General features: G+C 68.6%; 50 protein-coding genes (1 of these 50 only partly in view). 23 read left to right on the top strand and 27 right to left on the bottom strand.

The features are described from left to right. The 3 genes in view from ctaD to ACTVZP_RS08125 are tightly spaced (at most 25 nt apart) and all read left to right on the top strand, a layout consistent with a single transcriptional unit that may run on beyond the window. Positions 1-267 carry the 3' end of a cytochrome c oxidase subunit I gene (ctaD, locus tag ACTVZP_RS08135; RefSeq protein ID WP_443211646.1) on the top strand. The gene continues 2,307 nt to the left of window position 1, outside the view, so only the last 267 of its 2,574 coding nucleotides appear in the window; the start codon falls outside the window, past its left edge; it ends in the stop codon at positions 265-267. An 11-nt stretch (positions 268-278) separates the two neighbouring features. After that, on the top strand, positions 279-686 hold the full coding sequence (locus ACTVZP_RS08130) for a hypothetical protein (RefSeq protein ID WP_443211645.1): 408 nt from the start codon (positions 279-281) through the stop codon (positions 684-686). A gap of 25 nt (positions 687-711) precedes the next feature. Further along, positions 712-2,133 (top strand): c-type cytochrome, encoded by a 1,422-nt coding sequence (locus tag ACTVZP_RS08125; RefSeq protein WP_443211644.1) that lies wholly within the window; start codon positions 712-714, stop codon positions 2,131-2,133. 3 nt (positions 2,134-2,136) lie between these two features. On the opposite strand, the gene ACTVZP_RS08120 is transcribed toward ACTVZP_RS08125, so the two are convergent. The 15 genes from ACTVZP_RS08120 to ACTVZP_RS08050 form a co-directional block, all read right to left on the bottom strand. After that, positions 2,137-2,487, bottom strand: coding sequence for a DUF4112 domain-containing protein (locus ACTVZP_RS08120; RefSeq protein WP_443211643.1), 351 nt, complete (start codon positions 2,485-2,487; stop codon positions 2,137-2,139). Then, on the bottom strand, positions 2,484-3,935 hold the full coding sequence (locus ACTVZP_RS08115) for a phospholipase D-like domain-containing protein (RefSeq protein WP_443211642.1): 1,452 nt from the start codon (positions 3,933-3,935) through the stop codon (positions 2,484-2,486). The genes ACTVZP_RS08120 and ACTVZP_RS08115 overlap by 4 nt, the downstream gene beginning before the upstream one ends. A 162-nt stretch (positions 3,936-4,097) precedes the next feature. Next, a complete protein-coding gene (locus ACTVZP_RS08110) occupies positions 4,098-5,444 on the bottom strand; it encodes an NADH-quinone oxidoreductase subunit N (RefSeq protein ID WP_443211641.1) in 1,347 nt (448 codons plus the stop codon). Continuing rightward, entirely contained in the window at positions 5,444-6,892 is a 1,449-nt protein-coding gene (locus ACTVZP_RS08105) for a complex I subunit 4 family protein (protein ID WP_443211640.1), read from the bottom strand. The genes ACTVZP_RS08110 and ACTVZP_RS08105 overlap by 1 nt, the downstream gene beginning before the upstream one ends. Then, a complete protein-coding gene (locus tag ACTVZP_RS08100; protein WP_443211639.1) occupies positions 6,883-8,985 on the bottom strand; it encodes an NADH-quinone oxidoreductase subunit 5 family protein in 2,103 nt (700 codons plus the stop codon). The genes ACTVZP_RS08105 and ACTVZP_RS08100 overlap by 10 nt, the downstream gene beginning before the upstream one ends. Position 8,986: 1 nt before the next feature. Then, positions 8,987-9,295: an NADH-quinone oxidoreductase subunit NuoK gene (locus ACTVZP_RS08095; protein WP_443211638.1), complete on the bottom strand. Its 309-nt coding sequence runs from the start codon at positions 9,293-9,295 to the stop codon at positions 8,987-8,989. Beyond that, positions 9,292-9,783, bottom strand: a complete 492-nt coding sequence (locus ACTVZP_RS08090) for an NADH-quinone oxidoreductase subunit J family protein (protein WP_443211637.1) — start codon at positions 9,781-9,783, stop codon at positions 9,292-9,294. Before ACTVZP_RS08090 ends, ACTVZP_RS08095 begins: the two co-directional genes overlap by 4 nt. Continuing rightward, positions 9,780-10,274, bottom strand: coding sequence for an NADH-quinone oxidoreductase subunit NuoI (gene nuoI, locus ACTVZP_RS08085; protein WP_443211636.1), 495 nt, complete (start codon positions 10,272-10,274; stop codon positions 9,780-9,782). Before nuoI ends, ACTVZP_RS08090 begins: the two co-directional genes overlap by 4 nt. Next, a complete protein-coding gene (gene nuoH, locus ACTVZP_RS08080) occupies positions 10,271-11,227 on the bottom strand; it encodes an NADH-quinone oxidoreductase subunit NuoH (protein ID WP_443211635.1) in 957 nt (318 codons plus the stop codon). The genes nuoI and nuoH overlap by 4 nt, the downstream gene beginning before the upstream one ends. Positions 11,228-11,405: 178 nt before the next feature. After that, entirely contained in the window at positions 11,406-13,973 is a 2,568-nt protein-coding gene (gene nuoG / locus ACTVZP_RS08075; protein WP_443211634.1) for an NADH-quinone oxidoreductase subunit NuoG, read from the bottom strand. Then, positions 13,970-15,220 (bottom strand): complex I 51 kDa subunit family protein, encoded by a 1,251-nt coding sequence (locus ACTVZP_RS08070; RefSeq protein WP_443211633.1) that lies wholly within the window; start codon positions 15,218-15,220, stop codon positions 13,970-13,972. Before ACTVZP_RS08070 ends, nuoG begins: the two co-directional genes overlap by 4 nt. Continuing rightward, positions 15,217-15,690, bottom strand: coding sequence for an NADH-quinone oxidoreductase subunit NuoE (nuoE, locus tag ACTVZP_RS08065; protein WP_443211632.1), 474 nt, complete (start codon positions 15,688-15,690; stop codon positions 15,217-15,219). Before nuoE ends, ACTVZP_RS08070 begins: the two co-directional genes overlap by 4 nt. Further along, positions 15,687-17,429 (bottom strand): NADH-quinone oxidoreductase subunit C/D, encoded by a 1,743-nt coding sequence (gene nuoC, locus ACTVZP_RS08060; RefSeq protein WP_443211631.1) that lies wholly within the window; start codon positions 17,427-17,429, stop codon positions 15,687-15,689. The genes nuoE and nuoC overlap by 4 nt, the downstream gene beginning before the upstream one ends. Further along, positions 17,426-18,043, bottom strand: coding sequence for an NADH-quinone oxidoreductase subunit B (locus ACTVZP_RS08055; protein WP_443211630.1), 618 nt, complete (start codon positions 18,041-18,043; stop codon positions 17,426-17,428). The genes nuoC and ACTVZP_RS08055 overlap by 4 nt, the downstream gene beginning before the upstream one ends. Then, complete coding sequence (locus ACTVZP_RS08050; RefSeq protein WP_443211629.1) at positions 18,040-18,426, bottom strand: NADH-quinone oxidoreductase subunit A; 387 nt, start codon at positions 18,424-18,426, stop codon at positions 18,040-18,042. The genes ACTVZP_RS08055 and ACTVZP_RS08050 overlap by 4 nt, the downstream gene beginning before the upstream one ends. 384 nt (positions 18,427-18,810) lie before the next feature. On the opposite strand from ACTVZP_RS08050, the gene ACTVZP_RS08045 reads away from it, so the two are divergent. Next, on the top strand, positions 18,811-19,410 hold the full coding sequence (locus ACTVZP_RS08045) for a TRAP transporter small permease subunit (RefSeq protein ID WP_443211628.1): 600 nt from the start codon (positions 18,811-18,813) through the stop codon (positions 19,408-19,410). Beyond that, on the top strand, positions 19,407-21,461 hold the full coding sequence (locus tag ACTVZP_RS08040) for a TRAP transporter large permease (RefSeq protein ID WP_443211627.1): 2,055 nt from the start codon (positions 19,407-19,409) through the stop codon (positions 21,459-21,461). Before ACTVZP_RS08045 ends, ACTVZP_RS08040 begins: the two co-directional genes overlap by 4 nt. 150 nt (positions 21,462-21,611) lie before the next feature. Here the strand turns inward: ACTVZP_RS08040 and ACTVZP_RS08035 are convergent, their stop codons facing one another. From ACTVZP_RS08035 to ACTVZP_RS08000, 8 genes are all read right to left on the bottom strand, one after another. After that, the gene (locus tag ACTVZP_RS08035) at positions 21,612-22,709 is read right to left on the bottom strand and encodes a TRAP transporter substrate-binding protein (RefSeq protein ID WP_443211626.1); all 1,098 of its coding nucleotides are present in this window, start codon (positions 22,707-22,709) and stop codon (positions 21,612-21,614) included. Positions 22,710-23,094: 385 nt separating this feature from the next. Then, a complete protein-coding gene (locus ACTVZP_RS08030) occupies positions 23,095-24,528 on the bottom strand; it encodes a mannitol dehydrogenase family protein (protein WP_443211625.1) in 1,434 nt (477 codons plus the stop codon). A gap of 97 nt (positions 24,529-24,625) precedes the next feature. Beyond that, positions 24,626-25,624: an ABC transporter ATP-binding protein gene (locus ACTVZP_RS08025; RefSeq protein ID WP_443211624.1), complete on the bottom strand. Its 999-nt coding sequence runs from the start codon at positions 25,622-25,624 to the stop codon at positions 24,626-24,628. Between the two features lie 7 nt (positions 25,625-25,631). Beyond that, positions 25,632-26,462, bottom strand: coding sequence for a carbohydrate ABC transporter permease (locus ACTVZP_RS08020; protein WP_443211623.1), 831 nt, complete (start codon positions 26,460-26,462; stop codon positions 25,632-25,634). 1 nt (position 26,463) lies between these two features. Further along, complete coding sequence (locus ACTVZP_RS08015; protein WP_443211622.1) at positions 26,464-27,336, bottom strand: carbohydrate ABC transporter permease; 873 nt, start codon at positions 27,334-27,336, stop codon at positions 26,464-26,466. A gap of 120 nt (positions 27,337-27,456) precedes the next feature. Continuing rightward, positions 27,457-28,767 carry an ABC transporter substrate-binding protein gene (locus ACTVZP_RS08010; protein ID WP_443211621.1) on the bottom strand — a complete coding sequence of 437 codons (1,311 nt, stop codon included), beginning with the start codon at positions 28,765-28,767 and terminating at the stop codon, positions 27,457-27,459. A gap of 107 nt (positions 28,768-28,874) precedes the next feature. Then, the gene (locus ACTVZP_RS08005; RefSeq protein ID WP_443211620.1) at positions 28,875-29,828 is read right to left on the bottom strand and encodes a sugar-binding transcriptional regulator; all 954 of its coding nucleotides are present in this window, start codon (positions 29,826-29,828) and stop codon (positions 28,875-28,877) included. Further along, positions 29,825-30,511 carry an HAD family hydrolase gene (locus tag ACTVZP_RS08000; protein ID WP_443211619.1) on the bottom strand — a complete coding sequence of 229 codons (687 nt, stop codon included), beginning with the start codon at positions 30,509-30,511 and terminating at the stop codon, positions 29,825-29,827. The genes ACTVZP_RS08005 and ACTVZP_RS08000 overlap by 4 nt, the downstream gene beginning before the upstream one ends. Before the next feature lie 177 nt (positions 30,512-30,688). Between ACTVZP_RS08000 and ACTVZP_RS07995 the strand changes: the two genes are divergently transcribed. Continuing rightward, positions 30,689-31,189 (top strand): YciE/YciF ferroxidase family protein, encoded by a 501-nt coding sequence (locus ACTVZP_RS07995; RefSeq protein ID WP_443211618.1) that lies wholly within the window; start codon positions 30,689-30,691, stop codon positions 31,187-31,189. A gap of 70 nt (positions 31,190-31,259) precedes the next feature. Here the strand turns inward: ACTVZP_RS07995 and ACTVZP_RS07990 are convergent, their stop codons facing one another. Next, the gene (locus tag ACTVZP_RS07990; RefSeq protein WP_443211617.1) at positions 31,260-31,913 is read right to left on the bottom strand and encodes a hypothetical protein; all 654 of its coding nucleotides are present in this window, start codon (positions 31,911-31,913) and stop codon (positions 31,260-31,262) included. Between the two features lie 52 nt (positions 31,914-31,965). Beyond that, positions 31,966-32,598 carry a response regulator gene (locus ACTVZP_RS07985; protein WP_443211616.1) on the bottom strand — a complete coding sequence of 211 codons (633 nt, stop codon included), beginning with the start codon at positions 32,596-32,598 and terminating at the stop codon, positions 31,966-31,968. A 281-nt stretch (positions 32,599-32,879) separates the two neighbouring features. Here ACTVZP_RS07985 and ACTVZP_RS07980 point away from each other — a divergent pair, with 281 nt between their 5' ends. Together ACTVZP_RS07980 and ACTVZP_RS07975 are read left to right on the top strand one after the other, a co-directional pair. Continuing rightward, positions 32,880-33,410: a molybdopterin-dependent oxidoreductase gene (locus ACTVZP_RS07980; RefSeq protein ID WP_443211615.1), complete on the top strand. Its 531-nt coding sequence runs from the start codon at positions 32,880-32,882 to the stop codon at positions 33,408-33,410. Positions 33,411-33,463: 53 nt separating this feature from the next. Then, positions 33,464-36,073 (top strand): response regulator, encoded by a 2,610-nt coding sequence (locus ACTVZP_RS07975; protein WP_443211928.1) that lies wholly within the window; start codon positions 33,464-33,466, stop codon positions 36,071-36,073. A 24-nt stretch (positions 36,074-36,097) separates the two neighbouring features. On the opposite strand, the gene ACTVZP_RS07970 is transcribed toward ACTVZP_RS07975, so the two are convergent. Further along, a complete protein-coding gene (locus tag ACTVZP_RS07970) occupies positions 36,098-37,183 on the bottom strand; it encodes a hypothetical protein (RefSeq protein WP_443211614.1) in 1,086 nt (361 codons plus the stop codon). Positions 37,184-37,273: 90 nt separating this feature from the next. Between ACTVZP_RS07970 and flgB the strand changes: the two genes are divergently transcribed. The 13 genes from flgB to ACTVZP_RS07905 all read left to right on the top strand — a co-directional run bounded on the left by flgB (position 37,274) and on the right by ACTVZP_RS07905 (position 51,235). Beyond that, complete coding sequence (gene flgB, locus ACTVZP_RS07965; protein ID WP_443211613.1) at positions 37,274-37,666, top strand: flagellar basal body rod protein FlgB; 393 nt, start codon at positions 37,274-37,276, stop codon at positions 37,664-37,666. Then, positions 37,666-38,082: a flagellar basal body rod protein FlgC gene (flgC, locus tag ACTVZP_RS07960; RefSeq protein WP_443211612.1), complete on the top strand. Its 417-nt coding sequence runs from the start codon at positions 37,666-37,668 to the stop codon at positions 38,080-38,082. The genes flgB and flgC overlap by 1 nt, the downstream gene beginning before the upstream one ends. A 1-nt stretch (position 38,083) precedes the next feature. Next, entirely contained in the window at positions 38,084-38,755 is a 672-nt protein-coding gene (locus tag ACTVZP_RS07955; RefSeq protein WP_443211611.1) for a flagellar hook assembly protein FlgD, read from the top strand. 24 nt (positions 38,756-38,779) lie between these two features. Further along, complete coding sequence (locus ACTVZP_RS07950; protein ID WP_443211610.1) at positions 38,780-40,048, top strand: flagellar hook protein FlgE; 1,269 nt, start codon at positions 38,780-38,782, stop codon at positions 40,046-40,048. 8 nt (positions 40,049-40,056) lie between these two features. Continuing rightward, positions 40,057-40,812 carry a flagellar basal body rod protein FlgF gene (locus ACTVZP_RS07945; RefSeq protein ID WP_443211609.1) on the top strand — a complete coding sequence of 252 codons (756 nt, stop codon included), beginning with the start codon at positions 40,057-40,059 and terminating at the stop codon, positions 40,810-40,812. A gap of 53 nt (positions 40,813-40,865) precedes the next feature. Then, on the top strand, positions 40,866-41,654 hold the full coding sequence (gene flgG, locus ACTVZP_RS07940; RefSeq protein ID WP_443211608.1) for a flagellar basal-body rod protein FlgG: 789 nt from the start codon (positions 40,866-40,868) through the stop codon (positions 41,652-41,654). Between the two features lie 7 nt (positions 41,655-41,661). Then, positions 41,662-42,330: a flagellar basal body L-ring protein FlgH gene (locus ACTVZP_RS07935; RefSeq protein WP_443211607.1), complete on the top strand. Its 669-nt coding sequence runs from the start codon at positions 41,662-41,664 to the stop codon at positions 42,328-42,330. Continuing rightward, positions 42,327-43,442, top strand: coding sequence for a flagellar basal body P-ring protein FlgI (locus ACTVZP_RS07930; protein ID WP_443211606.1), 1,116 nt, complete (start codon positions 42,327-42,329; stop codon positions 43,440-43,442). The genes ACTVZP_RS07935 and ACTVZP_RS07930 overlap by 4 nt, the downstream gene beginning before the upstream one ends. Then, positions 43,442-43,744, top strand: coding sequence for a rod-binding protein (locus ACTVZP_RS07925; protein ID WP_443211605.1), 303 nt, complete (start codon positions 43,442-43,444; stop codon positions 43,742-43,744). Before ACTVZP_RS07930 ends, ACTVZP_RS07925 begins: the two co-directional genes overlap by 1 nt. Before the next feature lie 107 nt (positions 43,745-43,851). Continuing rightward, entirely contained in the window at positions 43,852-47,943 is a 4,092-nt protein-coding gene (gene flgK / locus ACTVZP_RS07920) for a flagellar hook-associated protein FlgK (protein ID WP_443211604.1), read from the top strand. A 7-nt stretch (positions 47,944-47,950) separates the two neighbouring features. Then, on the top strand, positions 47,951-49,180 hold the full coding sequence (gene flgL / locus ACTVZP_RS07915) for a flagellar hook-associated protein FlgL (protein ID WP_443211603.1): 1,230 nt from the start codon (positions 47,951-47,953) through the stop codon (positions 49,178-49,180). Between the two features lie 6 nt (positions 49,181-49,186). Continuing rightward, the gene (locus ACTVZP_RS07910; RefSeq protein WP_443211602.1) at positions 49,187-49,987 is read left to right on the top strand and encodes a transglycosylase SLT domain-containing protein; all 801 of its coding nucleotides are present in this window, start codon (positions 49,187-49,189) and stop codon (positions 49,985-49,987) included. 147 nt (positions 49,988-50,134) lie between these two features. Continuing rightward, positions 50,135-51,235, top strand: a complete 1,101-nt coding sequence (locus tag ACTVZP_RS07905; protein ID WP_443211601.1) for a sigma-54 interaction domain-containing protein — start codon at positions 50,135-50,137, stop codon at positions 51,233-51,235. A 128-nt stretch (positions 51,236-51,363) separates the two neighbouring features. Here the strand turns inward: ACTVZP_RS07905 and fliD are convergent, their stop codons facing one another. Next, on the bottom strand, positions 51,364-53,019 hold the full coding sequence (fliD, locus tag ACTVZP_RS07900) for a flagellar filament capping protein FliD (protein WP_443211600.1): 1,656 nt from the start codon (positions 53,017-53,019) through the stop codon (positions 51,364-51,366). A 251-nt stretch (positions 53,020-53,270) separates the two neighbouring features. Between fliD and ACTVZP_RS07895 the strand changes: the two genes are divergently transcribed. Together ACTVZP_RS07895 and rpoN are read left to right on the top strand one after the other, a co-directional pair. Beyond that, a complete protein-coding gene (locus ACTVZP_RS07895; RefSeq protein ID WP_443211599.1) occupies positions 53,271-54,743 on the top strand; it encodes a flagellin N-terminal helical domain-containing protein in 1,473 nt (490 codons plus the stop codon). Positions 54,744-54,938: 195 nt separating this feature from the next. Beyond that, positions 54,939-56,267, top strand: coding sequence for an RNA polymerase factor sigma-54 (rpoN, locus tag ACTVZP_RS07890; RefSeq protein WP_443211598.1), 1,329 nt, complete (start codon positions 54,939-54,941; stop codon positions 56,265-56,267).

The raw sequence follows: 56,267 nt of genomic DNA, 5'->3' as shown, positions 1-56,267 counted from the left end.
CTGATCGCCTCGCCCTGGGTGGCGGGGCTGGAGCCGACCTCGCACGTCTATCCGGCCAGCATGTGGGTTCTCGTCGTGTGGACGACGGCGCATCTGATCGTGGGCCTGCTCTTTCAGCTCTATGGCCTCGCGGGGAGCGTCTACGGGCGCATCACCCCCAGACATGACGCGCCGCTGTGGAACTCGGCCCTGTTCTGGCACTTCCTTGGTCTGACGGTGCTGGTCACCGTCGCCATGATCGCGGGTGCGCCGCGGGTTCTCGGATGAAGGGAGGGCGGATGAACGACGAACCGAACATCTCGCAGGAACAGGAATTCTCCGAGGAGAGCGCGAGCCTCTGGAAGATCACCTTCGCGCCGACGATCTGGGCCGCCCACTTCGTGGCCTGCTACGGCGCGACAGCCGTCTTCTGCGCCAAGGTCGCCTCGGCCGAGGGTCAGGTGGATCTGCTGCGCTGGGCCATCGCCGGCGTGACGGTTCTGGCTCTCGCGGGCATCGTCCTCGTCGGCGTGAGCGCCTGGAGACAGTGGGATTTCCTCGACGACTACGATTATGGCCACGCGGGCGGCAACAGCGAGGACCGGCACGAGTTCCTCGGCCATGCGGCATTCCTGCTCGCCATCGTGTCCTTCGTCGGCACGGTCTACACGGCCCTTCCTGCGATCTTCACGGGGACATGCCGATGAGGGCCGCAGAAGGGGAGGGTCGCGCATGAGAGCCACCATGTTGCTGGGCGGGCTGGCCGCCGCGGGTGCCCTGGCCGGGGCCTCCGTCATCTTCCTCGGCCTCTACGATACCTCGGCTCGGCACGGTCACTGGCCCATCGTCAGCTGGGCGCTGCACACGACCTTCCGCAATTCCGTGGAACTGCGCGCTCCGCCCGAGGGGGAGGTGCCCGAGCTCACCGACGGAATGGCCCGGCTCGGTGCCCGGCACTACGACTCGGCCTGCCGCATGTGCCACGGCGCACCCGGCGTCCTGCAGAGCGCGACGGTCCGGGCGATGCTGCCCGCCCCACCGCCGATCGCGCAGGCGGTCGGCGACTGGAAGCCGAACGAACTCGGATGGATCGTCCGCGAGGGGGTCAAGATGTCCGGCATGCCAGGCTGGCCCTCGGTGCGCAACGATGAGGTCTGGCCCGTGGTGGCCTTCCTCACCCGCGTGCAGACGATGACGCCCGAGCAATATTCCGCGCTCACGGGGTCCGCCGCCGCGGACGGACCGCCGGGCTTCGGATACTGCGCGGGCTGTCATGGCACCGACGGCGTATCCGGCAACGAGCGCATTCCGCGGCTCGACATACAGACGCCGGAGTATCTCGAGATGGCGTTGCAGACCTATCGCGCCGGCCGTCGTCAAAGCGGCTACATGGCACACGCGGCAAGTGCCGTCCCCGGCGAGACGCTCCGGGCACTTGCCCAGCGTTTCGCTGCCGGGGCCGCCGGATCCGGTGGCGCGAGCGATGTGCGCCCGGCAGCGGGCGAGGCCGCCGGGCTCGATGCCGCAGCGGCGGGCGGTGCCGCACCACTCACCTCGCAGGCGGCTGGCGCGAGCCATGGGAGTGATGAGCAGAAGGCCGTGCCTGCGGAAGACGCGATGGAAGGCGGCGGGGGCAGCCCGGCGGCGAACGACGCGCAGTCCACGGTGGCGGCTGGCGTGGCAGGCGCTTCGGAGGGTGCCATGACGCGCGATCAGGCCGAAGCGGATGATGCCGGAATGACCGGTCCGACGCCGGGCAGTCCGACGGCGGACGCCGGATCGGGTCCGGAGACCGGTCCAACCCTGATGTCCGACGCCGAAGGGGCTATGCAGGGGGCCGCACGGGCCGCCGCGCCTCCGCTCGACCCGGTCGAGCAGGGACGCGCGCTCGCCTTCGCCTTGACGGGTCGTCGCGACGTGCCCGCCTGTCAGTCCTGCCACGGCCCCGAAGCAGAGAAGCGACGTGCCGATACACCGTCGCTCTCGGGCCAGTATCGGCCCTATCTCGAGGTTCAGCTCAGGCTCTGGCGCGACGGCACGCGCGGCGGCGGGCCGCGGGCGGAGCTGATGACGGAAGCTGCCCGGCGGCTGAGCGACGACGAGATTGTCGCGCTGGCCGCCTACTACGCCTCGCTCCCGGCCGCTGCGCCCTAGGGACTAGCTGCGCCGCCCGGTCTCGAGATGCTGGCGCAGCAGGGCCATGTTGCGCAGGTTCGACTTGAAGGCCACGTCAAAGATCGTGCCCAGAACGGGGATGCTGCCGCCCACGAAATCCAGCCCGGAGTTCGCAGCCATCCTGAGGATCACCGCCGTCGGCACGCCCAGCTTGTGCGCCCGCCAGATGAGCCATGCGCCGGGCAGGAGCGTGGCCGCATCGCCCACGCCGGGGATGAGGCTTGCGATCCCGTCCCAGCCGAAGCGGATCCCGAGGACGCGGAAGCGCGCATCAAGGAGTTTCGACAGACGGTCGAGCCGCCGGATTTCGGCATGGATTTCCTCAGGGGTCATGTCGCTCCTCTCGGACGTGCCCGACCGCCCAACGCGCGCCAGAACCGCGAGACGCGCTCGGGGTCCAGAAGCTCGTTGTCGGCGATCACGTTCTCTCCGACCGCGCCCAGGTCGGGTCTCTCGAACGGGCGCAGCGACCGTCCCGGACCCCGCAGCGACTCGATGGCCGCAATCAGCGACCCCTTCGCCCGCAGCACGGCCTGGAAGGTCTCGCGCGGTACGCCCAGATGCTCGGCGATCAGGTCGTCGCGCAGGCCCGTGATGCGGTCCTGCAGGCCGGTCTCTGCGGCCTGCGCCTCGATCGACAGATCGCATTCGGTGTCGAAGCCCATCGAGCGGTTGTTGAGGTTCGACGAGCCGACCTTCAGCAGATGCTCGTCCATGACCAGGACCTTCGCATGGACGTAGATCGGCTGCCCCTGCATCGTGACCGGGTGGTAGATGCGGAAGCGGTCGTAGCGGTCCGCCTCCTCGATCATCCCGAGCAGCTTCGCGCGCGAGGCGCCCATCACCGTCTCCTCGAGCCAGCCATTGGCGGTCAGGGGATTGACGATGACGAATTCGGGTCCGTCCTCTTCCTGAAGCCGCGCCGCGATGGCATCGGTGATGCGCCGGGACGCGAAATACTGGCTCTCGATGTAGATGCTGCGCTCGGCGCGGCCGATGATCTCGAGGTAGAGCTTCTCGATCTCGTGCACGCCCGCTCGTTCGCCATATTCGGGCAGTGTGCGCGAGATGGCGACCTCCGCGCACTCCACCAGCGGCTCCAGCCCGTCGAGCCAGCGCGTCTCGCAGTCGGGCGGTGGCTCCAGCCGCTCGCCCGTTGCGTGCTCCCACCGGTTCCGCGTCAGCTCGCCCAGCGCCCGCGCCGCGGGGCCGTTCACTGCCGTGGTAACGTCGTGCCACGGCCCGTATGGTCGACGCGTTGTCGGGCGGCGGCGGCGCGGATCGTCGTCGAGATGTTCGCGCGTGTCCCAGCGGTCGGCCGTCATGTCGATCCCGCCGCAAAAGGCCAGGACGTCGTCGATCACCACGATCTTCTGATGGTGGACAGAGGCGAGCGGATGAGCTCCGTCGAGCCGGAAGTGCATCCGCTTGTCGCTGAACCAGTCGAGCACGAAGAGGGGTGTGGATCCGCGGCCAAGGGCCTTCATCGTGCCGAGATCCCATTTCAGCACGCGGATCTCGAGTTCCGGGCGGTGCCGGACGACCCAGTTGAGGAAGCGGCCGAGGCGATCCGGCGCCTTCCCGCGCGGCGCACGCGGATCGAGACGGATCCTCGCATCAAAGTCCCAGGCGACCATGATGACCGAGTGCTTCGCCTCGAGGATCGCCTGCTTGACCCGGGCGAAATAGTCGGCCGCATCGATGATGACGGCGAGCCGGTCGGCGCGCTCGATCCGCCAGCAAGTCTCGCCGCTTCTGAGGATGGGTCGGTGTGGGCTCATGCTCCGGGCTCTCCTGACACTCCCGTTCCAATGAACGCCGCCGGGGGATGGTTCCGGATGCAGCGGCTGCGACAGCCGGTGCCGCGGGATCGAGGAGCGGAGGACGGCCCCCGCACCGCCGGGAGGCGGTGGGCGGCACGCTGCCTGACCGGCGACGGAGCGTCAGGGCAGGGCGGCGCGCACGGCCTCGAGAAGAAGATCCGGGCGGATGCCGAGGCCGAGGGTCGCGACGGTCGCGGCCGAGAGAAGCGCCTGTTCGGGCCAGCGGACGCGCGGATCGGCGGGGGTGTGCGCGCGGCGGAAGATCAGGGCCACGAACCGCAGGTAGTAGTAGGCGCCGAGCGCGGAGCCCGCGATCGCCAGCCCGAGCAAGCCCCAGGCCTTGGCGTCGATCAGCGAGGTGAAGATGACGTACTTGCCAAAGAAGCCCGCCGAGACGGGCAGCCCGGCGAGCGAGATCAGCGCGATCGCCATGGCCCCGCCAGCCAGCGGGCGGCGCCAGACGAGCCCGCGCAGGTCGCCGATCCGCGTCCCGCGCCCGATGAGCGCCGCGGCGCACAGGGCCGCAAGCAGCGCAGGTGCATAGGCCATGATGTAGAAGACGGAAGCCGCAGGGGCGGAAGCGGCGCCTGCGCCGAGGGCGGCTGCGACATAGCCGGCATGGGCGACCGAGGAGTAGCCAAGCATCCGTGCCACGCCGTCCTGACGCAGCGCGGCGAGGTTGCCGATCAGGATCGAGGCGCCCGCGAAGGTGCCGAGGCCGAGAAACCACACCTCGGGCAGGTCCATGGCCCCGATCCGCACGATGGCCGTGACCACCGCGACCTTCGACGCCGCGCCGGCGAAGGCGGCCGCTGCCCCCGGCGCGCCGGTGAAGACGTCGGGGGTCCACATGTGGAAGGGGGCCAGAGCCAGCTTGAAGGCGATGCCCGCGAGCAGCAGCGCAGCCGCGAAGGTCAGGAGCGGATCGTCGGCACCGCCGAGAGAAGAAAGCGCCAGAGAACCCGTCGCGGCATGGGCGAGGGCGAGACCCATCAGCAGCGTTGCCGCCGCCGCCGCCCCGAGGATCAGGAACTTGTAGCCCGCCTCGAGCGCGGGCCTGTCGAGAGGCAGCACGAAGAGCGCGACGAGCGCCAGCGTGATGAGCTCGAGCCCGAGAAAAAGGCTCGCCGCATGGATCGCGCCCGCAAGGACCGTGCCGCCGAGCGTGGCGAGGAGGAGGAGCGCGGGCCCCTCCTTCGACGGTCCCTCCGGCTTGAGGAAGGCGAGGCTGCCGAGCCCCGAGAGACAGACGACAAGGCCCGAGAGACGTGCGAGCCGGTCATCTACGAGGAGCGGCGAAAGACCCTCCGGGGCGCCGAGGCGCGTGCCGAGCGCCAGGCTCGCGGCGATCAGCGCCGTGCCGGCGATCCAGCGCGACACGCCCGGCAGGCGCGGCGCGGCGAGCATCGCGGCCACCGCGCCGAGGCCCAGGACGATCAAGGGCAGAAGGGCGGGGAGGCTCGGCATCAGGGGACCATCACCGGCGTCAGCGACGCCTCGACCGCGCCTTCCAGCGCCCCCATCAGCAGCTGCGGCAGCATGCCGAAAAGCAGGGTGGCGACGGCGAGTAGCACGATGGGCCCCATCTCGCGCAGCGTCAGATCCTCGAGCGTCTCCGTCCGTCGCGACTTGCCGAACACGACCCGCTTGAAGAGCCGCGTGGCGTAGACGACCGACACCACCAGCGAGATCAGCGTGATCGAGGCAAAGATCCAGTTGACCTGGAACATGCCGGTGATGACCAGCGCCTCGCCGAGGAAGTTCGCCGTGCCCGGCATGGCGAGGGCCGCCGAGAAGAAGACCGCGAAGGCCGCGGCGAAGCGGGGTGCGTTCTGCTGCAGGCCGCCGAGCTCGCGCAGGTCACGCGTGCCCGTGCGGTCATAGAGCGCGCCGATCAGCAGGAAGAGCGCCGAGGCCGAGAAGGCATGCGCCACCATCTCGACGCCCGCCCCCATCAGCGAGAAATAGACCCCGCCGCAGATCCCCATCAGCACGATGCTCATGTGCGCGACGGAGGTGTAGGCCACCAGCCGCTTGGCGTCCGTCTGCCCGCAGGCCAGGAGCGCGCCGTAGATCGAGCCGAAGGCACCGAGCGCGAGGCCGAAGGGCGCGAGCGTGGCAAAGCCCTCGGGGAAGAGCATCGGCGGGAAGCGGAACAGCCCGTAGGCGCCGGTCTTGAGCAGAAGTCCCGCGAGCAGGATCGAACCCGCGGTCGGCGCCTGCGTATGGGCGTCGGGCAGCCAGGCATGGAGCGGCGGCACCGGAAGCTTCACCAGGAAGGCACCCGCGAAGCCCAGAAGCAGCATGACCTGCACCCCATGGGGGATCTGCCGCTCGGCCACCTCGAAGGCGTCGAAGGTCACGGTGTCGCCGGAGGCCCCGAGATAGAAGACCGCGGCCAGCAGCCCGAGCCCCGCCACCGCGTTGAAGACGAGGAACTTCAGCGCAGCGGCCTCGCGATCGCCATGACCCCAGACGGAGATGAGCAGGAAGGCGGGAACCAGCATCAGCTCCCAGAAGAAGGCGAAGACGAGGAGGTCGAAGGACAGGAACACCCCGTTCGAGGCCGCGACCGTCCACAGCAGCGCCGCGTTCAACAGCCCCGAATGCTCGGTGATCTTCCAGGAGACCACCACCGAGACGATCCCGAGCGCAAGTGAGACCACGAGGAGCGCACCGGAAAGCCCGTCCATGGCCAGGATGACCTGCATGCCCAGCGAGGGTGCCCAGTCATACCGCTCGAGCGCGATCCATCGCGCGTCGTCGGGCGAGAAGAAAGTGGAGATCAGGATCAGCAGCGCCAGCCCGAGGGCTGCGACGGCCACCCAGCGCTCTGCGTCCCGACCCCAGCGCCCGGCGAAAAGCGCGGCGATCCCGCCGAAGAACGGCAGCAGGATGAGCGCGGTCAGTTCCATGTCGTACCCCATGCAATCACGAGAAGGGCGGCCGTCCCGAGGGCCGCGCCGAGCGCATAATCCCGGCTCCGTCCGGTCTGGATGGCTGCGGCCAGCACCCAGAGCCGCACGAGGCGGTTGGCCGAGCGCATCCAGAACCGGTCGAAGTTGTCATGCGCGAGCCGGTCGACCAGCGCCTGCATGCCCCGCTGTGCAAGCGTCACCGGCAGGTTGCCGACCGGATCGATGGTCCCGCCGCGATGGCCGTTCAGCCAGCGGACGATATTGACGAAGGGCCGCACGAAGAGCGCCTGATAGATGCCGTCCATCCGGGCGCCGCGGCTCAGCCACCGCACGATCTGGACGTGGCGAAGTTCGAGTTCCGCCTCGGCGCGTGCCCCCATTCGGTTCCCGGCAAGGAATCGGACGAGCCGGACGTAAGGCTCGATGATCCAGCGCTGGAACTTGCGGTCGAGCCGCGTGGGCCGTCGCAGGTCGCGCGCGCCGGCCACGACCGCGGCCAGCGACGGCACGAAGGTCAGGGCCGTTGCGCCCAGGATGCCCACGAAGGGCGCCGCGGCTGCCACGAGTTCGGGCAGGTGCGCGGCATGCGGCGCCTCGCCGCCCAGAAAGCGGATGATCGGACCGACGAGCACGCCGCCCAGAAGCGACCCCGACGCCAGCACGACCAGCGGGAGGGTGATGAAGCCGCTCCCCCAGCGCTTGCGGTAGTGCAGGTCGAGCGCCACCGGATGGCCATGGCGCGCGCGGCTGAGATGCTCGGGCTCGGGCTGGAGCGCCTCGAACACCGGCCGGAAGGCGTAGACGGCGGTGCAGGTCGCGGTCAGCAGCGCGACCGTCCAGATCACGATCCCGAACGCCCCGCCCTGCCACGCGGTGGCGAGGATCGCCTCCTTCGACCACCAGCCCGCGGTCACGAAGGGCAGGCCCGCGAGCGATGAGGCACCCGCCACATAGGTCACGAAGGCGATGGGCCGCCTGCGCAGCGCGCCGCGCATCGCCATCATGCTGGTGCCCAGATCCGAGCCGTGGGTGATGTCGCCCGCGGCAAGGAAGAGGAGCGACTTGAACATCGCATGGACGACGAAATGGGCGATGGCCACCTGCGGCGCGCCGAGGCCCACGGCCAGCACCATGAAGCCGATCTGGCTGATGGACGAATAGGCCAGAAGCCGCTTCACGTCCGCCTGGAAGATCGCCGAAAGCGCGCCGAAGGCCGCCGTGCCCACGCCGAAGATGGCGGCGATGGTCTGCACGGCAGGCTCGGACATGACGATGGGCGAGAAGCGGGCCAGCATGAAGGCGCCCGCGGCCACCATGGTCGCCGAATGGAGCAGCGCCGAGACCGGCGTCGGACCCGCCATGGCCGAGGGAAGCCAGGTGTGGAATGGCACCTGCGCCGACTTGCCGAGCGCGCCCGCCAGCAGGAGGAGCGCGATCACCACGTGCCGGTCCTCGGTCATCGCGGACCCGGCCGGGATCAGCACGTCGAGCCGCACGGAATTCGCCTCGAGGAAGAGCAGCAGGAGGCCCGCAAGCAGGAAGGCGTCGGCGAAGCGCGTGATGATGAAGGCCTTGCGTCCGGCGGCCACGGCCTGCGGCAGGCTCGTGTTGTAGGCGATCAGGAAGAAGGAGCAGAGCCCCATCAGCTCCCAGCCGAAGAAGAAGGTGATCGTGTCCCCGGCGAGCACCATGGTCAGCATGGCGGCGAGGAACAGGTTCATCAGCGCGAAGAAGCGCCGGAGATCCGAGATCCGCGCATCCGACATGTAGTCGATGGCATAGGTCATCACCATCGCGCCCACGGCGGCGACCGTCAGCCCCACGAGCGTGCTCATCGGGTCGAGGAGCAGCGCGAGTGCCACTTCCGACTGCCCGAAGACCAGGGTGAAGACCGGCACGATGCCCTGGCATTCCGTCCCGAGGCAGACACCGAGGAGTGGAAGCATCACGAAGAACGGTGCGACGCCGCCCAGAAGCGCCAGCGCCTGCACCGCCTTGCGGCGCAGGAAGAACGGATCGAGCCCGAGGATCAGGAAGACGGCCAGCGGCGGCGAGGGAACGAGCAGAAGGAGGAGATACGGGCTCAGCATGTCAATGGCGCAGCCCCGTGATCGAGTCGCTGTCCTCGACATCCGCGCCCCGGCGCAATGCGAGATAGAGCGCAAGACCCAGCGCCACCTCGGCAGCCGCGAGGATGACGATGAGGACGAACATCGCCTGTCCCTGCCCGCTGCCGTGATAGGCCCCACCCACGAGGAAGGCGAGCGCCGGGCCGGCGAGCATCATCTCCAGCGAGATGAGCTGGAAGAGGATCGCGCGGCGGGCGAGGAGGCCGAAGAAGCCGGTGGCAAAGATGCCGCCTGCGAGGGCCAGAAGAATGAGAAGGGCGGTGCCGCTCATGGTTCCTGCCTCCTCCGGCCGAGGTGGCGTGCGCCCATCAGCGCCGCGAGCAGGAGCCCCGAGGCAAGTTCGACCGCGAGCGCCCAGGGGCCGAAGAGGATGGCGCCGAGGCCGGCGTCCTCGTTCGCGGCGGCGGCCTCCGGTTCTGCGGACAGCAGGCCCAGCACCAGCGGCACGGCCACGAGCGAGACCGCCGCGGCCGGCCGGCGCCAGGCTGCGGCGAGGCGCGCGCGTTCGCGTGCCAGCGCCTCGGGCGAGGCGTCGGCCGTCATCACGACGAAGACGAAGACTGCGACGATGGCGCCCGCGTAGATCAGCACCTGCACCGCACCTGCGAAGCTTGCGCCGAGGGCGAAGAAGCAGGCCGCGAGCGACAGCAGCGCCGCCACCAGCCAGATCAGGGCATGGACGATCGAGGGGCGCGTGACCGCGAGGATCGCGCAGGCGAGCGCCACCGAGGCGCACCAGATGGCGACGAGGCTGCTCATGGGCAAAGGTCCTTCGGATCGACGGGATCGCCCGCCTTGCCGGCGATGGCCTTGCCCGCCACGTCCCAGTAGCGATAGCCGGGATGCTTGCCCTCTCCGGAAATCAGCAGGTCCTCCTTCTCGTATTGCAGGAAGCCGCGACGGTAATCGGCCAGCTCCACGTCCGGGGTGAGCTGGATCGCCGAGGTGGGGCAGGCTTCCTCGCAATAGCCGCAGAAGATGCAGCGGGCGAAGTTGATGCGGAAGGTCTCGGGATACCAGCGCCCGTCCGGCGTCTCGGCCTTGACCACGTCGATGCAGTCGACGGGGCAGGCGACGGCGCAGAGATTGCAGGCCACGCAGCGTTCCTGCCCGTCGGGGTCGCGCGTCAGCACGATCCGGCCGCGGGTGCGGGGCGCGAGGGGCAGCTTCTCCTCGGGATATTGCACCGTCTTCGTGGGCGCGAAGATCATCCGCCCCACGCGCAGGATGCTGTCGAGGATGCCCCTCATGCCGCCCTCCCCACCGCGATCCATGCCGTCGCCAGCAGGTTCAGGAGCGCCAGCGGCAACGCCACCTTCCAGGCGAAGGAGATCAGCTGGTCGTAGCGCGGGCGCGGCAGGGCGGCCCGCAGCCAGACGAAGAGGACCGAGATCGCCGCGATCTTCAGCCCGAACCAGACAGGCCCCGGCAGGATCGGTCCGGCCCAGCCGCCGAGAAAGAGCGTGGTGAAAAGTGCGGCCACCAGCAGGATCGCGAGATATTCGCCAAGGAAGAAGAGCGCGAAGCTCATCCCCGAATATTCCGTCATGAAGCCGGCCACGAGGTCCTGTTCGGATTCCTGAAGGTCGAAGGGCAGGCGGTGGGCGGCGGCGAGGCCCGCGATGAAGAAGAGCGCAGCGCCCAGTGGCTGGAGCAGGATGAACCACAGCCCCGTCTGCTGTGCGGCCACGATGTCACCCATCCGGAAGCTTCCCGCGAGCAGGACGCACCCCATGAGCGAGAGGCCGAGGAAGCTCTCGTAGGCCAGCATCTGCGCCGCGGCCCTGAGGCCGCCCAGCATCGCATAGCGGTTGCGCGACCCCCAGGCCCCCAGCACCAGCGCCCAGACGGTCAGCGCGAGCATGCCCATGACGAAGAGCACGCCCATGTCGAGGTCCGAGATCACGAGGCCCGGCGCGAAGCCGACCACGCCGAACCCCGCGAGCATCGGGAAGGCCGCGAGCGCGGGAGCGAGCCTGTAGGCCGCCAGATCGGCGCCGGCCGGCGGCGCGTCCTCCTTGGTGATCAGCTTCACGGTGTCCGCCACCCATTGCAGGAAGCCGAAGGGTCCCACGCGGTTCGGCCCGAGCCGCTCCTGCAGGAAGCCCAGAAGCCGCCGCTCGGCCCAGGTGAAGACCCCGGCCGTGGCGAGAAGGCCCATGAGCAGGATGAGCGAGAAGAGGGTGACGAGAAGGACGCTCATGCCGCGCCCTCCGCTTCCCGCCCCGGGGCGGACGGCGCGGCGCCTAGCCCCGCTGTGCAGCAGTCGTCGTGGTGAGCCGCGCCTGGTCCGACGCGTCCCGCATCCGCGGCTGCGCGGGCAGGGACCTGATGCGGGTCCGGGACGGCATGTCTCGCCGGGAGGCGCGTCTTCCGAGCAATCATGGGCCCACCTCCAGCGTGACGAAGCCCGCCTGGCCCCTTGAGCCCGAGATCGCGACATGACCGCGTGGCACCCTGTCATCGACCGTCAGCGGCGCCGGCGCGGGCCGGCCGTCGATCAGGAGCATCGCGCCCTCCGCGACACCCAGCGCCTGGGCATCCTCGGGGTGCAGAAGGAGCCGGGGCGGGGGCGCGCGCTCGGCCAGAGGCGGGCTCGCGCGGTCGGCTGAACTTGCGGCGAAGGGATCGTGAAGGGGCAGGGTGCGGAAGCCGTCGCCGTCTGCATCCTCGAGTGGCAGGCTGGCGGTGCCTGAACCCGGCACGAGGAGCCGAATGCCCGGATCGCCGCCGCGCACCGGACACCCGACGCCTTCGGTCCCCGTCCAGGCACTGCTCGCGGAATGCAGGCCCGGCCGGTCGGCGCGGGTGCGCAGCGCGGGCGGCACGTCGAGGCCCTGCGCCCCTTCCATCGACCAGACAAGGGCGGAATCAGCGTCGGCGCGGGGCTCGCCCTCGGGCACGCGCCCTGCCAGATCGAAGGCGGTGCGCCCGGAGGCGCGACTCGGCAGGCGCGGCACCGGCCCGGCCATGGCGCCGGGTGCCGCATCGACCACCGCAGCAAGCTCGGGGCAATCATGGGCAAGCGCGGCCAGGATCTCGTCGAGCGTGGTCTCGGTCGCCCCGCAGAGCGGCGACAGCAGCCGCCAGGCGGGCACCAGATCGGACGGGCGGCCGGTGAAGAAGCGCTGCGCCCGACCCTCGTGGTTGATGTAGGTGCCCGCGGTCTCGGCGGGGGCCGTGACCGGCAGCATCAGATCAGCCCGCGGCGCGAGCGGCCCGTCGAGCCAGTCGAGCAGCATCACCTCGGTTGCGGCGGCCATCAGCCGCTCGACGAGCTCGGTCGGGGCACGGTCGGGCAGGGAGGCATCGAGCAGGATCACGGGGCGCTGTTCGGCCTCGAGTTCGGCGACCGCCCGTTCGAGCCCGGTGCCGCCCAGAAGGGCGAGGCCCAGGCTGCCCGCCTCGTGCGGAAAGAGCGCGATCCGGGCGCGCGGCCCCAGCGCCGCGGCGACGGCAGCCGCAGCCTCGGCGGGACCTGCGAGGCCGAGACCCGCGCCCGCGATCACCACCGGCGCCTCGGCCGCGGCCAGCGCCTCGGCCACCGCACGCGCTTCGGGCGCAGTCTCCTCGCCGCGGAGCGCCGCAGCCACGGCCTGCCCGAAGGCGCCCACCTCTGCCGGCGTGCGGCGGAGCGGCCAGAGCGCCACCTCGTCGAGCGCGTCGGGCAGGGGTGTGACCAGCGCCACCGGCGAGCGGCGGCCTTCGCCCGCAACCCGCACGGCGGCATCCATCCACTCCGGCACGCCCTTTTCGGCGGCGAGACGCCGCTCGGCCCCGCGCGCGGCCTGTCGCAGGGCAAGCGCGGCGCGCGGCGCGGTGCCGGTCAGATCCTCGCCCAGAACGAGCACCGCATCGGCCCGCTCGATGTCACGGATCGAGGCGATCCCCGCTGGCCCCTGCCGCAGGAGCGCGGCCATCCGGGCCACCAACGCCGCCTCGGAAGCGCTGCATCCGGCGAAGAACCGGTCTTCGCCCACGAGCCTGCGCAGCGCGAAATTGGTCTCGAGACAAGCGCGGGGAGATCCGATGCCCACCGCGCCGCGCGCGACGAGGGCGCGGGCGGCCTCGATGGCATCGGACCAGAGGATCTCGGCGCCCTTGCGGGTGGGATGGGTCGGACGGGCCGCCTCGGCCGCAAGCGCCCCGAACCGGCCCCGGTCGCAGAGGAACGAGCCGTTGATCGCGCCATGCGTCCGGTTCTGCACCTTGCGGAGCGTTCCGCCGCGCTCGAAGAGGGTGATGTTGCAGCCGACCGAACAGTTCGCGCAGATCGAGGGCGTCTCGGCCATGTCCCAGGGCCGCGCGTAGTGGCGCGACCACCAGCGGTCGTCGAAGACCCCGGTCGGGCAGACCTCGGCGAGGTTGCCCGCGAAGGGGCTCTCGAGCGCGCCGGGTTCGGTCCGGCCGAACCAGACCCGGTCATGGGCGCCCAGCACCTCGAAATCACGGCCACCCGCATAGTCGCGGTAGAAGCGGAGGCAGCGGTAGCAGCCGATGCAGCGGTTCATCTCCTGCGTGAGGAACGGTCCGTGATCCTGATTGCGGTGGGTGCGCTTGGGCACCTCCGCCCGGCGTCGATGATGGCCCGAGGCCACGACCATGTCCTGCAGGTGGCATGCGCCGCCCTCCTCGCAGACCGCGCAATCGTGGGGATGGTTCACCATCAGCCATTCGATGATCCGGGCGCGGAAGCGCTCGGCTTCGGGATCCATGACCTCGATCCGCTGGCCCTCGCGCACGGGCGTCATGCAGGCCATCTCGATCCGGCCCTCGGTATCTTCGGGCCCGTCATGCACCCGCACCGCGCAGAGCCGGCAGGCGCCGACCGAGCCCAGATCGCCGTGCCAGCAGAAATGCGGGATCTCGATGCCCGCCGAGAGACAGGTGGTGAGCAGGTCCTTCGTGCCCTCCACGTCGAGCGGGCGGCCGTTGACGGTGATCCTCATGCCCGCTCTCCCTCCGCCAGACGCGCCTCGAACTCGGCCGCGAACATCCTGAGCCCCGAGGCGAGCGGCGCCATGGCACCCCCCATCAGGTCGCAGAAGCTGCGCCCGCGGGGGGCGGCCTCGGCGGCGGTCATCTGCAACAGCTCCAGATCCGCGCGGCGGCCCTGACCCGCAGCGAAGCGGTCGAGGATCTTCGCCACCAGCGGCAGCCCCTCGCGGCAGGGGGTGCACCAGCCGCAGCTTTCGCGCGCGTAAAAGCGCATGTGGCGGGCGAGGAAGCCCACCGGGCAGGCGGTGCCGTCGAGGACGATCAGCATGCCCGTGCCGAACATCGAGCCCGCTTTCGCCACATGGCCGAAGTCGAGCGGAAGGTCGAGCTGGTCCGGCCCGAAGAAGCCGCTGGCGCCGCCGCCCGGCTGGAAGGCCATGAGCCGCCCGTCGCCCGAGACACCGCCCGCCCGCTCGATCAGCTCGCGCGCGGTGGTGCCCATCGGCGCCTCGAAAAGGCCCGGGCGCTTCACCCGGCCCGAGACGCCGTAGAGCTTCGTGCCGCCCTCTTCCGTGCGCGAGAGGGCGCGGAACCGTTGCGGTCCGAGCGAGAGGATATGGGGGACGAGCGAGATGGTCTCGACGTTGTTGACCGTCGTGGGCCGCCCCCAGAGGCCCGACTGCGCCGGGAAAGGCGGGCGCTTGCGCGGCACGGCGCGGTGGCCTTCCAGCGCGGTGATGAGTGCGGTCTCCTCGCCCACGATGTAGCGCCCCGCCGACGGATGAACCCGGATCGCGAGGTCGCCCAGCAGGCCCGCATCCCGCGCTTCGTGAATGGCGTGCTCCACGGCGGCGATGCCCGGCCGGTATTCGTCGCGGATGAGCACGATCGCTTCGTCTGCATGGGTGGCGAGGGCTGTGATGATCGCGCCCTCGATCACCTGATGCGGCATGGCTTCCAGCAGGAAGCGGTCCTTGAAGGCGCCGGGCTCCATCTCGTCGCCGTTCACGATCAGATAGCTCGGGCCCTCGCCGGGAGAGGTCCCGCGCTCGGGCATGAAGCGCCACTTGCGCCCGGCCGGAAAGCCCGCGCCGCCGCGGCCGTTCAGATGCGCGGCCTCGACCATGTCGATGATCTCAGACGGGGTCATCGTTCGTGCGCGCTCGACGGCCTCGTAGCCGCCTTCCGCGCGCCATTCGGCGAGCGTATGCGGACGGCGGTCGGGGCGGGCGCGGCCGGTGAGGGGCAGGTCGGTCACAATCCCTCCTCCAGCAGCGCCGCCACGCCCGCGGGCGAGAGCGGGCCCACGAGGCGCCGGTCGCGGCCCACGACGGCCGCGGGCGCGCGGTCGCAGCCGCCGAGGCAGGCCACGTTCAGAAGCGTGTAGCGCCCGTCGGCCGTGGTCTCGCCGAAGCCGATGCCGAGGCGGCGCTTGAGTTCCTCGCGGACCTCCTCGGCGCCGTTCAGCCAGCAGGAGGCGCCGTCGCACAGAAGGATCACCGTCCGCCCGACCGGATGGCGGAAGATCAGCGAGTAAAAGCTTGCCAGAGCTTCCATTTCCGCGCGATGCACGCCCAGCGTCGCCGCCGCTTCGGCCAGATGCGGGTCCGAGACCCAGCCGTGCTCGTACTGGATCAGCTTCAGCGCCTCAAGCATGGCGGCGCGGGGTCCGCCGTGCTCGTCCGAGGCGGCGCGGATGCGGGCGATGAGATCGGGAGACAGGCTCATCGGTCGACGTCCGACATGACGAAATCAATGCTCGCGATATGGGCCACGAGGTCGGCCACGGTCATGCCGGGCACGATCTTTGGGATCATCTGGAGATGGGCGAAGGAGGGCGTGCGGATCCGCGTCCGGTAGCTCTGCGTGCCGCCGTCGGAGACGATGGAATATTGCGTGAGACCGCGGTGGCCCTCGATCTGTCCGGTGGCCTCGCCCGCGGGAACGACCGTGCCCCAGCTCGATTGCAGGAAATGGGCGATCAGCGTCTCGATGTCCTTCTGCATCGCGCCGCGAGGGGGCGGCGTGGTCAGCGGATGGTCGGCTTTCACCGGGCCTTCCGGCATGTTCTCAAGGCATTGGCGGATGATCTTGAGAGATTCCCTCATCTCGTCGGCCCGCACCCGCGTCCGGTCGAAGGTGTCGCCGCGATGGCCCACGGGCACGTCGAAATCGAACTGCTCGTAGCCGGAATAGGGGCGCTTCTTGCGCAGGTCCCAGTCGCAGCCCGTCGCGCGGAGGCCGGGACCGGTGGTGCCCCAGGTCAGCGCCATGTCGGTGTCGTAGCTGCCCACGCCCACGGTGCGGGCGCGGAAGAGTTCGGAGCGCAGCACCATCCGCTCGTATTCATCGAGCCGCGCGGGCATCCAGTCGAGGAAGTCGCGCACCATTCCGTCCCAGCCCGTGGGCAGGTCCATCGCCACGCCGCCGATGCGGAAGAAGGCCGGATGCATCCGCGCGCCGGTGATGGCGTTCAGGACCTCGTGGCCCTTCTCACGGTCGGTGAACATGTAGAACACGGGCGACATCGCGCCCACGTCCTGCGCCATCGTGCCGTAGAACAGCAGGTGGTTCATGATCCGGTAGAATTCGCAGAGCATGACCCGGATCATCTGCGCGCGGGCGGGCACCGTGATGCCGCAGAGCCGCTCGACCGCCAGCAGGTAGGACAGCTCCGAGATCACGCCGCCCAGATAGTCGATCCGGTCGCAGTAGGGGATGAAGCCGTGCCACGTCTGACGCTCGGCCATCTTCTCTGCGCCGCGGTGGTGATAGCCGATGTCGGGCGAGGCCCAGACGACCTCCTCGCCGTCGAGGCCAAGGAGAATCCGGAAAACACCATGTGCTGAAGGGTGATGCGGGCCGAAGTTGAGAACCATCAGCTCTTCGCCGTCGCGCTGCTTCGGCAGGCCGAGCAGGTCCGGATCGGTGATCGTCGCGCGCTCCTCGGCCTCGAACAGCCGGTCGGTCAGCACGAAGGGCGGCTTCTCGGTCGCCCGCGCGTAGTGCGTCTTGAGAAGCGGGTGCCCCTCCCAGGTCGGCGGCATCAGGATCCGGCGCGTCTCGCGGCCGAAGTCGAGGCCGAACATGTCGTGGGCCTCGCGCTCGTACCAGTCGGCATTGGCATAGACCCCGGCCACAGAGGGCGCATGACCGTCGGTCGCGAGTTTGAGGCGCAGGTCGGCGTTGCGGGCGAGCGAGACGAGATGCGAGCAGAGCGTGATCCGCGAGGCAGGCTGGCCCCCGCGATGCGCCCGGCGACTCTCGTCGATCGCCCAGAGATCGGCCAGCAGCGGGAAACCCGCCGCGATCTCCTCGCGCAGGAAGCGGTGCGCCTCCTGCCAGACGGCGACCGAGAGCCAGACCACCGGAAAGGCCTCACCCGTCGGCTGCTCGCACAGGATGCCGTCGCCGAAGCGCGACCGCAGCGCCTGAAGCGCGTCGGGACTGCCGTGGTCGAGGCTCATTTCGCCTCCGGATCGGCCAGACGGGTGACGGACATGCGTGTCTCACGCAGCGCGTCGCGGCGTGGGACGGGATCAAAGGGGCGCGCGGGCCCGGTCTCGCCCATGCGGATCTGGAGCGGTCGTGCCTCGGCTGCGATCTTCGACTGCAGGAGAACCAGCGCCTCCATCAGCGCCTCGGGCCGCGGCGGGCAGCCGGGGATGTAGACGTCGACCGGAAGGAAGCTGTCCACGCCCTGAACCACGGAATAGATGTCATACATGCCGCCCGAATTCGCACAGGCGCCCATCGAGATCACCCAGCGCGGCTCGCGCATCTGCTGGTAGAGGCGGTAGAGCGGCACGGCCATCTTGCGGAAGACGGTGCCCGAGACGATCAGAAGGTCCGCCTGACGCGGCGTCGATCGGATGACCTCTGCCCCGAAGCGCGCCTGGTCGTAGACCGGGGTGAGGGCGGTCGCCATCTCCACGTAGCAGCAGGAGAGGCCGAAGTTGAACGGCCACAGGCTGTGCTTGCGCGACCAGGCCACGAGATCGTCGAGGCGCGTGAACAGATGCGACGCCGCCATGCGGCTTTCCGGCGCCTCCGCGCCGGGCCGCGCGATGTTCCAGCTCATGCCCGGTCCTTCCCCGGTCCGGTCTCGAGGGCGCCGTCCATCCAGAGCCAGCCAAGGGCGGCCAGCAGCACGAGGATGAAGACCGTGGCGGCGATGAGCCCCCCCGTCCCCAGGTCCAGCGCCGACACTGCCCAGGCGAAGAGCACCGCCACCTCGACGTCAAAGATCATGAAGAAGACCGCGATCAGGAAGTATTGCGTCGCAACCCGCCCCCGCAGCGGACGGCCGGACGGGGCGCCGCTCTCGTAGGTGCCAAAGCCATCGCGCGAAGGTTCCCGCAGCGCGCCCGCCACCAGAAGGATCGCCGCCACGGTAACCGCGACGATGGCCAGATGCACGCCGAGGGCGGCCCGTGGATCGAGGCTGTTCATCAGGTCGAGCATGTGTCTGCGTCCTTCCGGGCCGGCGGGATCGGTGGGTCCTGGCTGACCCGCGTGATCCTGTCCGACTGTATCATCTGCCGATTAACCATTGGTGTAACGCAGGCGCCTTGATCTGTATCAGTAATTCTCAGTTAGAGCCATGATCCGCCTGTTGAAGATGCGCGGCCCGCGCCATATCGCCGCGGCTTCTGACGCATCAAGGCGGCGACAGCGGACCGCCCGACCCATATGGCCATCCGGCGCGGAGGCCGGTCGGAATGCGGCTTTCCGCAGGCGCGAAAGACCCGTCGGAGCAGGGCCGCGCATTGACGGTTGGGGGTCGCTTCGACATAGGTAGCCGCGAGAGCCGGTACTTTTCCACAACGAAACCGGAAAGGGAGGAACATGGGAGGGCTACTCAGCCTGGCGCGGTTCATCGACCGCATGAACGAGATCATTGGTCGCGGGGTGTCGTGGCTGATCCTGATCGCGATCTTCATCAGCGCGGGCAATGCGACGGTCCGCAAGGTGCTCAACACTTCGTCCAATGCGTGGCTCGAGCTTCAGTGGTATCTGTTCGGTGCCGCCTTCCTCTTCGCCGCGGCCTACACGCTGAAGCAGAATGAGCATATCCGCATTGACATCGTCTACGGGCTCTTCTCACGCAGGGTGCAGCACTGGATCGATCTCTTCGGCCATGTGGTCTTCCTCATGCCCTTCGTCCTGCTGATGCTCTTCTACCTCGGGCCCTATGTCGAGCGGTCGTGGATGATGGGCGAGGTCTCGACCAATTCGGGCGGGCTGATCATCTGGCCGGCCAAGGCGCTGCTGCTGGTCGGCTTCTTCCTGCTTGCCCTGCAGGGTGTATCCGAGATCGTCAAGAAGATCGCCGTGATGCGGGGCATCATCCCCGATCCGACGCCCTTCGTCTCGGCCCACGAGGCCGCCGAACGCGAGGGCGAGCTGCTCGCCGGTGAGGTGCATGGCAGCGAGGTGAAGAAATGATGGAATTCATCGCGGGGAACATGGCGCCGATCATGTTCGCCTCGCTCGTCGTCTTCCTGCTGCTGGGCTATCCGGTGGCCTTCGCGCTGGCGGCGAACGGGCTTCTGTTCTTCTTCATCGGCGTCGAGCTTGCCCCGCTGTCCGAGGGCACCATCACGCTCGGCTGGAACCTTCTCGGGACGATGCCCGAGCGGTTCTGGGGCGTGCTGTCGAACGAGACGCTCCTCGCCATCCCCTTCTTCACCTTCATGGGGATCGTGCTGGAACGATCCGGGATGGCCGAGGATCTTCTCGACACGATCGGCCAGCTCTTCGGGCCGATCCGGGGCGGGCTCGCCTATGCCGTGATCATCGTGGGCGCCCTGCTCGCCGCAACGACGGGGGTCGTCGCGGCCTCGGTGATCGCGATGGGGCTGATCTCGCTGCCGATCATGTTGCGCTACGGCTACGATCGCCGCATCGCCTCGGGCGTCATTGCGGCATCGGGCACGCTCGCGCAGATCATCCCGCCGAGCCTCGTCCTCATCGTTCTGGCGGACCAGCTCGGCCGGTCCGTGGGCGACATGTACAAGGCGGCGCTCATCCCCGGCATGATCCTGACCGGGATCTACATGAGCTACGTGCTGATCATGTCGATCTTCCGGCCGGCGTCGATGCCGGCGCTGCCGCTCGAGGCACGCACGCTGGGTTCGGGCGTGATGTCGCTGGTGGTGGCGCTGGCGGTGGCCGTGGGCATCGCCGTCGGTGCCCATTACTGGCTGGCCGAGGCGCAGGGCGCGAAGAACGCCGACATCCTCGGGGCCGTGGCCGGGATCGTGGTGATCTACATCGCCGCCATCCTCGACCGTGCGGCGGGTGGACCGCTCATGTCGCGGCTCGCGCAGCAGGTCATCATCGTCCTCATCCCGCCGCTCGCGCTGATCTTTCTCGTGCTGGGCACGATCTTCCTCGGCATCGCCACTCCGACGGAGGGCGGGGCGATGGGGGCCGTGGGCGCTCTGCTGCTCGCCGCGGTCAAGGGGCGGCTCAACCTTCCCGTGGTGACGCAGGCGCTGGCCTCGACGACGCGGCTCTCGGCCTTCGTCATGTTCATCCTGCTCGGGGCGCGGATGTTCTCGCTGACCTTCTACGGCGTGAACGGTCACGTCTGGGTCGAGCATCTGCTGACCTCGCTTCCGGGCGGCGAATACGGCTTCCTGGTCGCGGTCTCGGTGCTGGTCTTCCTGCTGGCCTTCTTCCTCGACTTCTTCGAGCTGGCCTTCATCATCGTGCCGCTGCTTGCGCCCGCGGCCGAGGCGCTGGGGATCGACCTGATCTGGTTCGGGATCATCCTCGGGGTCAACATGCAGACCTCGTTCATGCACCCGCCGTTCGGCTTCGCGCTGTTCTACCTGCGCTCGGTCGCGCCGCGGCAGGCCTACGAGGATCCGGTGACCAAGGCGCGCATGGCCCCGGTCACCACCGGCCAGATCTACTGGGGAGCGGTGCCCTTCGTCTTCATCCAGATCCTGATGGTGGCGCTGGTCATCCTGTTCCCGCAGATGGTCATGCACTACAAGGGCGCGCCCGTGGATACGTCGAACGTGACGATCACCCTGCCGCAGATGCCGGGTCTCGGGGGCGGACTGGGCGGAGGCCTCGGGGGTGGACTGGGCGGAGGGCTTGGCGCTCCGGGTGCGCAGCCCGCTCCGGGCGCAGGCGGCCTCGGGGCGCCTCCGGGCCTCGCGCCGGGACAGGCCCCGGCACCGGGCGGGCTGGGGGCTCCTCCCGGTCTTGCCCCGACTCCGGGCGGACTGGGCGCCGCTCCGGGCCTTGCTCCGGCAACTCCGGCTCCTGGTTCGGCGCCGGCTCCGGGCGGGCTCGGGCTTCCTCCGGGTCTCGCGCCGGCCACTCCGGCCCCGGCACCCGGGGACGCGCCCGCACCGGGCGCACCGGGAGTGCCTGCCGCCCCCGCTCCGACGGCACCTTCGCCCGGCACCGCCCCGGCCGCGCCGCCCGGCCTTGCGCCGGGTGGACCGCCGCCGGGTCTGTCCCCGCCCGCGCAGAATTGACAGACGGCGGCACCTTCGGGTGCCGCCGTTTCACTTCCGGACCGCGAGGATGCTGGCCGCGTCTGCCATTTGCCGACGTGCGCCGCTGTTCCACGAAAAAGACCCCGAAGCGCGTCGCTTCGGGGTCTTCCTTCGTCCGGCTTCTCTGGATCAGAGCTTGCCGGCGTTCTGCTGCACCATCATGAAGGTGTCGTAGTTGTACTCGGCGATCTGCGCCCAGGTGTAGTGCTCGGAGCGGAAGGCCTTGATCGAGTCCCAGATCTTCTTGAAGGCGGGGTTCGAGGCTTCCATCTCGCTGTAGACCGCGTTGGCGGCTTCGAAGCAGGCCTGCAGGATCTCGGGGCTGAAGGGGCGCAGCTGCGTGCCCTGGGCCACGAGCGACTTGATCGCGGTCGGGTTCTTGTAGTCGTACATCTGCAGCATGTTCGCGTTGGCCGCCTGACAGGCGGTGCGCAGCAGCGACTGATACTGCGCCGGAAGCCCGTCATAGGCGCCCTTGTTGAACATGAAGTGGACGGTCGGGCCGCCTTCCCACCAGCCGGGGTAGTAGTAGTAGGGCGCGACCTTGAAGAAGCCGAGCTTCTCGTCGTCATAGGGGCCGACCCATTCGGTGGCGTCGATCGTGCCCTTTTCCAGCGCCGGGTAGATGTCGCCGCCCGCGATCTGCTGCGGCACGACGCCGAGGCGCTCCATCACCTTGCCCGCGAAGCCGCCGACCCGCATCTTCAGGCCCTGCATGTCGGCCACGGTGTTGATCTCGCGCCGGAACCAGCCGCCCATCTGCACGCCGGTATTGCCGCCGGGGAAGGCCACGATGTTGTGCTGCGCGAGGAACTCGTTGTAGAGGTCGATCCCGCCGCCATGGTAGTGCCAGGCGTTGATGCCGCGCGCCGAGAGCGAGAAGGGCACCGCCGCGGCCAGCGCGAAGGTCGGATCCTTGCCCCAGTAGTAGTAGCCGACCGTGTGGCAGCATTCGACGGTGCCGGCGGTCACGGCATCGGCGGCCTGCAGGCCCGGAACCAGCTCACCTGCCGAGAACGGCTGGATCTGGAAGTTCCCGTCGGAGGCTTCGGAAACCATCTTCGAGAGGACCTCGGCGCCGCCATAGATCGTGTCGAGCGATTTCGGGAAGGAGGAGGTGAGCCTCCAGGTGACCTTGGGTGCGGTCTGGGCGATGGCGGGCGCGGCGAGCGCGCCGGCCGCGGCGCCCCCCACGGCGGCCTTGGTGATGAATGAGCGACGGTCCATGGTATTCCTCCCTGCTGGACGAGGCGGGCCGGCTTCTTTCCGTCGGCCGCGCGCTGCGCGCAGATTACACCGCGATGGGCTGCTGTCCAGAACCGAGGCGCGCGGCTTTCCGCAAGCCCGCGCAAACGGTTGCGTCAGCTTGGCCCTGCTCTTGCGGGCGGCCCGCTCCTGCTCGCCCGACAGGCATCTGCCCAGCTCCAGGGCGCTCGGCCTGGCCGCGTGTGGCGTGGCTCCGCTGCCTCTTGCAAGCCGTGGGGGCGAAGCGGATGCACTCGCCTCACGCGGTCCGGCGCGCCGATCTGCTGGGAGAGGGCGCCATCCTGCGGCAGGTCTGTAGTGCGCGACCGGTTCGGGCCGCCACCAAGTCCGTGGCCCGCAGGATCGCTCAGGCGGCGAGATACCGCTGCAGAACCGTCTCGGCACCGTCCCGCCAGACTGACTCGAGCGCCTGCGCGAATTCGGCCACCAAGGCCTCGTTCCGGCCGAGATCACCGTAGACCTCGGTCATCGCGAGCCATTCCGCCGGGTTGGTCCTGGCCCGCTTAGCTCTCTGCTGCAGCGCCTCCCAGTTCGGGTCGTTCGGCTCGACCACGAGACCCGAGTCCGTGGTGCCGAAGCAGTAGCGGCACCAGAGGGCCGAGAGCAGCACGAGGCCCTTCGGCATCCGGCCTGCCGAAAGGTTGTCCCGCAGCGAGGGCACGATGAACTTCGGCTGCCGGTTCGACCCGTCGAGGCAGAGCCGGCGCGTCGTGTCCGCGATCTCGGGGTTCGAGAAGCGGCTCTCGATCAGGGTGAGATAATCGGGGATGCTCGTGTCGGGCACCGGGGGGACATGAGGCAGGATCTCCTCGACCTCGACCTTGTGCAGGAAGGCCGAGACAAGCGGGTTCGCCATCGCCTCGTGCACGAGCAGGATGTCCATCAGCGCCGAAGGATAGGCGATCACCGCATGGCCGCCGTTCAGGATGCGGATCTTCATCGCCTCGTAGGCGTGGACATGCGGGGTGAAGGTCACGCCCACCTTCTCGAGCGCGGGACGGCCGGAGGGGAAGTTGTCCTCGATCACCCACTGGCGGAACGGCTCGCAGGTCACGGGCACGGGATCGCCAAGGCCGAAGCCCTGCGCAAGCTCGCGCTCGTGCGGGCCGGTGGCCGGGGTGATGCGGTCCACCATGCCGTTCGGGAAGGCCACATGCGACTTCACCCAGCCCGCGAGGTCGGCGTCGTAGAGTTCGGCGAGGCCCACGACGGCGTTCCGCGTCACATGGCCGTTGCCCGGCAGGTTGTCGCAGGACATGACCGTGAAAGGCGCGATGCCCGCATCGCGGCGCGCCCGGAGTGCCGCGAGGATCGCGCCGAAGGCGGTGGCCGGCGTCTTCGGATGCGCGGCATCGGCCGCGATGTCGGGATGGGTCGGGTCGAAGGTGCCGGTCGAGTCGACATAGTAACCGCCCTCGGTCACCGTCAGCGAGACGATGCGGATGCGGGGGTCGGACATCGCCTCGATCAGGGCCGCATTGTCGGCCTCGACCGGCAGGAAGCCGATCATGGCGCCCACCTGCCGCGCGCGATGGCCTTCGGGGTCGAGCTCGATCACGGTCGAGAGATGATCCTGCGCGGCCAGGGCCTCGCGCATACGGGCATCGGTCGGCCGCACGCCCGCGCCGAGGATCGCCCAGTCATGTCCCTCGCCGAGCGCGAAGAGGTCGTCGAGATAGACCGCCTGATGCGCCCGGTGGAAATTGCCCACGCCGATGTGGACGATACCGGGGGTGAGGGCCTGTCGGTCATAGGCGGGACGGGCGACGGTGCGGTTCATTTTGCAGTACCTCGTGAAGGGAACGCCCGCGTCCGGGGCGCAAAGGTCGGCGGCGGGGAGGGGCCTCGACTGGCCCTGCCATCCGCGGTCCGGCGGGTCAGAGCGCCCTGCCGTCGGGGCCGAAGCGGTGGATCTTGTCGGACTGCGGCGTGAGCCAGACCCGGTCGCCGTGATGGACGCCGAACTCTCCGCCGGCCCGCACCGTCAGGGTGGGCAGGCCCGCGACATGGACGTGCAGGAACGTGTCCGAGCCGAGATGCTCCGAGACGCCGACCTCACCTTCCCAGGTGCCCGCGTCGCGCGAGATGTCGACATGCTCGGGGCGGATTCCGATGGTCGTTGCCCCCAGCTTCTGCGCCTCGGCCCCCTCGATCAGGTTCATCTTCGGGCTGCCGATGAAGCCTGCCACGAAGAGGTTCGCCGGATTGCGGTAGAGGGTCAGCGGAGAGCCCACCTGCTCGATCCGGCCGGCGTTCAGCACCACGATCTTGTCGGCCATGGTCATGGCCTCGACCTGGTCGTGGGTGACGTAGATCATCGTGGTCTCGAGCGACTGGTGCAGCTCGGTGATCTCGAGCCGCATGTTGACGCGCAGCGCCGCGTCGAGGTTCGAGAGCGGTTCGTCGAAGAGGAAGGCCGCCGGCTCGCGCACGATGGCGCGCCCGATGGCCACCCGCTGCCGCTGGCCGCCTGAAAGCTGGCCGGGGCGGCGGTCGAGATAGTTGGTGAGGTTGAGGATCTTGGCGGCGTTCGACACGCGCCGCTCGATCTCGCCCTGCTCCATCTTCGCCATCTTCAGCGGAAAGGCGATGTTCTTCCTGACCGTCATGTGCGGATAGAGCGCGTAGCTCTGGAACACCATGGCAAGGCCCCGGCGCGCCGGCGGCATCTCGGTCGCGTCGCGGCCGTCGATCAGGATCTGCCCGTCCGAGACATCCTCGAGGCCCGCGATCAGGCGCAGGAGCGTGGACTTGCCGCAGCCCGATGGGCCGACGAAGACGACGAACTCGCCATCCTCGATGTCGAGGTCGAGCGAGGGGATGACGACCGCCTCACCGAACTGCTTCTGGACGTTGCGCAGGGTTATCTTTCCCATGGGTCCCTCACTTCACCGCGCCGAAGGTCAGGCCACGGACGAGTTGCTTCTGGCTGAACCAGCCAAGGATCAGGATCGGCGCGATGGCCATGGTCGAGGCCGCCGAGAGTTTCGCGTAGAAGAGGCCCTCGGGGCTCGAGTAGCTCGCGATGAACTGCGTGAGCGGCGCGGCCCGCGAGGTGGTCAGCTGCAGCGTCCAGAAGGCCTCGTTCCAGGCCAGGATCACGTTGAGGAGCAGCGTCGAGGCGATGCCCGGCACGGCCATCGGCGTGAGGATGTAGAGGATCTCGGAGCGCAGCGTGGCTCCGTCCATCCGTGCGGCCTCGAGGATCTCGCCCGGGATCTCCTTGAAGTAGGTGTAGAGCATCCAGACCACGATCGGCAGGTTGATCAGCGTGAGCACGATCACGAGGCCGGTGCGCGTGTCGAGAAGCCCCGTGTCGCGGAAGATCAGATAGAGCGGGATGAGCACGCCCACCGCCGGCATCATCTTGGTCGACAGCATCCACATCAGCACGTCCTTGGTCCGCTTGCCCGGCACGAAGGCCATGGCCCAGGCGGCCGGGATCGCGATGGCGAGGGCGACGAGGGTGGAGCCCAGCGAAATCACCACCGAGTTCATGAAGTGGCGCGAGTAGTTCGACCTTTCCTGCACCTCGGCGTAGGAATGGAAGGTCCAGTCCGAGAAGAGCATGGCGAAGGGCGCCTTGATGGCGTCGCCTTCCGATTTGAAGCTCATCAGCACCGTCCAGAGGATCGGGAAGAAGATGAGGAAGGCGACCGTCCAGGCGGCGATGGTGACGATCAGCGTGCGGCGGGGGGTGATGCGGCGTGACATGTCAGGCGTCCAGGTTCTTGCCGATCATGCGCATCAGGAAGATGGCCACGATGTTGGCGAGGATGACCGCGACGATGCCGCCGGCCGAACCGCCGCCCACGTCGTAGTTCAGGAGGGACTGCGCATAGACGAGATAGGTGATGTTGGTCGAGGCCGTGCCGGGGCCGCCGTTGGTTGTCACGAGGATCTCGGCGAAGACGCCCAGGAGGAAGATGGTCTGGATCAGCACCACCACGGTGATCGCGCGGGTCAGGTGCGGCACGGTGATGTAGAAGAACCGCGCGAGTGGCGACGCGCCGTCCATCTCGGCGGCCTCCATCTGCTCGCGGTCGAGCGACTGGAGCGCCGTCAGCAGGATCAGCGTCGCGAAGGGCAGCCACTGCCAGGCGACGATCCCGATGATCGACGCGAGCGGCGCCTGAGACAGGAAGTCGAAGGGCTGAAGCCCGAGGCCGCGGGCAATATGGGCGAACATGCCGTTCACGGGGTTCATGAACATGTTCTTCCAGACCAGCGCCGAGACGGTGGGCATGACGAAGAAGGGGGCGATCACCAGCACCCGCACGATGCCCTGGCCCCAGAAGGGCTGGTCGAGCAGCAGCGCCAGCAGCACGCCGCCGACCACGGTGATGAGCAGGACCCCCACCACGAGGAGGATCGTGTTGGTCAGCGCCGCCGAGAAGGCCGGATCGGTCAGGAAGTAATAGTAGTTGTCCCAGCCGGTGAAGCTCTCCATGCCCGGCATGAGGAGGTTGTAGCGCAGGAAGCTGAAGTAGAGCGTCATCGACAGCGGCACGATCATCCACAGGAACAGGAGGATCACGGCCGGGGAAATCATCAGACGCGCCGCAGTCTTGGAATGCTCGGTCGCCATGGCGAACCTCCGAGGCTGAGCTGTTCGAGGGATGGGGCGGGGCGGCAGGCGGCGGACAGGTCGGGCCCGTCCGCGGAAGGGGTTGCGGGCCGGATCCGCTCCGGCCCGCAACGCGATGACTTACTTGATGTAGCCCGCGCGCGTCATCTCACGCGTCGTGAACTGTTGTGCCGCCTGCAGCGCCTGCTCGGCCGACAACGAGCCCGCGAGCGCGGCAGAGAACTGCTGGCCCACGGCGGTGCCGATGCCCTGGAACTCGGGGATCGCCACGAACTGCACGCCGACATAGGGCACCGGATCGACCGCAGGATTGGTCGGATCGGCCGCGTTGATGCTCTCCAGCGTCATCTGCGCGAAGGGCACCTTCTGGTATTCCGGGTTCTCGTAGAGCGACGTCCGGGTGCCCGGAGGCACGTTCGCCCAGCCCTCCTTCGAGGCCACCAGCTCGGCGTAGTCCTTCGAGGTCGCCCAGGCGATGAACTGCTTGGCGGCATCGATCTTCTGCGAGCCGGCCGGGATCGCGAGGTTCCAGGCCCAGAGCCAGTTCGCGCGCTTGCCCTTGCCGGTATCGGGGGCGAGAGCGAAGCCCACCTTGTCGGCAACGGTGGATTCGGCCGGGTTGGTCACGAAGGAGGCCGCCACGGTCGCGTCGATCCACATCCCGCACTTGCCCTGCTGGAAGAGCGCGAGGTTCTCGTTGAAGCCGTTGTTCGAGGCGCCGGGCGGACCGTAGTTCGTCAGCATGTCGAGGTAATCGGTCAGGGCCGCCTTCCAGGCCTCGCCGTCGAACTGCGGCTGCCAGTTCTCGTCGAACCAGCGCGCACCGTAGCTGTTGGCCATCGCGGTCAGGAAGGCCATGTTCTCGCCCCAGCCCGCCTTGCCGCGCAGGCAGATGCCGTAGACCTCGGCATCCTTGTCGGTCATCTTCTCGGCGGCTTCCTTCACGAACTCCCAGGTGGGGGCGTCGGGCATGGTCAGCCCCGCCTTCTCCATCAGGTCCGTGCGGTACATGATCATCGAGCTCTCGCCGTAGAAGGGCGCGGCATAGAGCTCGCCGTCGACGGTCAGGCCGTTGCGGATGGCGGGCAGGATGTCGTCGGCGTCATATTCCGGCGGAAGGTCGTTGAGGCTCACGAGCCAGCCCTGCTTGCCCCAGATCGGCACCTCGTAGGTGCCGATGGTCAGCACGTCGAACTGCCCGCCCTTGGTGGCGATGTCGGTCGTGACCTTCTGGCGCAGCACGTTCTCCTCGAGCGTGACCCATTCGACGGTGATGTCGGGATGCTGCGCGTTGAACTCGGACATCAGTCCCTGCATGCGGATCATGTCGCCGTTGTTCACGGTCGCCACGGTGATGGTTTCGGCGCCGGCGGCGGACGAGAGCGCAGCCACGGCACACGCGCCCATCAGGGCGCGAAATCTTGCGGTCATCAGTATCCTCCCTGGCCTGCACGGTGAGCATTATTTCGTGCGGCGAATAATTTCTCACCGAGGGGCGGCAATGAGTCAAACACTTTCTGCCGATCCATTCCGCTCGCTCAGGCGAGAAGTGCCTGCGCGGTAAGCTCGTCGGTGATCAGGCCGTTGAAAATGCGGCCCTTCAGGCCTGCCTGCAGTGCAGCAAGCTTGCGCCTGCCCCCGGCGATGGCGATGGCGATCCGGTCGCCGGAAATCTCGACCCTCACGCCCGCCACCCGCTGGTTGATGCTGGTCTCGAGATAGCGCCCCTCCGAGTCGAAGACCCAGCCCGCGACCTCTCCCGCGGCGCCGAGCGCCTGCATCTCCGCCAGTTCCGATCCGGTGATGAATCCGTCCTTCAGCAACGGCGCATCCTCGCCCATCTGGCCCACGCCGACGAAGGTCACGTCGGCATTCTGCGCCAGCCGCAGGACAGACTGCACGGGCTTGAGCGCATGGAAGAGCTCCCGCTCGGCCGCGTCCTGCGCGATGACCGGCATCGGCATCGGGAAATGCGGTGCGCGCACGCGGTCCGAGATCCGGAAGATCACGTCGTAGTAGCTCGCCGAGCCGTCGGCCGAGATGTTGCCGTTCAGCGAGACGATCTTGTGATGCTCGCAGACGAGCGAGGTCATCTCCTCGACCGTGGCGCGAAGCGAGCGGCCGGTGCCGAAGGCCACCACCATCGGTTTCTCGGAGCGCAGCACGCGCTCGACCTCGGCCGCCGCGGTGGGCGCGATCGAGGGCAGGGGGTCCACCGCGGCCCCGAGGCTCGGGGCCACCCGGGCGAGCTTCAGCCCGAAGCGCCGCGCAAGGGCCGCTTCGAGTTCGAGGCAGCCCGAGACACGGTGCTCGAGCCGGACGTGGATCAGCCGCTCGGAGATCGCCCGGCTGACCAGCCGCTGGGCGCGCTGCCGCGACGTGCCGAGTTCGCGCGCGATCTGGTCCTGGGTGAGACCCGCGACATAATAGAGCCATCCCGCGCGGGCGGCATCGTCCAGCGGCGTCGGTTCGATCTCCGGCCGGTCGATCATGTCAGGGTCTCGCAGCAGTCTTGGCGCAAGCCGGGCATCGTCGTGTAGAAATCCGCGAAGTTGTCGAAGCGCCGGTGTGGGCGCAAGCCGGGCGTCGCCTCCAGGCTGCGGCCCGCAAGGTGACTTGCCCCGGTAAAGTGCCAGACCTGCATGCCGGCGTCGATTGCGGCGCGCAGTCCGGGCTCCGCGTCCTCGATCACCAGGCAACGGGAGGGCTCGACGCCCATCGAGGCCGCAGCGAAGAGGAAGAGATCCGGTGCAGGCTTGCCGCGCGCCACCTGGCCGGAGGTGAAGCAGCGTCCCTCGAAGAGCGGCGCGAGCCCGGTGAGCTCGAGCGAGCGGGCCAGCCGGGCCGGGGTGCTGGACGTGGCGAGACAGTAGGGCACACGCAAGGCCATGACTGTCTCGATGGCGCCCGGAACGGGATGCAGGCCCGTCTCGAAGGCCGAAAGCAGCCTTGCGCGCTCCTCCTCCTGAAAGCTCTCGGGCAGGGCGATCCCGAATTCCCGCAGCACCACATCGCGCACCACCGCGAAGCTGCGTCCGAGGAAGTTGCGATGCACGAAGGACTCGTCCACCGTCACGCCGACGCGTTCCAGTTCTGCGATGAGGACCGCTACGGCAAGGACTTCCGAATCGACCAGAACCCCGTCGCAGTCGAAGATGACCAGCCCGATATCCATGCGCCGACAGTAGGCGAGCGCGGTTTGCCGAGTAAAGCGGCAAGATGAGCGGCTTGCGGCTGCCGTCTGGCCGGACGGCGCCTTGGCCGGGAACATTCGCCATACGCCTTTGTTCGTGTTCCGATCCGGTGGAACGAGACCGCCGGGGGATCTGGAACAACATGAAGGAGACACGCCATGGCATTGTTCTCGAAAGACATCCGCTCGATGGACGATCTCTACACGCACATGCTGCAGGATATCTACTACGCCGAGATGCAGATCGAGAAGGCGCTGCCGAAGATGATCGAGAAAGCCGGCGACTCCGGCCTGCGCGAAGGGTTCGAGCACCATCTCGAGGAAACCCGCGGGCATGTCTCGCGGCTGGAGAGGGTCTTCGCACTGCTCGGTCAGGACGCGAAGGGCACCACCTGCCCCGCCATCGACGGCATCATCAAGGAAGCCAACGAGGTGGCCGGCGACATCGCCGAGCAGGACGTGCTGGACGCGGCCCTCGCCGCGGCTGCGCAGGCGGTGGAGCACTATGAGATGACGCGCTACGGCACGCTGATCGCGTGGTCGAAGGAACTGGGGCGGACGGAAGTCGCGCAGATCCTGGAGCAGACGCTGTCCGAGGAGAAGGCGGCCGACATGAAGCTCACGAAGCTCGCGGAAGCGCGCCTGAACCGCGCGGCCTGAGCCGCGGGGCAAATCCGGCCGGCTGATCCGGCAGGGCGAAGCGGCGGACCCTCGGTCCGCCGCTTTCTCGTCAGTTGAGGATTTCGGCGGGGCCCGGCAGCGCCTCGACGCCCTTCAGGATGAGCGCCGCGGCGTAGAAGTAGGTGAGCGAGCGTTCGCCCTTCTTCGCGGCCTGCCACTTCTCGGGCGAGAAGCGGCCGTTCTCGAGAAAGGGTTCAACCGCGACACGGAGTCGGGCGGCCGGATCCTCGCCGTCGCCGGTGCCGCCGAAATAATCGATCAGAAGGCTCGCGCGAGCCTGCATCGCGCCTGTGACGCGCAGCGTCTGTCCCATGAGGTCGAACCGGCGCACCGGCAGACCGCCGTCGCCATGTTCGGCCACGCGTCGGGCGAAGATCGTCTGGAAAAGCGCGCAGAGGCAGATGAAGCCCTTGTCACGCGCCTCTTCCTCGGTCCGGACGAAAGCCGGAAGCGAGGGAAAGACCGACTCGGTCTCGACGCCGTCAATGAGGATGTCGACGATCCAGCCCTTGCCCGCAGGCAGCAGGATCATGGCGCGGACACGATCCTCGTCCAGCGCGGCGGCTTCGGCCCTTGCATAGGCCTCGGGCGGAAACCAGCGGTTGTCGAGCAAGTAGTTGCTTCCGGCCCTTCGACGCGCCTCGTCCGCCATTTCGGCAAGAAGCCTTTCGCCGCCGTCGATATCGATCCTGTCGTAACCCATCGCCCGCTCCTTCCGCCGTCAGGAAGCTTCCTGCAAGATGCGGGCCAGTCCGTCAGATGATGCCGAGGTTTCGCGCCGTGACGACAGCCTGCGTGCGGTTCGTGGCGCCCAGCTTCTTGCAGATGGACTTCACATGCATCTTGATCGTCGGCTCGGCAAGGTTAAGGCCGTGCGCTATCTCCTTGTTCTGGCGGCCTTCCGCCAGATAGGACATCACGAGCATCTCCTTCTCGGTCAGCCGCCCGCCGGAACTGTCGCCCGCTTGGCGGCGATCCCGCGCAAGTTCGAGCGGCAGGTAATGCTCGCCCGCATACATGAAGCGGATCGCGTTCCCCAGGCTGCGCACCGGCGTCGTCTTCAGCACGATGCCCGAGGCGCCGGCTGCCAGGATCTCGTCGACCATGCGGGGGGTCGGGTTCGAGGTCAGGATCGCCACCGGCTTGCCCGCGGAGAGCTTGATCGCCCGTGTCAGTCCCGCGACGCCGTTCATCCCCGGCATGTTCAGGTCGAGCAGGGTGACGTCGAAGGGCCCGTGCTCCTTGATGCGTTCCAGCGCCTCGTCGAGGCTCTTGGCCGTCTTCACGGTCATTTCGGACGAGGCGGTCAGGAAGAGCGAGAACATCTCGACGACCATCTCGTGATCGTCGGCAATGAGAACGCTGAGCTTCTGGGGCATCTGTGTCATTGTACGCTCGCTTCTGTCTTGCACGCATTCCTGCGGAACTGTTGACTCATCCGGAGGGAGGCCCTCCGAATAGAGGAGCCGGCATCTCTAGGTTGCACACATCCCAAAAATTTGGGAAGAGACAAGTGGAATGGCATGTATCCACACTCCCGCGCCGATTTCCTGACATTGGTTGGCGAAGTATATATGCTTTCGTATGTTACCGCATGCTTAAGCGGTGATGTTTCATTGAGATTTTGCTGTTATTGATGCCGGGAGGCGTAAGTTGAGGGAGTCGTGGAATGACCGTGCGTGCGGGGACCTTCCTGCGCCTCAGTTGTGCAGCCCTGTTTCTGTCCGTCGGCGTGGGATCGATGGCCGCTTCGACGGAGCTTCCGCCCCCGTCCGAAGCGCCTCTCCTGACCGTGGATGGCGAGATCGCCGTGACCAGCGATGGTACGCGAGCCGTCTTCGATCTGCCGATGCTCCGCAGCCTGCCGCAGCAGAAGTTCAGCACCTCCACGGTCTGGACGGAAGGTGTTCATGAATTTGCCGGGGTGCCGCTGAGGGCGCTCCTCGACAGTCTCGGCGTGGCCGAGGATGCGTCGGTCTCGGCCACCGCGATCAACGACTACGCCGTCGAGATCCCCGCCGAAGCCATCGAGGACGATGCCCCGATCATCGCCTACGAGATCGACGGAGCCGCCTTCTCGCGCCGGGAGAAGGGGCCGCTGTGGATTGTCTTTCCCTTCGACCTGAGCGAGCGATACCGCACGGAGGTCAAATATGGGCAAAGCATCTGGCAGCTGGACAGGTTGACAGTGCACCCATGACAGAGGCGCCCCGCAATCCGGTATCGGGCGAGCGGGAAACCGAGGTCAAAGCCATGTTCAGCGAAGCCCGCGACGCCGCCCCCGGCGGTCCCTTCGAGCGGTGGAAGGGACTTCTTCTCGTGCTTGCCGTGGGCGTCTGCGCCCTCGTCGGCGCGATCTTCATCTTTTCGGACATCGATCATCAGCTCGAGGCCAACCGCATCGCCCATCTGGACAATCGCACCTGGGTGCTCTCCCAGTTCGAGGTGGACGTCCTGAACTTCGCCTCGGCAGCGCAGATGGCCGCCTACAGGTCCGAAGATCCCGCGCGGCTCGAGGCCGTCCGCCAGAAGTTCGACATCCTGTTCAGCCGCGTGGACATCGTCCGCGGCTCCGAGGCCGGCACCATTGCCGAGCTCGAGAGGACGGTCCTGCCGATGTTCGACGGTCCCGACGGCTTCTTCAAGCGCTGGATCCCGGTCATCGACGGGCCGGACGCCGAGTTGCGGGCGGCGCTGCCGCGGCTGATCGATGAACTGGAAAGCGATACGGGCATCGTCCGCTCGGGGGTCGTCAAGACGCTAGGGGATCTGATGGAGATCTCGGACGAACGCCGGGCCACGCTGCGGAACTCGCTGCAGTCCTTCGCATTGGCGTCGCTCGGGCTGCTCGCGCTGATGGGGGTGCTGATCGCGGTCGTGATCGTGCAGAGCAACGCCCGCAGTCGCCGTGGGGTCCTTCTCGAGAGGTCGGTCCATAACCTGCGCGCGACGATCGAATCCTCGCTCGACGCGGTGGTGGTGCTGGATCACATGGGTCGCGTCGTCGAATGCAACCGGGCCGCGCTCGACATGTTCCGCTGGACGCCGGGGGTCGCCCGCGGCTCGAATTTCGTCGATTACATCCGCACGGATGATGCCGACAACCTGCTGCGTCCGCAGCCGCGCGGCGAGGGCGAGACCGAGTCCGGACTGACGGGCCGCGACGGGCGCATCACGATGATGGCGCAGCGCACCGACGGCTCGACCTTCCCGGTTGAGGTCTCCGTGGCCGAGGCGCAGGGTGCCTCGAAGGATCCGTTCTTCATCTCCTTCATCCGCGACATTTCCGAGCGGCTGGAGCGGGAGGAAAGCCTGAAGACGGCCCGCAACGATGCGCTCAAGGGCGAGGAGGCGAAGTCGCGCTTCCTCGCGGTCATGAGCCACGAGATGCGCACGCCGCTCAACGGGCTGATGGCGGCCTCCGACCTGCTGCAGAGCTCGACCGAACTGACCGAACGCCAGCGCTGGCTGACCGACATCGTGATCGGCTGCGGCTCGGCCGCGCTCGATCAGGTGAACAACGTGCTCGAGCTTACCCGGCTCTCGGACAGGGACGGGGCAAGCTATGCCCGCTCGGCCTTCTCGCCGGTCGAGGTCATCGAGGGGCTGATGCGGCAGAACCAGCCCCAGGCCGCCAAGCGCGGCAACAAGCTCTGGTTCGCGGCACCGAAGGGCGAAGTGCCGCTCGTCATGGCGCAGCGTCATCTCTTCCTCAGGGTGATGTACAACCTCATCGGTAACGCCATCAAGTTCACCGACAACGGCAAGATCTCTGTCGAACTCCTGTGGCACATGGGCTCGGTGCCGGGCACGGTCGACCTCTGCGTCCATGTGAACGATACGGGCATCGGCATCGCGGAAGAGCATCTCGACACGATCTTCAAGAATTTCGAGACGCTCGACTCCTCCTACGGACGGATCCGCGAAGGCACGGGCCTCGGCCTCGGGATCGCCAAGCTGGCGGCAGAGACGATGGGCGGGCAGATCACCGTCCAGAGCAAGCTGGGGCTTGGCTCCGTCTTCACCCTTCGCCTCACGGTGCCGCTTGCGGACGAGGCCGATGTCTCGGACGAGGAATATTCCGAAGAGGCGTCGGTGGGCGAGGCGGGGGGCTGCTCGATCCTCGTGGCCGAGGACAACGCCATCAACCGCCAGCTCCTGGCCGAGATCCTGCGCATGGCGGGGCACGAGGTGACGCTGGCCGAGGACGGCGCCGAGGCGGCAGAGGCCGCGACGGCTCGCCGGTTCGATCTGATCCTGATGGATGTCTCGATGCCGAGGGTCGACGGTCTCGAGGCGACGCGGCAGATCCGGCAGGGCGGGGCTTCGGCGGATGCGCCGATCGTGGGCGCCACGGCCCATGCCGACCCCGACCGGATTCCCGAGTTTCTCGCGGCGGGCATGAATGACGTTCTCGTCAAGCCGATCACGCGGGCGGCGCTGTTCCGCGCGATCCGCCACTTCACCGAGGGCAAGACCGCGACAGAGGAGAAGCCCGTGCCGGAAGAAGCGACCCCCTCGGACACGCCACTGATCGATGCCGAACTTCGCGCGGATCTCGAGGGCAACCTCGGGCCCGACTACATCGCGGGAATGATGGGCCGCGTGCTGACCGAGGCCGGAGCCGCGCTGCCCGAGATGCGCCGCTTGCACGAGGCGGGACAGCATCAGGCGGCGGCGAAGCTCGCCCATCGCACGGCAGGGGCAGCCGCAGCCGTCGGCCTCGTAGCACTCCACCGCACGCTCTCGGGCTACGAGACCGCGGCCGATGCGTCCGACGCGGCTGCGGCTGGCCGGGCGCTTGAATCGCTGCCCGCCACCATCGAGCTCACCGCCGCAGCCATGCAGGCCTCCGCCGCCTGACGACCGGATCCCGCCGGCCAGCTCTCAATCCTGACCTTCCGGTTCGGCAGCCTCGCCCGAGGCGGGCTTCTTCCTCGAACTGCGACGCGGCGACCGGCGGCTGCGCGGCGCCTTCTTCGCAGGCGGGGCCGGCGTCTCGGGCTCCGCGGGTGCGTCGGCCGCTTCGGCGGGATCGGCATCGTCGAGGGAATCGAGGGCAGCGAGCGCCGAGAGATCCATGGCGGGACGACCGGATGGGGCCTGCGGCGCAACGGCGGCTGGTTCGGCATCATCGAGGGAGTCGAAGGCAGCGAGCGCCGAGAAATCCAGGGCGGGACGACCGGACGGCACCTGCGGCGCAACGGCGGCTGGTTCGGCATCGTCGAGAGATTCGAGGGCAGCCAGTGCGGTGAGATCCAGCGCGGGACGACCGGATGCCACCCGAGCCGGCAGGTCGGCCGGTTCGGTATCGGTCGAGTCTTCGTCCTGCGCGTCCGCCGGCACCGCGTCGGCCCCGCCCGAGGGATCGGCAAGACTGTCGAGATCCCCGGCCGCGAAGACGTTGTCCCAGTCGGGCGCCGGCGAGCCGTCGTCCTCCAGTTCCTCGGCGATCCCGGCCATCAGGAGCCGCGCTGCGTCTTCCAGCCTGACCGTCAGCGCGGCGCCCTTCGGGAACGCGGCGAGGCCGCGGGGACCGTCCTCCGTCAGTCTGATCCGGGTCCAGCCGTCCTCCGGACCCGGCGACGCAGCCGGCGGCTCCGGCTCCGGCGCGGCGGCGGGTTCGGGCTCTTCCTCCGGTTCGTCGAAAAGCGCCATCATGGCGGCCAGGTTCAGTTGCGGGATCACCACCGGCTTCGGCACCGGCGCCGCCGGAGCCTCCGGTTCCGGTTCCGGCTCAGGTTCCGGCACCGGCTCGCAGGCGGGCGGCAGGGTGAAACGCGGCCCGTCCTGCAGCAGCGCCACCCGGGCCGCCAGCAGGGCGCGCCGCGCCGGTCCGGCTGCCATGGCGGCATGATCGGCCTCGAGCCGTGCGAGGGCCGCGGCCCGGCCGAGCGGTTCCAGCAACTCGACGATCTCGCGCGCCGAGGCGTCGATCAGGGCGTGGCGGGCAAGGGCAGGCGGGGTGCTCATCGCTTTCTCCTCGCAGGGACGGGCATCTGGCATCTTCCTTGCAAGTCCCGGTCCAGATGCCGCGACGGCGGCAGGGTGACGGAGGTTTGCATGTCGGTTTCCGGGTTCCGCGATCAGCTTGGGCTTCATGCCGAGGCGCTGGTGCTGCGCGAGACGCGCAACAACCTGCTGACCTCGAACATCGCGAATGCGGCCACGCCGCATTACAAGGCGCGCGACATCGACTTCGGTGCCGAACTCGCGCGGGCGACGGGCAGCGGCACGCTGATGACGACCGAGGCGCGCCACATCCCGGTGGGGGGTCCCGCGGGAACCGGACAGGCGCTCTACCGCGATCCGGTCTCCCCGTCGCTCGACGGCAATACGGTCGAGATGGGCGTGGAACAGATGGAATTCGCCGAGAACACCCTGCGCTACCAGACGAGCCTTGCGCTGCTCAACCGGCGCATTTCGGGCCTGATGACGGCGATCAAGGGGGAATAATGAGCGGGATCGGAAACGTATTCGACGTCGGCGCGCGGGCGCTTTCGGCACAGATGGTGCGCATGAACACCGTAGCGAGCAACCTGGCCAACGCGGGGACGGTGTCGGACAAGGCCGAGACGGCATTCCGGCCGCTTCGCCCGGTGTTCGAGACGGTCTACGCCGAAGCGGCCGGCGAGAGCGGCCTCTCGACCACGGACGTGGCGGGCGTCGTCAGCCTCGATCGCGAGCCCGCGCGTGTCTACCGCCCCGATCATCCGCAGGCCGATGCCGAGGGCTACGTCTGGGAAGCACCGGTCTCGGTGGACGAGGAGATGGTCGAGATGATGGAAGCGAGCCGGCAGTACCAGAACACGCTCGAGGCGGTGTCCACGCTGCGCTCGCTGATGGCCCGCACCGCCAACATGGGACAGTGACATGACGACGCCGGTTGATACTTCCTACGCCACGGGGCTCGCGCTGCAGTCGGCGAGCCAGTCCAAGGGCAGCTCGAACCTCGGTCAGGAGGACTTTCTGACGCTGCTGACCACGCAGCTCCAGAACCAGGACCCGTTCCAGCCCATGGAGAATGGCGAGTTCCTCGCGCAGATGGCGCAATTCTCGACCGTCTCGGGCATCGAGCAGCTCAACACCACCCTGAGCGGGATCGGCGAGGGCATGGGCTCGTTCCGCACGGCAACGGCCGCCTCGCTCATCGGGCGGAGCGTGCTGGTTCCGGGCACGCTTGCGCGGGCCGATGCCTCCGGCTCGGTCCATGGCGCGGCCACGCTCGCCGATCCGGCCGAGGCCGTGGTCGTGACCTATTCCAACAGCGTCACGGGACAGCTCCTGCACTCCCAGACCCTCGGTGCGCAGCAGGCGGGGCAGGTCGGATTCGGCTGGGACGAGGTTCCGTCCTCGCTGGTCTCCTCGCGCGTGCCGATCCGGGTCAGCGTCACGGCCACCTCGGCCGACGCCTCGGTTCCGCTCTCGCCCTCGGTCTATGCCCGCGTCCTCTCGGTCGGCACCAGCGCCGACGGCCAGAGCACCATGCTCGAGGTCGAGGACCAGGGCAGCGTCCCCGCCGACACCATCACGTCCTTCCGCTGATCTCGCCCCAAAGGAACCCTTCTCATGTCGATCAACACCGCCCTTTCGGGTCTCGCCGCCGCCCAGCACGACATTGCCGCCACCTCGCACAACATCGCGAACGTGGGCACCATCGGCTTCCGGGGCAGCCGCGCCGAGTTCGCCGACGTGTTCAACTCTTCGCCCTACAGCATCGCGCGGACCGCGGTGGGCTCGGGCGTCCAGACGCTGCGCACCGCGATGCAGTTCAGCCAGGGATCGGTGGTTGCCACCGGCAACACCCTGGATCTCGCCATCGAGGGGCAGGGGTTCTTCGCGGCCGAGCCCGCGACGGGGCCGAACTCGGCCAAGCCGGAACCGATCTACACCCGCGCCGGCGCCTTCGGACTGGATGCGGAGGGGATCGCCGTCAACGCCTCGGGGCAGAAGCTCCTCGCCTGGCCCGTCAGCGTCGAGGGCGACGCGCTGAGCCAGGTGCCGGGCACCGCCGTGCCGCTCACCATCCCGCTGACGATGGGCTCGCCCATCGGCACGAGCGCTGTCGCCATGACCGTGGACCTTCCGACCGATGATGCCATGCTGGGCCAGCAGGCGTCGGTGCCGCCGGCGGCCTTCGATGCGACGGATCCCACCACCTATGCCGCAGTGACGGCCATCCCCGTCTTCGACGCACAGGGCAACGCGGTCGAGGCCGCCGCCTATTTCATCAAGACCTCGAACCCGACCGCCGGCACGCCCGAGACGGGCTGGGCGGTGCGGCTCGTGGTGGGCGGCGAGACGCTGACGCCGGCCGAGGGCGACCTGAGCTTCGACGCGACGGGGGCGCTCGGCGGCGGCACCGGCAGCCTCAGCTTCACCACCAGCGTCGGCACCGATTACGCGCTCGACCTGGCCGGCACGAAGCTTGCGGACCACAGCTTCGAGGTCAACACCGTGCGGCAGGATGGCCAGAGCGCTTCGGCGCTGACGAGCCTCGAAGTGGATGCGAGCGGCACGGTCTGGGCAGCCTATGGCGCAGGCACGCCGGTCGCCATGGGGCAGGTGGTGCTCGTGACCTTCGCCAACCCGCAGGCCCTGCGCCAGCTCGGCGCATCGGGTTTCGCGGCCACCGCCGACTCCGGCCTGCCGGTGGCGGGCACGGCGGGCGATTCCGGCTTCGGCATCATCCGGGCCGGCGCACTCGAACATGCGAACGTCGATCTCACCGAGGAACTCGTCCACCTGATCACCGCGCAGCGCAACTACCAGGCCTCGGCCAAGGCCATGGAGACCTCGAACTCGCTGATGCAGACGATCATGAACATCCGCAGCTGAGGCGGATCATGGACCGGCTGATCCATACCGCCCTGAACTCGCTGGCCAACCTGCGCGACACGCGGGTGATCCAGGCGCAGAACCTCGCGAACCAGACCGTGCCGGGGTTCCGGCGCGACCTGACCAACGAGGGCGACGCGCGGTTCCTCAAGGCGATGGAGACGGCCTCGGCGCGCGCCTTCCAGACCGAGCGGGGTCCGCATCTCTTCTCGACCGCGCCGGGCCTTCTGAACCAGACGGGCGAACCGATGGACGTGGCCATCGCCGAGGACGGCTGGTTCTTCGTCCAGCCCGAGGGCGGCGAGCCGGCGCTGTCGCGTCGGGGCGACCTGCGGCTCACGGCGGACGGTCAGCTTCTGAACGGGGCGGGCGAGGCGATGCTGGACGAGGGGATGCAGCCGATCCAGCTGCCGCCGGTGCGCTCGATCGTGATCGACGAGCTGGGCCGCATCCTCTACGAGCCGCAGGACGGCGCCGAAGGCGAGCGGGTCGAGGGGCCGATGCTCGCCACGGTGATCCCCGAGGGCGTGACGCTCCGCAAGGATCCCGACGGGCAGATCCGGGCGGGCGAGGATCCGCTGCCGGCCCCCGACCAGCGCGCCCGCGTCCTGCAGGGCGTGCTCGAAGGCTCGAACGTCAACACGATGGAGGAACTCGTCTCGTCCATCGAACTGCAGCGCACCTTCGAACTCAACCTCCGCATGATCTCCTCGGCCAAGGAACTGGACGAGAGCGGCTCGCGCCTCCTGCGCCCGCCGGAGTGACGCGTGGCACGGGGCTTGCAGCAGACAGGCTGTAGCGCCTGAAGGAGCCCCGCATGTCCACCAATGCGATGCATGTCGCCAAGACCGGTCTGAACGCCCAGCAGACCCGGATGCAGGTGATCTCGAACAACCTCGCCAACGTCAACACGACGGGCTTCAAGCGCGACCGCGCGAATTTCGAGAGCCTGCTCTACCAGACCTGGAAGCCGGGCGGGGCACAGACCTCCGAGGCGACGGCGATGACCTCTCCTTCGGCCGTGGGCACCGGGGTGCGCGTGGTCTCGACCGAGAAGCTCTATACGCAGGGCTCGCTTGCCAATACCGACAACGCGCTCGACCTCGCCATCGACGGGCCGGGCTTCTTCCAGGTGCTGATGCCCGACGGGCGCATGGGCTACACCCGGAACGGCACCTTCTCGCAGAATGCCGAAGGCACGATCACCACCTCGTCCGGCTACGTGGTGCAACCCGAGATCCAGATCCCGGAAGGCGTCGTCTCGGTCACGATCTCGGCCGACGGCATCGTCTCGGTGCTGATGCCCGACGAGACCGAGGCGCAGGAGGTGGGCCAGATCACGCTTGCGACCTTCGCCAACCCGCGCGGCCTGCAGCCGGTGGGCGAAACCTTCGCGGTCGAGACCGCGGCCTCGGGCGAGGCCGTGATCGGCAACCCGGTCGAGCCCGGCTTCGGCAAGCTCGTGCAGGGCTCGCTCGAATCCTCGAACGTCAACGTGGTGCAGGAGCTGGTCGACATGATCGAGACCCAGCGCGCCTACGAGGTCAATTCCAAGTCCATCTCGGCCTCCGACGAGATGATGCAGTTCCTTGCCAACAAGCTCTGAGGCGCAGATGTCCCGCCGCATGTCCCTTCCCGCGCTGGCCCTGCTGCTCGCGCCCGCCGCCTGCTCGACCTATGTCGAGGACCGCGCCTCCCAGGCCTGGGCCCCGGTCTATCCGGTCGAGGAGCCCGCGCGCCTCGACAGCCTGCCCACCGGCGGGATCTACAGCGCCAGCGCCCGTGGCCTCTTCGTCTCGGACCGGCGCGCGGCGCGGGTGGGTGACATCGTGACCGTCGATTTCGACGAGAAGTTCTCGGCCTCGAAGTCGCAGAGCGCTTCGGGCTCGCGCAGCAACGACTACTCGATCGACCTGCCCGATGCGATCACGCTCGGTCTCGACGACGGGGTGCTCGACAACTCGACCGATCAGGGCTTCGCGGGCAAGGGGGCGGCCTCGCAGTCCAACTCGCTCCGCGGGCGGATGTCGGTTTCCGTCACGCGTGTCCTGCCGGGCGGCAATCTCGAGATCATGGGCCAGAAGCTGCTGACCCTGAACAACGGCAACGAATATGTCCGGCTGAAGGGCGTGGTGCGTCCCGAGGACATCGGGCCGGACAACGTCGTGACCTCGGACCGGATCGCCCATGCCGAGATCAAGTACATCGGCGCGGGAGATACCGCCGACACTGCAAAGCCCGGCTGGCTGCGCCGCGGGCTCGCCGTGGTCTCGCCGCTGTGAGACGCGCGCTCTTCCTTGCGGCGCTTCTCGCCATCGCACCCCCGGCCTTCGCGGACCGGCTGAAGGACCTGACGACCGTCGCGGGCGTGCGGTCGAACCCGCTCGTGGGCTATGGTGTCGTTGTGGGCCTGTCGGGGACGGGCGACGGCAACTCTCAGCTCACGCAGCAGTCCATGCAGTCGCTGATCTCGCGGCTCGGCCTCTCGGTCGAGACGGGTGACCTCAAGGCCAAGAACGCCGCCGCCGTCATGGTGACTGCGGACCTGCCGCCCTTCCTCAAGATCGGACAGACGCTCGACGTGACCGTCTCGACCGTGGGGCAGGCAAAGTCGCTGAAGGGCGGCACGCTTCTGATGACACCGCTGATGGGCGCGGATGGCGAGGTCTATGCCATCGCGCAGGGCAACCTCGTCGTGGGCGGGCTCGGCGTCGAGGGCAAGGACGGCTCGTCCCTCACCGTGAACATCCCGACCGTGGGCCGCGTGCCCCGTGGCGGCATGGTCGAGAGGATGGTCGAGACGCCCTTCCTTGAATCCGACCACCTGATCCTGAACCTCAACCGCGGCGATTTCTCGACTGCGGCGGCGGTGGCCGAGGGCGTGAACCGCACCTTCGGCCCCGAGGTGGCGGTGGCGCTCGACGGCACCTCGATCCGGGTGCGGGCCCCGGCCGATCCGGCGCAGCGCGTGAGCTTCATGAGCCTGCTCGAGAACGTCGAGATCGATCCCGCGCCGCCCGTGGCCAGGGTGGTGGTCAACTCGCGCACGGGGACCGTGGTCATCGGCGGCTCCGTGAAGGTCACGCCCGCGGCCGTCACCCACGGCTCGCTGACCGTGCGCGTGACCGAGGACCAGCGGGTTTCGCAGGGCGCGAGCGTCGTCGTGGGCAACGATGCGACCGTGGTGGCGCCGGGCGATCCGGTGGTCACGCCGGACAGCAACGTGCAGGTCATAGAGGATCCCGCCAAGGCCTTCGTCTTCGACCCGGGCGTCTCGCTGAGCTCGCTCGTCGATGCGATCAACGCGGTGGGCGCGACTCCCTCGGATCTCGTGGCCATTCTCGATGCGCTGCGCGAGGCCGGGGCGCTGCGGGCCGAACTGGTGGTGATCTGATGGACCTCAAGCTCCAGTCCCTGAGCCCGCTCTCGCTTGCCGGCAGCAGCGCCCAGCCCTCGGGCCGCGAGGATCTGCGGCAGGCTGCGGAAGGCTTCGAGTCGCTCTTCCTGACCCAGCTTCTGAAGGCCGGGCGGGCGGGGCTGCCGGGCGGCGATCTTCTCGGCTCGTCCGGCGTCGACACCGCGCGCGACATGCTGGACATGGAACTCGCCCGGAGTTCCGCCGGGCGCGCGGGCCTCGGCATCGCCGATGCGATCGAGCGCCAGTTCGCGCCCCTCGTGCGGGGCGGGAAGGGATGAACCGCCCGGCCGAGCCCTCGTGCCTTGCCGCGATGCCGGCCCGAGGCCCGTGGCAAAGCAGGCCTTGCCGCCGCCTTGCCGCCTGTCCCGTCCGGGAGACCTGATCCTTGTCCATCCTCGACATCGCCCGCTCGGGCATCCTCTCCTACCGCTCGGCGCTTTCGGTCACGGCCGAGAACATCGCCAACGTCAACACCGATGGCTACGTGCGCCGCGAGGTCGTTCTCTCGCAGGTGCCGGGCGGACAGACCACGCCGACCAGCAGCGGAACGTCGGGGCAGGGGGTGCGGGTCGAGGACGTGCGCCGCGCCTTCGACGGGCTCGTGGCCCAGAGACTGCGCACGGCGGAAGGGGCGGCGGCCTCGGCGGAAAGCCTGGACGTCACCGCATCGGCGATCGAGACCCTGTTCCTGTCGGGCTCGGGAAGCGTGCCGGAGGCGCTGACCGGGTTCTTTGACGCGGTGAACGACCTGACGGCGAACCCGAACGACAGCGCCCTTCGGCAGGTGATGCTCGCGGCGGGGGAGAGCCTCGCAGGCTCTTTCGCGACCGTGGCGGGCGGGCTGTCGGGGCTTCGCGCCGAGGTGGTGGATCTGTCGGATCAGGCGGCTGCCCAGGCGACGAGCCAGCTGCGTCTGCTTGCGGAACTGAACGGGCGCATGGTCGGCTCGTCGCAGTCGGCGCTCAATCCTCTTCTGGATGAACGCGACCGGCTTCTGGGCGAGCTGTCGCAGACGCTCGGCATCTCCGCAAGCTTCGACCAGATCGGTCGGGCCACGATCACGCTCGGCTCCTCGCCCGGCGGGCCGCTCCTTCTTGACGGAACCGTGGCAAGCACGGTCGAGGCGGCCCAGTCCGGCGGCCTCGTGCTGAACGTGACGCGCAACGGCTCCACGATGCAGAGCCGGCAGATCACGGGCGGCACGCTGCAGGGGCTGGCCTCCTCGCTGTCGGCCGTCGACAATGCCGCCTCCGAGCTCGACGGCCTCGCCCGGCAGGTGGCCTCGGAGATGAACGCGATCCACGCGCAGGGGATCGACCAGACCGGGGCGGCTGGGGGCGACCTCTTCAAGCTCGAGGGCTGGAAGGTGACGGCCGACCCGATGAACCGGGGCACCGGCGGCGCCAGCGTGGCGAGCTTCGACATGGACCTTGCGCCTGCCTCGGTTACGCTCGTGCGCGATGCCGGCGCGGGCCTCTGGCGCGCCCTGGATGCGGCGGGAACCGAGATCGGCAGCGGTGCCGAGACGATCATGCTGGAAGGCCTGACGCTGCAGATGACGGGAGCCGCGAAGGACGGCGACCGGCTGACGGTGCTCCCGCGCGAGGGCTTGGCGATCGACATGCGCTTCGCCCTGACCGACACGCGCCGGATCGCGGCCTCGGCGGCCTTCGTCGTCTCCTCGGCGGCGGGCAACCAGGGCAATGCCGCGGCCAGTATCCTGCCCGCCACGGTCACGCCTCCGGCTCTCGACACGGTCGCGGGGCTCCTGCCGGGATCGGGAGGAGCCGACGCGGTGACCCTCATCCGCGAAGGCGTCGTGGGATACATCCCCGCGGGCACGTCCTCGGTGACCCTCGCCAGTCTCGGCACGCAGTCCGAGCAGGACTTCCTGCTCTCCGACGCTGAGGCGGCGGGCGCCTCGATGCTGTCCTTCTCGATCGGGGGGACGCTGCACCAGTTCGACCTGTCGGGCCTCGGCGCGGGCGATGTCAGGGGCCTCGCCGATGCCCTGAATGCCGGAGCAACCAGCCTGGACGGCCAGACTCTGGCCGAGCTCGGCGTGACGGCAAGCGGCAGCCCGGGGCGGCTGAGCCTCGTGCTCGGCAGCGGCGACTTCGGGATGACCGCCAGCGTGACCGGACCTTCCGGCACGGTCAGCGGCAGCCTGACGCCCTCCGAGCCGGCAGGCGGCGCGATCCAGATCATCACCCGCGACGGTCGCCATGTCGCCGGCACGCCGCTTTCGGCGGCCGAGGCCGCGCTCCTGCTGACCGAAGACAACGGGTTCCTGCCGGGCGCGGTCTACGACGCCTCGACGATCAACGGCACGGATGGCGAAGGCTATCGCGGGACCAGCGTCGACACGGCGACGCTGCCGGGCGAGAGCACCCTCACGCTGCGTCTCGGGGATCCGGCGACGGGTACCTCGGGCAATCTGCCTGCTCCCGCCGGCTCGAAGAACCTGACGGTCGGGACCGGCACGGGCCTGCCGGCGGAGGTCATGCTTCCGGCGGGCGCGACCGCGCGCCGGGCGGCAGAGGCCATTACCGCCGCCGTCGACGGGGTGGAGGCTTCGGCCCGCACCGCCGTCCTGCTCGATGCGCCGGCCGACGGGATGCTCTCGTTCGAGCTGACGGGATCCAATCTCGCGCCGGTCCGGATCAGCGGTGCCGTCTCGGGCGGACGGATGGACGCGCTGGCGCAGGCGGTGAATGCCGTGAGCGCCGCGACCGGCGTGCGGGCCGAGCTGTCCCCCGACGGCGGCCGGCTGCTTCTCGTCCACGGGACGGGCGAGGATGTCGGGATCACCTCGCTCAGGCATGGCGCGGGCAGCCCGGTCAGCCTGCAGTCTGCCGGGTCCGACGGCCGGGCCGTGGGCGCCGCGGTCACGCTCTCGGGCACCACCGACAGCGCGCGTTTCACGGGCGAGGTTCACCTCTCGTCCGTGGCCGGCTTCTCCACCGACCTGGATGGTCTGCGGCAGGATGCGGCGGTCGATCCCCTGAGCGGTGGCCTCGTCTCGCGCAGTGTCGGGGGCGCGGGTGGCATCCAGCGCTATGACTTCACCTACAACCCTGCGCTCGACGGATCCGGATCCTCGACGGACGGTGTCGCGGCACAATCGGCATCGGCGCGCTACGGGATGACGGTCGGCGCGCGGTCGGTCGTGTTCGATGCCGGGACGGCCGCGGTCGCGGACGGCGCCGATGTGGCGGCCGGGCTGGCCACCCTCCTGAGGCAGGGGGCCCCGACCTCGACCCTGACCGGCGGCGCGCTCACATCGCTTCCCGCGGATGGCAGGACCGTCTCGGTCTCCTACGAGGGCCAGAGCTTCACGCTGCGCATGACCGGCGGTGCGGTGGCGGTCGAGGGCGGCGAGAGCGGGGTGCTGACGGCGGCCTTCGATGCGTCGAACCGGCTGGTGATTACGGCCGCCGGATCGCTCGACGGGGCCGGCCTGCGCGTCGAGGGCGGATCGGCCGCGGCCTTCGGCCTCGGGCCCGCGGACGGGGCAAGCGTCGCGGTCATCGGCGAGCCTGCCGACCCCGGCGCCCTGCCGGCAAGCTTCGACGTCGAGGTCGGCGGCACGCGCTACAGCCTGACAGCGAATGCGGGCAGCGTCACGACGCCTGCGGGCTTCCCGGGCTCTGCCTCCTGGAACGCCGAGGGGCGGCTCGTCCTTGAGGTGCCTGCAGCTGCCGGGACGGTCCGCGTGCCGCCGCAGGCGGGTGCCCGCGCGGCCGGGCTGGATACCGAGGGCGCGACCGTTGCCGTGAAGGACGGCGGGCTGGTTGTCACCTCAACGACCGGCGAGGCCGTTTCCGCCTCTGGCTCGGCCAGCGCGCTGGCGGGCCAGCGTCTCGTCCTTTCCGACCTGCCGGACGAGGATCTGATCGTCCTCATGACCGGATCCGGCGTGCTGCGGCTTGCCGGATCGGTCGAAGCGGGAACTCCGGCGGCGACCCCTGCAGCGGTCGACGTGCGCGTGACGGATGCGGCGACGCGGCAGATCGAGCTCTTCGACCACGCCACGGGCCATTCGATCGGCACCCGCGTGCTCGGCGCTGACGGCTCCGCCACGGTCGGCGGCTACCGGATCACCCTGAGCGGGACCCTTGCCACCGGCGACAGCTTCTCGCTTCAGCCGGTCACCGGCAGTTCGGGAGGCTCGGAGACGCTCGGCCGCCTTCTGGAACTGGCCAGCGGGGATGCCGCGACCGGACAGGGCGGCTACGGGGCCGACTACGCCCGGCTGCAGACCCGCATCGGCACGCAAGCCTCGGCTGCATCGGGACGCGTCTCCTCCGCCAATGCGGCGCTCGAGGTGGCCGAGCGCGCCTCGGCGGCCGCGAGCGGCGTGGATCTCGATGCCGAAGCCGCAAAGCTGATCGAGCAGCAGCAGGCCTATCAGGCATCCTCGCAGGTGCTCTCGGTTGCGCAGACGCTTTTCGAAACTCTCCTGAACGCTCTGTGAGGCGGCCATGACCATCGGAACCACCCTCTTCGCCACGCTCGCCAGCCGCAACTTCGCGCGGCTTCAAACCGAGATCGGCACGCTTCAGGAGCGGATCTCGGCCGGCACGAACGATCCGAGGCCCTCGGCCGATCCCGCACGCGCGGTCCAGCTCTCCGCGGCCAAAGAAATGCAGTCCTCGCTCGATCGCTACGCGTCCAGCGCCAACTCGGCGGCGGAACGGCTCGCGCATGTGGATACCACCCTTTCGGACCTGTCGGGATATGTCCGGGAGATGAAGGACATCGTGCTCCAGATGGGGAACATGAGCCTTACCAAAGAGGGGCGGGCGGGCCTGAGGATCGAGGCCGAGGCCCTGCGCGAGTCGCTCTTCGCGGCCGCCAATCGCAAGGACGGCACCGGGCAGGGCCTCTTCGCGGGCTATTCGGCCGGCGCAGCCTTCGTCGAGGAGGCAGGAGTCGTACGTTTCGCCGGGAATGACGGGCAGACGATGGCGCAGCTGTCCGAGACTCTGCGGGTGGCCACCGGTCTCGGCGGGCAAGAGGTGTTCATGGCGGTGGAGACCAAGGCCGGCACGCAGAGCCTGTTCGATCTGGCCGACGATTTGATCGCCGCCCTTTCGCCGCCGATCAGCGGGGCGGCCATCTCGGGCACGTCGAACATCGAGGCGAGGCTGTCGATCCTGCCGGTTCGCGACGAGGCGACGCTGAGCTTCACCCTGACCGGGCCGGACGGCTCGGCCGAGATCGAACAGCTTCTGCCGGGTTCGGTCGAGGATGCGATCAACGCCGCCTCGGGCCAGACCGGCATCACCGCCTCCACCTCCGAGGACGGCACGCTTGTCCTGTCTTCCCGCGGCACGATCGGCGTCTCGGACATGAGCCGGAGCGACGGCACGCGCGACGTTCTGGCGACCTTCACCGATGCGCAGGGGCAGGGCGGCTGGATCGTCGCCGAGCGTTTCGGCGCCTCCGACATGGCGACCAGCCTCGATGCCGCCGTGAGCCACATGGCCGAGCAGCGCGCGCGGGCGGGCTCGCTCGCGGCGACGGTGGACAACCAGCTCGAGGCGATCCACTCGCGGCAGACCCGCATGCAGGTGGCGGTTGCCGGTCTCGAGGATCTGGACGTGGCCGCAGCGGTGACGCGGCTTCAGACGCTGCTTCTCACGCAGGAGGCGGCACAGCAGACCTATGTGAAGATCGCGAACCGCAGCCTCTTCGACTACCTGCGATAGGTGAGGATGGCACGGCGCTTGCCCTTGTCCGGCATGAGGCTCGTGCTGTCCCTTGTCCTGCTGCTGTTGTCCGCGCCCGCGCTGCGCGCCGCGGAAAGCTGCGAGGATCTGGCCGCTCGCGCGGGCGCCGAGGCGGGCCTGCCCGAGGGGCTGATGCCTGCCATCGCCCGCGTCGAATCCGGCCGCAAGGGCCGTGCCTGGCCCTGGACCCTCAATCAGGGCGGGCGGGGGATGTTCTTCGAGACGAAGGACGAGGCACTGGCCATGCTGCGCTCGGTCACGGCCTCGGGCGTGACCAACATCGACGTCGGCTGCATGCAGCTCAACTGGCGCTGGCACTCGCCCGCCTTCGGTTCGGCCGACGAGATGATCGACCCGGTCAGCAACACGCGTCATGCCGCGCGCTTCCTTGTGGAGCTTCATGCGAGGCTCGGCTCGTGGGAGGCCGCGACCGCCGCCTATCACTCGGCAGACCGGGCGCGAGGGGCAGCCTATCTCGCGAAGGTCGAGGCCGAGCGGGGGACGGAGACCCGCTTTGCCGATGCGGGTGCGGCCCTTCCCGACGAGCGGACGATGGAGGCCGCGCGGATGCAGGGGATCCTCGTCCTTGCGCCGCAGCCCATGGTGACGCTTGCCCGCGACGAGCCGGGCCTTCCCGACGGAACGGCCATCATCCCCTCGCTCGGGCCGCTTCACCTCGACGCGCGCTCGCCGGATCTTCTGGCCGAGACGGAGCTGCCACCGCGGCTTCGCGCAAGGTGGCAGGCCGTCGAGTCATTCCGCGATCTGCTTGCGCAACAGCCTTGAACAGGGAACCCGTCCGAAGGGATAGGAGGGACCTCCGTAGGGTGCATGCCTGACTTTTTGGCTGAAGGAACTTGCCAATGATGCAGTTGCGGCAAAGGGCCGGAAAAGGGATTTTAACCTTGTTTTCTTAACCATGGCGATGAGCACATGACCAGTCACTTTTCGCTTGAGGGTGCCCGCTCTCGTCCGCTGACTCCGCCCGCCGGCCTCATCGACCAGGTGATCCCGGGCGAGTCCCTCGCGATACGTCGCGTCAAGCAGCTGATCGGAGCCGTGGCGGTAAGCGATGCGCCTGTGCTCGTCCGGGGCTCGACCGGGACCGGAAAGGAACTGGTGGCAGAGGCCGTGCACCGGGCTTCGGGGCGCAACGGTCAACTCGTCGCGGTGAACTGCGCCGCCATCCCTGCCGAACTGCTGGAATCCGAGCTTTTCGGCCACGAGAAGGGGGCCTTTACCGGCGCCGAGCGGCAGCGCATCGGCCGGATCGAGATGGCACAGGGCGGAACGCTCTTCCTCGACGAGATCGGGGACATGCCGCTCGCCCTTCAGGCCAAGCTGCTGCGCGTGCTGGAAAGCCGGCGTATCGCCCGCGTCGGGGGAACCAGCGAAATCGACGTCGACTTCCGCCTCGTGACGGCCACGCACCGCAATCTGGATGCGCAGGTCGCCAAGGGCGGCTTCCGCAGCGACCTCTACTACCGCATCAACGTCTTCCCGCTGGAACTGCCGGACCTGCGCGAGCGGACGTCGGACATCCCGCTGATCCTGTCGCGGATGCTCGAGGATCACCTCGGGCGCAATCCCGCGCTGGACCTGCCGCATTTCGATGCAGGCGCCCTTCGGTCGCTGGCCGCACATGACTGGCCGGGCAATGTGCGCGAGTTGCGCAACGTGCTCGCGCGGGCGGTCGTGCTGTTTCCCGGCCGCATGGTGACGGCCCGGCACGTCCGCGAGAACCTGCTGCAGCTTGCGATGCCCGATCCGGAAGGTCAGTCCGAGCTGCCGCCCGCGGCGCCCCCGGCGTCCCAGGGCCTGCCGGAACCGAGCCAGTTCCAGGACATGCTCGGGGGGCGCGCGGATCTCGACCTGCGCGGTTACCTCCGCGATATCGAGGTGGCGCTGATCGAGGCCGCCCTTGCGCAGCGTGAGGGCTGCGTCACCCGCGCGGCGGATGCGCTGAGGCTGCGCCGCACCACGCTCATCGAGAAGATGAAGAAGTTCGGCATCATGCGCGGTGTCGAGAGCTGACATTCCCCGCAAGGTCTGCACCATCCGTCGGCCCGCCTCCGGTGGCGGCGGGTCGCGGCGGCCTTCGCCCGGATGGAATGACCGTTCGTTAACTCCGGGGCCGCAGGTTCCGCCATGTGTGACCGGATCTAGCTGTCCTTGTTCCAGGCGGCGATCAGGTTCTCGAGGTAGGTTCCGGTGCTCTTCATCTTCGCCACGGCCTGCTCCATGGCCGTGAACTGCGCGAGATATCGCGACTCCAGCTTCGTGGCGCGCAGGTCCAGCGCTTCCAGCACGTCCGCTTGCTCGACCGCGACCTTCTCGATCTGCGTCTCCCGCTCGGCGATTGCCCCGTTCGTCGCGGTGGCACCGTCCAGAAGCGACTGCAGCTGCGAGGCGAAGCTGCGCCCGTAGCGGATTGTGGCATCCGTGACACCGCTTTCGACCGATACCAGAAGTCCGGACAGATCGCCGGACAGCACCAGATACTGGTCCTGCCCGTTCTCGCCCGGCATCGCGAAGGTCTGCGCGCCGCCCACCGTCGCTTCCCCCGTCACAGGATCGATCCGGAAGGCATAGTCGCCCGAGGCTGCGGCGGAAGAGAGGGTGCCCGTCACCGTCACGCCCGAAGTGGGCGAGGAGAAGCTGTCGCTGAACATGGCGTCGAACATGCCGGGATCAGCCTCGAACGCCTTCTGGAAGGAGGAGGCATTGAAGCTCAGCGACCCATCGCGGTTGGTCGCAACGCCCAGCTGAGACAGATAGACCGGCTTGTCCCCATGACCGGACAGGGGTTTCGAGATCATCGCGGTCAGCTGCCGCTTCAGCGTCTCTACCGCACGGTCGCCGGCAAGATCGCCCGAACTCGACCCGTCCACCGCGCGCAGCGTGACCTCACCCAGGAGCTTGAGCGTGTTGTTCAGTTCTTCGACCAGGTAGCCCATGGCCGCCTCGGCCAGTTCGCTGTCGCGGCTGACCGAAAGCTTGGCTGGAGCCGATGTGGTGCCCGAGACCGTGAGGGTGGTTCCGGGAATGAGGTCAGTGATTTCGTTGGAGCTGCGTGCCACCGTGATCCCGTCGACCGACAGGACGGCATCTGTAGCGGCCTGCACCTGAGCCGTGGCATTGGTCGCCCCGGTGTCGAAGCGCGCGAGCCCGTTGCCGGCGCTCGCCTCGGTGACGGTGAAGCGCAGCGCGCTTCCCGCGCCGGGCTCGGAGACCACACCCAGCGAGAAGGTGCCGTCACCCTTGTCGAGCACCCGTGCCGTCACGCCCGGGATCGAGCTCAGCGCGCTTGCGAGATCCTCCAGCGTGGCCCCTTCACCCACGGCGATCGACGAACTCGCGACCGACGGGTTCTGCGCGAAGGTCGTGGCCTCTTCCTCACCCTCGGCCGCATACCAGACGCCGAAGTCGATCGTGACCGAGCCTGCGCCGAGTTCCTCGTCGGCGCTCGTGAAGCCGCCGAATTCCAGCACTTGCCGCTGGGCAACCTGAAGGACCTCGATCTCGGTCACCTGCTCGGTCACGAGGCTCTTGTCCGTGACGCTGACGGACAAGGCGGCGTCGGAGCTCGTCGCCTTGAGAACGGAGGATGCCGTGACGGTGCTGATCGCGCCGGACAGGGTCTCGAATTGCGACCGCACTTTTCCGAGCGCCGATATGGAAACCTCGGTCGAGGCGATCTTCTTCTCTGCCGCGCTGCGTCTGGCCGCCGTGTCGGCCTCAACGAGACTGGTGGTCAGTTGCCGGATGTTCAGCCCGGATGCCGACGCGCCGAGAGCGTTCAGATAATCCGTCGCCATGAGAAGCTCCTTGCACTCTACCTCCGGATTAACGGCGCCTGCCGCCGGAGCTTTAGGCGCCATTGCAAGAAACGTGCGAGTACGCGCACGCGAGGGATCTGCTTGTGCTTCGGGGGCCGGGGAAGGCCCCGCCAGCCATGTCAAGTGCGTCCGGCGCGCTTTTTTCGGCCCGAGGCTAAAAGTTTCCGGCGCGGGTCGTTGAAGGTGACAGAGCGCCGGGGGGCGCGACGCGAGATCAGGAGGCTTACCCCATGACGACGATCAACACGAACATCGGTGCCATCGCGGCTCAGGCCAACATGTCGAAGGTGAACGACGATTTCAACACCGCGATGACCCGGCTTTCGACCGGTCTGCGCATCAACGCCGCCAAGGACGATGCCGCCGGCATGGCCATCGGCGAGAAGATGACCGCTCAGGTCATGGGTCTCAACCAGGCGATCCGGAACGCCCAGGACGGCAAGAACCTGGTGGACACCACCGAAGGCGCGCACGTCGAAGTCTCGTCGATGCTCCAGCGTCTGCGCGAACTGGCCGTCCAGTCGTCGAACGACACGAACACCGCCTCGGACCGCGGCTCGCTGATGTCGGAAGCCAGCCAGCTCGTCTCGGAAATCAACCGCGTGGCCGAGACCACGACCTTCAACGGCATGAAGATCCTTGACGGCTCGTTCAAGGGCAAGCAGCTGCAGATCGGCGCCGACAGCGGCACCACGATGAACATCGAAGTGGACAGCGCGAAGGCCTCGGACATCGGCGCCCACAAGGTGACTTCGGAAGCCGCCATCGCGGACTTCGCCGCGGAAACGCTGACCATCTCGGGCAACCGCGGCTCGCAGACCGTCGATACCGCGGCGGGGGACTCGGCCAAGCAGATCGCCTCGACCATCAACACCGTGACCGCCTCGACCGGCGTCGAAGCCTCGGCCTCGTCCACCGCTATTCTTGAAGGTCCGGTCGCCTCGGGTTCGGCCGTCGCCTCGACAGTCCAGTTCGAGATCAACGGCGTCGAGATCGAGTCCGTGTCGGTTCCGGCCGATGACCCGGCGGGCGGCGAACGGCTGGCTGGCCTGCGCGACGCGATCAACCAGGTGTCGAGCCAGACCGGCGTCACCGCCGCGATCGACGGCGACGGCAACATCAAGCTGTCCGACGCCGACGGCGACGACATCGAGATTACCGCCTTCACCTCGTCCACCGCAAGCTCGTCGATGACGATCACCACGGGCGACGGCGCCGCGACCGACGATCTCGACGGCACGACGACCAGCGTGACCATCAAGGGCGTGGTCGAGATGACCTCGACGAAGTCCTTCTCGATCGCAACCGACGAAGCGGGCGCTGCTGCCACGGAAGTGTCGTTCCTTGCCGTCGACACCGGCGACCAGCACTTCGCCTCGAAACTCGACGCCGTGTCGAACATCGACCTGACCACCGGCGAGGGCGCGGCCAACGCGATCAAGGTGATCGACGTCGCGCTGTCGAAGATCAGCCAGTCGCGCTCCGACCTCGGCGCCGTCTCGAACCGCCTCGACTCGACGATCTCGAACCTGACGAACATCTCGACCAGCGTTCAGGCCGCCAAGTCGCAGGTCATGGATGCGGACTTCGCGGCGGAATCGACCGCGCTTGCCCGCGGCCAGATCCTCAGCCAGGCCGCCACCGCGATGCTTGCGCAGGCCAACTCGTCCAAGCAGAACGTGCTGAGTCTGCTCCGCGGCTGACGGAAACCCGACAGCTCCTTCTGGACCCTCCGCCCGGTGACGGGCGGAGGGCTTTCTTGTCAAAGGCTTAGGGTCCGGTCCAGGCGCGGGACGCGTCGGCTATCCGTCGTTTTACCCCTGTCAAACGGATTTTTTGCCCCATCGGCGAAAATTGGCCAATGTCCGCCCGTGGACTGGCCAGGGATGGACGCCGAGATGCAGCTTTATACCGCTCAGAGCTTCGCGCAGCGCCAGTCGCTCGTCGTGACCGCGCAGTTGCAGCAGGCGATCTGCCTGCTTCAGATGCCGAATGCCGAGCTGTCCTCGTTCATCGAGTCGCAGTCGGAGGAAAACCCTTTCATCGAGCTGCGCCTGCCGCCCGCTCCTGCGCCTGCGTCGGCACTTCCGCGCGGCGTCGCTGCCGCCGCCGACGACGATTGGGACCGCGTCGCGAGCCTTGCGGCCGACCCCGGTCCGTCGCTCTACGTCCATGTCACGGAGGAGATCGCCCGGCTGGGTCTTTCCGCCGGGGAGGCCCGTGCCGCAGCCGTCTTTCTCGACGCTCTCGAACCCTGGGGCTGGCTGGGCCAGCCGCTCGACGTGCTGGCTGCGCGCGCTGGCCTCGCGACCGACGAGGCCGAGGCCTTGCTCGCCCGCCTGCAGAAGATCGAGCCCGCGGGCCTCTTCGCCCGCACGCTTGCGGAATGCCTGCGCCTTCAGGCGGAAGAACAGGGCCTGCTGACGCCGCTCTTCGCCGCCGTGCTCGAGAACCTGCCGCTTCTGGCGGCCGCCGATCTGCGTGGCCTCTGCCGCGCCTGCAGTTGCGACATGGACGAGTTGAAGGCGGTTCTGCGCCAGTTGCGGGGGCTGAACCCGAAGCCGGGCGCGATGTTCGATGCCGCGCCCTCGCCGCAGCGGCCGCCGGATCTGGTGGTGACCCGCGGGCCGGAAGGTTGGCGCGTCGATCTGAACCGCTCGACGCTTCCGACCGTTGTTGTCCGAGCCGACGCCGCCGAGAGCTTCGCCCGCAGCGCCGCGCCCTATGTCGGCGAGCGCCTGTCGGTCGCCCGCTGGCTTGCTCGCGCGGTGGAGCACCGGAACCAGACGACGCTGAAGGTCGGCGTCGAGGTCGTCCGCCGGCAGCGTGGCTTTCTGGAGGAGGGTCTGTCCCGCATGGCGCCAATGACGCTGCGCGAGGTAGCCGACGCGATCGGCGTTCACGAGAGCACCGTCAGCCGGGTAAGTTCCGGGATGATGATTGCCACTCCGCAGGGCACCTTCCCGCTGAAGTCGTTTTTCACCGCTGCTCTTTCGGCGCGCGAGGGCGACACCGCAGGGTCTGCCGCCGCTGTCCGCCATCGCGTGCGCCAACTCGTGCAGGGAGAATCGCCCGAGGATCCGCTGAGCGACGACGCGATCGCGAAGATCATCTCGGACGAGGGCGTGACGCTCGCGCGGCGCACGGTCGCGAAGTACCGCGAGCAGCTCAACATCCCTTCGTCGGTCAACCGCCGAAGGCAGGCCCTCGTGACGGGAGCTCTCTGA

The sequence above is a fragment of the Rhodobacter sp. NSM genome (assembly GCF_052244495.1).
Taxonomy (GTDB): Bacteria; Pseudomonadota; Alphaproteobacteria; order Rhodobacterales; family Rhodobacteraceae; genus Cereibacter_A.
This window is presented reverse-complemented; position numbering and strand designations above follow the sequence as displayed.

Excerpts from the sequence above, each read along its gene's own strand:
- ACTVZP_RS08130 (WP_443211645.1), top strand. The coding sequence starts at position 279 with ATGAACGACGAACCGAACATCTCGCAGGAACAGGAATTCTCCGAGGAG.
- nuoE (WP_443211632.1), bottom strand. The coding sequence starts at position 15,690 with ATGAGCCTGTCTCCCGATCTCATCGCCCGCATCCGCGCCGCCTCGGAC.
- ACTVZP_RS07990 (WP_443211617.1), bottom strand. The coding sequence starts at position 31,913 with ATGGGTTACGACAGGATCGATATCGACGGCGGCGAAAGGCTTCTTGCC.
- ACTVZP_RS08100 (WP_443211639.1), bottom strand. The coding sequence starts at position 8,985 with ATGCTGAGCCCGTATCTCCTCCTTCTGCTCGTTCCCTCGCCGCCGCTG.
- ACTVZP_RS08095 (WP_443211638.1), bottom strand. The coding sequence starts at position 9,295 with ATGAGCGGCACCGCCCTTCTCATTCTTCTGGCCCTCGCAGGCGGCATC.
- ACTVZP_RS08055 (WP_443211630.1), bottom strand. The coding sequence starts at position 18,043 with ATGAGCTGGAACATCGCGCGGCCCGGCGCGGAGGCGCCGGAAAGCCGC.
- ACTVZP_RS08050 (WP_443211629.1), bottom strand. The coding sequence starts at position 18,426 with ATGCTCGACCTGATGAACAGCCTCGATCCACGGGCCGCCCTCGGCGTG.
- nuoC (WP_443211631.1), bottom strand. The coding sequence starts at position 17,429 with ATGAGCCTCGACCACGGCAGTCCCGACGCGCTTCAGGCGCTGCGGTCG.
- ACTVZP_RS07975 (WP_443211928.1), top strand. The coding sequence starts at position 33,464 with ATGTTCAGCGAAGCCCGCGACGCCGCCCCCGGCGGTCCCTTCGAGCGG.
- nuoG (WP_443211634.1), bottom strand. The coding sequence starts at position 13,973 with ATGAGGATCACCGTCAACGGCCGCCCGCTCGACGTGGAGGGCACGAAG.
- ACTVZP_RS07910 (WP_443211602.1), top strand. The coding sequence starts at position 49,187 with ATGGCACGGCGCTTGCCCTTGTCCGGCATGAGGCTCGTGCTGTCCCTT.
- ACTVZP_RS07995 (WP_443211618.1), top strand. The coding sequence starts at position 30,689 with ATGGCATTGTTCTCGAAAGACATCCGCTCGATGGACGATCTCTACACG.
- flgL (WP_443211603.1), top strand. The coding sequence starts at position 47,951 with ATGACCATCGGAACCACCCTCTTCGCCACGCTCGCCAGCCGCAACTTC.
- fliD (WP_443211600.1), bottom strand. The coding sequence starts at position 53,019 with ATGGCGACGGATTATCTGAACGCTCTCGGCGCGTCGGCATCCGGGCTG.
- ACTVZP_RS07925 (WP_443211605.1), top strand. The coding sequence starts at position 43,442 with ATGGACCTCAAGCTCCAGTCCCTGAGCCCGCTCTCGCTTGCCGGCAGC.
- ACTVZP_RS07955 (WP_443211611.1), top strand. The coding sequence starts at position 38,084 with ATGACGACGCCGGTTGATACTTCCTACGCCACGGGGCTCGCGCTGCAG.
- flgG (WP_443211608.1), top strand. The coding sequence starts at position 40,866 with ATGTCCACCAATGCGATGCATGTCGCCAAGACCGGTCTGAACGCCCAG.
- ACTVZP_RS08010 (WP_443211621.1), bottom strand. The coding sequence starts at position 28,767 with ATGACCGCAAGATTTCGCGCCCTGATGGGCGCGTGTGCCGTGGCTGCG.
- ACTVZP_RS07985 (WP_443211616.1), bottom strand. The coding sequence starts at position 32,598 with ATGACACAGATGCCCCAGAAGCTCAGCGTTCTCATTGCCGACGATCAC.
- ACTVZP_RS07905 (WP_443211601.1), top strand. The coding sequence starts at position 50,135 with ATGACCAGTCACTTTTCGCTTGAGGGTGCCCGCTCTCGTCCGCTGACT.
- ACTVZP_RS08045 (WP_443211628.1), top strand. The coding sequence starts at position 18,811 with ATGGGAGGGCTACTCAGCCTGGCGCGGTTCATCGACCGCATGAACGAG.
- flgB (WP_443211613.1), top strand. The coding sequence starts at position 37,274 with ATGTCGGTTTCCGGGTTCCGCGATCAGCTTGGGCTTCATGCCGAGGCG.
- ACTVZP_RS08120 (WP_443211643.1), bottom strand. The coding sequence starts at position 2,487 with ATGACCCCTGAGGAAATCCATGCCGAAATCCGGCGGCTCGACCGTCTG.
- ACTVZP_RS08115 (WP_443211642.1), bottom strand. The coding sequence starts at position 3,935 with ATGAGCCCACACCGACCCATCCTCAGAAGCGGCGAGACTTGCTGGCGG.
- ACTVZP_RS07895 (WP_443211599.1), top strand. The coding sequence starts at position 53,271 with ATGACGACGATCAACACGAACATCGGTGCCATCGCGGCTCAGGCCAAC.
- ACTVZP_RS08030 (WP_443211625.1), bottom strand. The coding sequence starts at position 24,528 with ATGAACCGCACCGTCGCCCGTCCCGCCTATGACCGACAGGCCCTCACC.
- nuoI (WP_443211636.1), bottom strand. The coding sequence starts at position 10,274 with ATGAGGGGCATCCTCGACAGCATCCTGCGCGTGGGGCGGATGATCTTC.
- rpoN (WP_443211598.1), top strand. The coding sequence starts at position 54,939 with ATGCAGCTTTATACCGCTCAGAGCTTCGCGCAGCGCCAGTCGCTCGTC.
- ACTVZP_RS08005 (WP_443211620.1), bottom strand. The coding sequence starts at position 29,828 with ATGATCGACCGGCCGGAGATCGAACCGACGCCGCTGGACGATGCCGCC.
- ACTVZP_RS08035 (WP_443211626.1), bottom strand. The coding sequence starts at position 22,709 with ATGGACCGTCGCTCATTCATCACCAAGGCCGCCGTGGGGGGCGCCGCG.
- ACTVZP_RS08000 (WP_443211619.1), bottom strand. The coding sequence starts at position 30,511 with ATGGATATCGGGCTGGTCATCTTCGACTGCGACGGGGTTCTGGTCGAT.
- ACTVZP_RS07935 (WP_443211607.1), top strand. The coding sequence starts at position 41,662 with ATGTCCCGCCGCATGTCCCTTCCCGCGCTGGCCCTGCTGCTCGCGCCC.
- flgC (WP_443211612.1), top strand. The coding sequence starts at position 37,666 with ATGAGCGGGATCGGAAACGTATTCGACGTCGGCGCGCGGGCGCTTTCG.
- ACTVZP_RS08090 (WP_443211637.1), bottom strand. The coding sequence starts at position 9,783 with ATGAGCAGCCTCGTCGCCATCTGGTGCGCCTCGGTGGCGCTCGCCTGC.
- ACTVZP_RS07945 (WP_443211609.1), top strand. The coding sequence starts at position 40,057 with ATGGACCGGCTGATCCATACCGCCCTGAACTCGCTGGCCAACCTGCGC.
- ACTVZP_RS08105 (WP_443211640.1), bottom strand. The coding sequence starts at position 6,892 with ATGGAACTGACCGCGCTCATCCTGCTGCCGTTCTTCGGCGGGATCGCC.
- ACTVZP_RS07970 (WP_443211614.1), bottom strand. The coding sequence starts at position 37,183 with ATGAGCACCCCGCCTGCCCTTGCCCGCCACGCCCTGATCGACGCCTCG.
- ACTVZP_RS08110 (WP_443211641.1), bottom strand. The coding sequence starts at position 5,444 with ATGCCGAGCCTCCCCGCCCTTCTGCCCTTGATCGTCCTGGGCCTCGGC.
- ACTVZP_RS08040 (WP_443211627.1), top strand. The coding sequence starts at position 19,407 with ATGATGGAATTCATCGCGGGGAACATGGCGCCGATCATGTTCGCCTCG.
- ACTVZP_RS08015 (WP_443211622.1), bottom strand. The coding sequence starts at position 27,336 with ATGGCGACCGAGCATTCCAAGACTGCGGCGCGTCTGATGATTTCCCCG.
- ACTVZP_RS08025 (WP_443211624.1), bottom strand. The coding sequence starts at position 25,624 with ATGGGAAAGATAACCCTGCGCAACGTCCAGAAGCAGTTCGGTGAGGCG.
- ACTVZP_RS07950 (WP_443211610.1), top strand. The coding sequence starts at position 38,780 with ATGTCGATCAACACCGCCCTTTCGGGTCTCGCCGCCGCCCAGCACGAC.
- nuoH (WP_443211635.1), bottom strand. The coding sequence starts at position 11,227 with ATGAGCGTCCTTCTCGTCACCCTCTTCTCGCTCATCCTGCTCATGGGC.
- ACTVZP_RS08020 (WP_443211623.1), bottom strand. The coding sequence starts at position 26,462 with ATGTCACGCCGCATCACCCCCCGCCGCACGCTGATCGTCACCATCGCC.
- ACTVZP_RS08125 (WP_443211644.1), top strand. The coding sequence starts at position 712 with ATGAGAGCCACCATGTTGCTGGGCGGGCTGGCCGCCGCGGGTGCCCTG.
- ACTVZP_RS07980 (WP_443211615.1), top strand. The coding sequence starts at position 32,880 with ATGACCGTGCGTGCGGGGACCTTCCTGCGCCTCAGTTGTGCAGCCCTG.